This is a genomic window from Nocardia carnea NBRC 14403 (assembly GCF_000308515.1).
In the GTDB taxonomy this organism is placed as follows: Bacteria; Actinomycetota; Actinomycetes; order Mycobacteriales; family Mycobacteriaceae; genus Nocardia; species Nocardia carnea.
In genome coordinates, this window is sequence record NZ_BAFV01000056.1 from 115,343 (window position 1) to 173,013 (window position 57,671).

Genomic DNA, 57,671 nt, shown 5'->3' on the forward strand with positions numbered 1-57,671 from the left:
GCCGGCGGTAGCCGGATCGCTTGCGGTTGCTTCCTGGAGAGCCGGTGCGGCCGGCGACGCCGAGGCAGTATCCGGTGCGTACGAAACGACCTTTCCTACCGGCGAACTCACGCCGGTAGCGGCTGCGGCGGGCGCGGCGGCCGAGGTCTGCGTATCCGGTTCCCCCGGCCCCGGATCGGGCAGATCAGGAAAGGCGGGGACCTGCGAGCCGGTCGGGATGAAGGCGCCGAGGTAGACACTTTCCATCACCCGTACCGCGTCCGCGCGTTCGCTCTCGGCTGCCTGCTGGCCGGCAATATTGCCCGTCGCCGCATGCGGATCGAGAAGCGCAGCCGGCAGGTCCGGCCGGACTCCGGACGGTTCGCCGATACCGGTACGGAGCGTTTCCGCGGCGTCACCCGCCTGCCCCAGCCGCTGTCCCACCGTGGTCAGCACATCGGCAAGCTGCCGGCCGGCAGCCTCGAAATCCCGGACCGCCGCGCCGGCGAGACCCGCCGCGGCGCCACGCCAGCCGTCGGAGATGGTGCCGCGGATCTCGGTATGCGCCTGCGTCACAGCATCGTTCAGCCCGGACGCCGCCCCCTGCCACAGTTGGCCGCCGGTCTGCAGCGCGGACGGATCCAGCAGCGATACGCCGGCGTGGATTTGCTCGTGGGTCAGATTGTCGAAAACCTCGACCGTCGGCGCGTAATCGGGGTCCACGCGATTGTGGGCGCCCCGGAGCCCTGTTCGCGGTAGCTCACGCACCGGATACTCCCGTCACCTCGACCGGTGTGGCGCCGAGCGCGGCCGCGACCTCGGAATCGGTGTGCTGGTACGCCGCCGCAGCACTCCGGAAGGTATGCGCCATCTGCCGCGCCGCATTCGCGTAATTACGCAGCGCCGCTATCGCATCGCCTGCCTTACCTTCGAAACCGCCGCGCAGCGCCGCACCGGAATCGAATCCACCGAAACCCGGCAGGGAAACCGCTGCGCCGAGGGTTTCGATCTGCGCATCCACCTGATCGGCCAGCTGCTCGTAGCGCAGCGCGCACCGCTCCGGCGCGCCCTCGGCCACCAGAACCCCATCGATCCACAGCTCTCCGTCGTCGACGGCCGAGCCGAGCGCGGTAATCGTATTCGGCTGCATCGCCGGACCCCCTTCCTCTTCCGCCGGCGCCCAGCGGCTCTCGTCATCGCCGCGCCGGCCCCGCGACGATCTCCTGCGTCCATTGCACGATATCCGCCGCGACCCGGCCGCGCACGCGCTCGTGCAGCAGATCGTGGCCCGCATCCGGGTACTCGCGCAGCTCCACCGAATCATGCCGCCGCGCCCAGTCCCGCACCGCCTCGATCGGCGCCCGCCGGTCGTCGACCCCGTGCACCGCCAGCACCCGCGGCAGCGGGGCGACCTGCGCGGAACTGGTGCCGAGCACCCGCTGCGGGGTACCGCACAGCACCAGTCCGGCCAGGTCGCGGGCGTCCAGCGCCGGATCGGCCGGGTATCCGGCAGCTTTCGGTGTCGCGCTGCGCCCGGGAGCTACAGCCTGCGTCCGGGCGGCGCCGAGTGCGGCCAGCGCCGTGATCGCTCCCAGCGAATGTCCCATGAGGGCCAATGGCAGATCAGGGACGAGGTCACGCACAACCCCGATGAAGCGCACCGCGTCATCCACCAGATCATCCAAGTCCACGGGACGCTCGGGATCGCCTTCGCTGAGCCCCTGCCCGGCGGTATCCAGCGTCCACACCGCGATTCCGTCGACGTTCAGCCGACGCGCGAACTCGTGATAATGCCCGCTGTGCTGTCCGGAACCGGGTAACAACGCCAGCGCGGCCACAGCCCCGTCGACCGGCCGATCCCGATAATGCAACCGGCCACGCGCGCCTTCGAAAAACCCCATGATCGAATTCTGGCAAACCGGATGCGCGGCCGGAGTCCGGCACGATCCATCCCACGAGCCACGAAGGCGCGGCTGCTCGAGGTGAGCCCGGTGTTCACAGCTGGAATACCTGCGGCGCGCCGGCTGCAGAACGCTGGTGCCGTCCCACCCGAGTCCCCAGCCCAGGGCGATGGCGTCACGGCGTGGCCGCGTCCGGATACAACGGCAAAAGTCGCATGGATGCAGGGACTCTCTTCACCCGTGAGCTCAGCCGGGCACCGGACGACGAACTCACCGTCCTACCTGACAAGTTGCTGCGGCGGCCGGGCGTCGGCCTCGGCGAACGGGCCTGTACCGCTGGGGTGAGCGATATCGCCGGGGCGCCGATCGACGATTCCCCGGCCGTCGCCGCATGAGGCGTCGGCCCGGCGAGTGGCTACGCCGGAGCCGCAGCGGGCTCTTGTGCGGGCCCGGCTTCCGAAGCCGGGGCGCCCGGTTGCGCGGGGGCCGCCGGTGCCGACTGGGGAGCCGGGGCCTGCGGGGCGGCCGCATCCGGCGCGGGAACGGCCGGGGCCGGCGGCAGGTCGGGCACGGAGAACAAGCCGACCGTGGGCGTCATCACACAGAGCGCGCCCGGGTAGCTCACGGTTCCCCACATGGAGGCGAGGACCGTCCCCGGCCCGCTGTCGACGGTCCGCGACAACGAGGCGGTACCGAACTCGGTGACATCGCTGAGCGTATCCAGCCCGCTGCGGCCGTTGTTGATATTGATCCAGGCGACCACCAGACCCGAGGCCTGTGCGATACCGGAATGCCGCGGAGTGGCGTGGAAGGTCAGCGTGCCGGGGGTGCCGCTCAGGTTGATACTGGGGCCGTTGGCGGTGGCGGCCGCGAAGGTTGTGGTGATCACGCCGTTGCTGCCGCAGCCGAAGGTCGGGGCGGCGTAGACGAAGGGGGCATAGGCGCTGATATTGCTGATCTCGCTGGCGGCCACGATGTCGTGATAGCTGCGCAGTGCATCCACGCCGGGGCGGGCGGCCGGATCGGCGGCGGCCTGTTCGGTGAGCGCGGTCAGCGCGGTTTCGCCGGGCGTCGGTTCGGGTTCGGGTGCGGCGGCCGCCGGGGTGGTGAAGGTGAGCGCGGCACCGATACCGAGGGCGGCCGCTGCGGCCGCGGTTCGCGCGACGATTCTGTTGTGCACTGCTGAACTCCCTATATCCGCTCGCGGCGATGGCAGGCCGGATCCACCGGCAATCCCCCGCCCACCGCTGCAAGTTACCAGCACCGGCGGGACACCGCCGGGTCACACTCCGCTCTCGGCCCGCGTTATCGGCGGCAGGCGACGGGTGCATGTGATGCACTCGACGCGGCAGGATTGATCAGGGGTGTAAATTCGATGCGGGACAATCGAGACATATTTGGAGATGTGTATGAAATTAACTCTGTCTCCCGACGAGGTCGCCTTCCGCGACGAGCTGCGGAAGATCTACACCACCGCGATCCCCGCCGAGATCCGGGAACGCGTGAAGTACGGTCACGAGCTGTCCCGCGAGGACGTCGTGACGGCCCACCGGATCCTCAACGAGCACGGCCTGGCCGTGCCGAACTGGCCGGTGGAATGGGGCGGCAAGGACTGGACCCCCATGCAGCGCCATATCTGGCAGGACGAGATGCAGCTGGCCAGCGTGCCCGACCCGCTGACCTTCAACGCCACCATGATCGGCCCGGTCATCGCCCAGTTCGGCTCCGAAGAACTGAAGAAGCGTTTCCTGCCGGCCACCGCCAACCTCGATATCTGGTGGTGCCAGGGTTTCTCCGAACCCGACGCCGGCTCCGACCTGGCCTCGCTGCGCACCACCGCAGTCCGCGACGGTGACTCCTACATCGTCAACGGCCAGAAGATCTGGACCACCCTGGGGCAATGGGCCGACTGGATCTTCTGCCTGGTCCGCACCGACCCCGATGCCCCGAAGAAGCAGGCCGGGATCTCCATGCTGCTCTTCGATGTGAAATCCCCCGGCGTCACCATCCGCCCGATCAAACTCATCGACGGTGGATACGAGGTGAACGAGGTCTTCTTCGAGAACGTGCGGGTCCCCGCCGATCAGCTGGTCGGCGAGGAGAACATGGGCTGGACCTACGCCAAATTCCTGCTCGGCAACGAACGCACCGGTATCACCGCTGTCGGCCGTACCAAGGTGAAGATCGGGGTGGCCAAGGAATACGCCGCGGCCACCAAATCCGGTTCGGGCACCCTCCTCGAGGACCCGCTGTTCGCGGCGCGGATCGCCGAACTGGAGAACGAACTGCTCGCTCTGGAACTCACCCAGCTGCGTGTGGTCTCGAATTCGACCGAGGGCAAACCGAATCCGGCCTCCTCGGTGCTGAAGCTGCGCGGTTCCGAACTGCAGCAGGCTGCCACCGAACTCCTGCTCGATATCGCCGGCCCGGATGCCGTACCGGTCGGCGCCGGGGATATCGCCTCGCCCGAATGGGCGCAGCGCAGTGGCCCCAGCTACCTCAACTACCGCAAAACAACCATCTACGGAGGTTCCAGCGAGGTGCAGCGCACCATCATCGCCTCCTCGATCCTCGGATTGTGAGGTCAGGTTATGGATTTCGATCTCACCGACGAACAGGTCATGCTCCGCGATACCGTGCGTGACCTGCTCAATCGCCATTACAATCCGGAATCGCGGCTGGCCGTCACCGAAACGGACCTGGGCTGGAGCCGCGAGGTCTGGGGTCAGCTCGCCGAGCTGGGCGTTCTCGGACTGAGCTTCGCCGAGAAAGACGGCGGAATGGACGCCGGCCCGGTGGAGACCATGCTGGTGCTCGAGGAGTTCGGACGCCGGCTCGCACCGGAACCGCTCCTGGACGCGGTGCTGGTACCGGGCGGATTGATCAGTGCCGCCGGTAGCGCCGATCAGCGGCAGCGGATCCTGCCCGAGGTCGCGGCCGGGTCGAAACTGCTCGCCTTCGCGCACGGCGAACCGGGCACCCGCTGGCCCGATCACGCCATCGAGACGACCGCCACCGCCGACGGCGACGCCTACACGCTGACCGGTGTGAAGAACCCGGTACCGCACGGCGACTGCGCCGACGAACTGGTGGTCAGCGCGACCCTGCCCGGCGGCGGCCTCGGCCTGTTCCTGGTCGCGGCGGACGCCCGCGGCGTCACCCGGACGCCGTACAAGACGGTCGACAGCCTTCGGGGCGCCCAGGTGGAATTCGCCGCTGCGCCGGCGGAACTGCTGGGTACCGGCGATGCCACCGCCATCCTGGAATCGGTGCACGTCGCGGCCCAGGCCGGGTTGTGTGCCGAGTCGATCGGGGCGATGGCGGAATCGCTGCGGCTGACCACCGACTACCTGAAGACCCGCAAGCAGTTCGGGGTGACGCTGTCGAAGTTCCAGACACTCACCCAGCGCGCCGCGAATATGTACGTCTCGCTGGAGCTGGCCCGCAGCATGAGCTACTACCTCACCGCGGCCCTGGTCGACTCCGCCGACCCGGTGATCGCGTCCCGGGCCCGGCTGCAGGTCAGCCGCTCGGCGCGGCATGTCGGGCAGGAGGCGATCCAGATGCACGGCGGTATCGGGGTCACCTCCGAATACCCGGTGAGTCACTATGTGGCCCGGCTGACCGCCATCGAGCGCACACTCGGCAGCAGCCTGGAACATCTGCGCATCCTCGGCGACCGCGTGAGTGAGTACGCACAGCCGGAGCTGTGATCCCTCGCTCCGGCCGGACCGCGCCGACCGTTCGGCGGGCGTCCGGCCGGAGCAACTCCCTCACCCCGGAGCAACTCCCTCACCACCCAGAGCAGCTCGTATCCCCATCGGAGCACATCGCCGGGCTCACCGAGCAAAGCGGTGGCCCCACCGGGCAGCCCGCGGCTCATCGCATAATTCGGTACCTCACCCGAGCCGATCTGCCGCAACCCACCGAACGGCTCGGTGGCTCAACCGAGCAACTCGCTGACTTCGGTATCGGCCAGCTGATGGAAATCCCGGTACGCACCACCGACGCCGGCCAACGCCGCCGGTGCGTGCGGGCACACCACCTCGTCGGCTTCCCCGCGGATCCGCGGGAGTGCCTCCGGCGCCGCGACCGGAACCGCCACGACGAGGTGCCGCGGTTCCTGCGCACGCGCCACCCGGCAGGCCACCACGACCGACGCTCCGGTGGCGATACCGTCGTCGACGATCACCACCGTGCGGTCCTGCAATGGGATCGGCGGACGGTCCCCCCGCCACAGCCTGCTGCGCCGCTCCAGTTCGTCACGTTCCTCCGCTTCGATCGCATCCAGCCGAGCGCTGTCGAGTCCGGTCTGGCGGACCACATCGGAGTTGATCACCCGCACCCCGTGCTCCCCGATCGCGCCCGCCGCCAGCTCCGGCTGCCAGGGCACCCCCAGTTTGCGGACGAGCAGGATATCGAGATCCCCGCCGATCACCTCCCGGACCGCCGCCGCCACCGGCACACCCCCACGTGGCAAGCCCAGTACCAGCGGACCCGGCGCCGGCGAATCCCCCGCACGCAGGTGCCTCAGTTCGTTTCCCAGCGCGCGTCCGGCAACTACCCGATCGGCGTAGAGCATCATCTTCGACGCTACTCGCTTCCCCCGCCACCGTCGCAGATCACCGCGGCACCGACACCGTTCGTATATCGACCCCGCCGTTGGTGTCAGGCATCGATACGTGCGCACACCACCTGTCCGGAGCGTCCGGCACGCACAGTCGCACGGATCGGGCCACGGTCGACAACGTCACGAACGTCCTGCGCGATGCAGCGCGCGATGACCTCCGATCGAGGTCGGCCCAGGCCCGAGCCGAGCGGTCTCAGCAGCCCCGGGCAGAACAGTCGTGAACGTTCCCATCGCTCTGCTTCCGGCAACGTGGCAACGCGGCAACGCGGCCACCGCCGCAACACGGCAAGCGCGGCACGGCACGCGGACCCGCGGGTCGCCTACGGTGTCGCGACGGTGAATCTGCGTAGCGACAGGCTCGGGTTGGTGCGGCGCACCTTGTCCAGCAATTCCGGCTCCAGCGGGACGAGCGCGATCCCTGGTTCGTCGGCCAGTTCGCTCACGATCCGTCCTGCCGGGTCGACGATCATCGAGTGGCCCGCGCCGCGTGGCCCGCAGTGGTCGGCCGCGGCCAGGTAGACGGTGTTCTCGATGGCCCGGGCCCGCAACAGGGTGGTCCACTGATCGACCTTTCCCGGGCCCGGGATCCACTGGGCGGGGAGCAGCAGGACCTGCGCGCCCGCGGCGGCCAGCCGCCGGAAGCCCTCCGGGAAGCGCAGGTCGAAACAGGTCTGCAGACCGAAGGTGAGCCCGGCGGCGGTGAATACGGGTGGCTCGGTGAGTGGGCCGGGGCGGACGATATCCGATTCGCGCTGACCGAATGCGTCGTAGAGGTGCACCTTGCGGTAGTGCGTGACGAGCGCACCGTCGGGGCCCAGCACCACCAGAGTGTTGTGGATCCGGCCGTCGTCCGGCGCGGTGGTTTCGACCACCCCGGCCACCAGGTGCACTCCCGTGTCCGCGGCGAGGCGCGCGAGGGCGGTGACGAACGGGCCGTCGAGCGGCTGGGCCGCGGCGTGTACCCGTTGATCGAGCCGGCCCAGGGCGAACATCGAATACTCGGGGGCGACCACGATGCGGGCGCCCTGGTCGGCGGCGGCGCGCACCCGCTCGGTGAGGGCCGCGAGGTTGGCGTCGATATCGGTATGGGGTGCGAACTGCACCACAGCCAGAGCCTGCGCGTCCGCGCGCGGCTGATCGGCGGGGTCGGCATCCATGCTGACACCGTATGGCCCGGTGGCCCGGACAACCAGGCCGTACCAGTAAACTCCTGGTCAATGAGCACCAATCAGGGCGACGGCAGCCTCGGCGGAGACCCTGGCGACGCACAAGCCGAGAACGCCGAATCCGCCGGACCGTCTTTCGCCGATCTCGGGATCGATGACCGAATCCTCTCGGCCATTGCCGATGTCGGCTACGAATCCCCGTCCCCCATCCAGGCCGCGACCATCCCCCCGCTGCTCGAGGGGGCGGATGTGGTGGGTCTCGCGCAGACCGGCACCGGTAAGACGGCGGCGTTCGCCATCCCGATCCTGATGGGTTTGCTGCAGGACCGGCCGACCGGCAAACAGCCGGCTGCCCTGGTCCTCGCCCCGACCCGGGAACTCGCGATCCAGGTCGCCGAGGCGTTCGGCCGCTACGCCACGCATATGCCGAATACGCATGTGCTGCCGATCTACGGCGGGCAGAGCTACGGCGTGCAGTTGTCGGGTCTGCGCCGCGGCGCGCAGGTCGTGGTCGGTACCCCCGGCCGGGTGATCGATCACCTCGAGAAGGGCACGCTGGACCTGTCCCAGCTGCGCTACCTGGTGCTCGACGAGGCCGACGAGATGCTGAAGATGGGGTTCCAGGAGGATGTGGAACGCATCCTCGCCGATACCCCCGCGCAGAAGCAGGTGGCGCTGTTCTCGGCCACGATGCCCGCTGCGATCCGCAAGATTTCCAAGCAGTATCTGCGTGAGCCGGTCGAGATCACGGTCAAGTCCAAGACCAGCACCGCCACCAATATCTCCCAGCGCTGGGTGCTGGTTTCGCATCAGCGCAAACTCGACGCTCTCACCCGGATCCTCGAGGTCGAGGCCTTCGAGGCCATGATCATCTTCGTGCGCACCAAACAGGCCACCGAGGAGCTGGCCGAGAAGCTGCGCGCCCGCGGGTTCTCGGCCGCGGCGATCAACGGCGATATCGCCCAGGCGCAGCGTGAACGCACTATCGGGCAGCTGAAGGCGGGAACCCTCGATATCCTGGTCGCCACCGATGTCGCGGCCCGCGGTCTCGACGTGGACCGTATCTCGCATGTGGTGAACTACGACATCCCGCACGACACCGAGTCCTACGTACACCGGATCGGCCGTACCGGGCGTGCGGGCCGCAGCGGCGAGGCCCTGCTGTTCGTCGCACCCCGGGAACGGCATCTGCTGAAATCCATCGAACGCGCGACCCGGCATCCGCTCACCGAGATGCAGCTGCCCAGCGTCGACGATGTGAACGCGCAGCGGGTGGCGAAGTTCGGCGATGCCATCACCGAGAACCTGAGCTCGGACAATTTGTCGCTGTTCCGCAAACTCATCGAGGACTACGAGCAGGAGCACAACACCCCGCTGGCCGATATCGCCGCGGCCCTGGCGGTCGCCGCGCAGGACGGCGAGAGTTTCTTCCTCGAACCCGAACCGGAGCCGGTGGAGCGGCCGCGCCGGGAACGTCCGCCGCGCAACTTCGACGACGGCGGTTTCGACGATCGCCGCGGCCCGAGCCGGCATCGCGGGACCGGTGCCGAACTCGCCACCTACCGCATCGCCGTCGGTAAACGGCACCGCGTGGTGCCGGGCGCGATCGTGGGTGCGATCGCCAACGAGGGTGGTCTGCGGCGCAGCGATTTCGGGCATATCAGCATCCGCCCCGATCACAGCCTCGTGGAACTACCGGCCCAGTTGCCGCCGGAAACCCTGGACGCATTGCGGAGCACCCGGATCAGCGGTGTATTGATCCAATTGCAGCTCGACCAGGGGCCGCCCCGCTCGATCGGGCGCGGGCCGCGGCGCGACGGGCCCAAACGGCACGAGCGGCGTAAACCGCGTTCATAGATTCCACGGTCCCTCCCACCAGGCCGGAGCCGGTGATTACAGTGGGCCGCGTCCGGTGTGCACGTACCCGCTCGCCGGGTGTATCGCTGGGTCGCAGGAGGGCCGTGGGTGTTCGTTCTCGGTGATCGGGTGGTGTGCGGCGCCACAGATCTGGAGCGTGGGGCGGGCTGTGAGTTCGCGCTGCTGCGCGGACTCGATGCCGAATTGGGCACTGTCCCCGGAACCGGCAGCGGAACACCGGCCGGGGCAAGCGGTTACGGCGAATGCGGGGTACCGCCGGAAACCGCTTCCGGCTACGCGCAATTCGCCGCGCTGCGTACCGCCGTGCGGCACCGTCACGGTGCCGGTGTGGTCGAACTCCCCCCGCCCGCCGACCCGGCCGATCCGGTGGGCGCCCTCGCCGCCGCGCACAGTGCCACCGTGGCCGCGGTCCGCGCCGGTGCCCCGGCGGTGCTGGGTGCGGTGTTCTTCGACGGGGACTTCTTCACCCACGTGGACGTGGCTACGCAGACCCCGGGCGGGCTACGGCTGCACGGCACCACCCGAGCTCGGCCGGTGCCCACCGCGCTGCGGCTCGCCGCGGCCGCGGAGTTCCTGGAATCGCTGTCGGTACCGGTCGATCCGCGTCTGCATATCCACGCCGGCGGCGACGCACATACCGCCGAGGTAGCCGATGTGGCGCCGGTGTATCTGGCATGCCGCCGCCGTATGCACCGGATCCTGGACGAACATTCGACCGAACTCCTGCCGGTGCAATGGGGTGATCCACGCTTCCGGGCCTGCGGCCGCTGCGCCGTCTGCACCGCCGCCCGCGCCGAGGCCCGCGATCTACTGCTGGTCGCCGGGATGGATCCGGCCACCCGGACGGCGTTGCGCACGGCCGGTATCACCACCATCGACCGGCTCACCACCCGGATCGCGACCCCGCCCGAGGTACCCGCCGCCACTCTCGCGCGGCTACGCGCCCAGGCCGTCGTCCAGCTGCGGCAGGAACATTCCGGTCGCGGTGAACTGCTGCCTGCGGATCCGGCGGCCCTGGATATGCTGCCGTCGGCCACACCGGGCGATCTCGCCCTGCACACCCACCCGGTGACACCGGATCGCCTACGGGTGGCGGTGGCCTCCCGGGAATCCCTCCTGTTCTCCTGCGAACTACCGGTCGAACCACCCGCGGACGAGCTTTCCCCGCAGCGCCGTACGGCGCTGCGGGACGGCGCCCGCCGCGCATTCTCCGATCTACTGGCCGTGCTCACCGAACCGTTGCTGACCGACCCCGGCCTGCATATCTTCCATTACACGGCCACCGCCCGGTCCCTGATGCTGAACACTGCCGGCCGCCTCGGCGCCGGGGAGGAGTCCGTGGACGCGCTGCTGCGGTCCGGCGTCCTGGTGGACCTGTATCCGATAGTGCGCGGCGCCTTCGTCCTCGGCACCCGCTCCTATTCCCTGCACCGGGTTGCGGCCACGCTCGGTCATCCCGGAGAGACGGACGGCCGGACTGTGCTGTGGCTGGCCGACCGGTTACGCAAAGAGGCGGGCGCCACCGCACCACGGCCGCCCGGTGCCCCCGCGGGCGACCTGGACCGACTGCTGCGCGATACCCCGGCCGTGTGCCCGTCGTCCACCGAGGCGGCGCTTGCCGAATACGCGGGCCGCACCGAGACTGTCACCGACCGGACGCCCGGCGGTCCCGACGCCGATCCGCACCGGGTCGCGGCGCTGACGGCCGCCCTGCTCGGCTATCACCGCCGCGAACAACAGACGTCCTGGTGGGCCCATATCGACAGGCTCACCCATCCCCTGTCCGAGTGGGCTCCGGACCACGGGGTGATGGTGGCCGATTCGTGCACGGTGGATACGAAATGGCATATCGGCCCGGGCGATACGGTGCGCCGTTTCCTACGCCTGCGCGGACGGCTCACCGGCCCGGGGCCGGCGCCCGGTACCCGGGTCTACGTCGTCTACGAACCGGAAGGCCGCGCGCCCCGGGCCATCCGCACCGCCGGGCCGGCCACGGTGCTGGGCTGTGCGATGGAACCCGATCTGACCGATACCGTTCGCCTCGAGGAAACCCTGCTGCCCGGCACCGCGGCGCACGACGAACTGCCGATTGCCCTCGCACCGGCGCTACCCGGTGCGCACGCTGCCGATTCGGAGGCACTCGAGGAAATCGGCGAGCAACTGCTCGTCACCCTGCCCGGGCTACCGGACACCCCCGTGTTCGATCTCCTGGCGCGCCGCCCACCCCGCTTACGCACCCCCCACGATGCACACCCGCCCGCAGACCGCGCGACGGAATCCGGTTCAGAACTCGACGGCGATGCACCCGTTGTCGGCACCGGCGCACCGGCAACTCACATCACCGAGTCCGTGCCCATCGGTTCAGAATCTCCGGCGGGGCAACTCGGTTCTCCCTCGGCTGCCGGACCGGAGCGACTCGCACCGGGTGTCGCCACCGCAACCACACAGATCACCGGACTGCCGCATTCCACCGGCTCCGGCGGAGAACTCCCGGAAGCCGACGGCACGCCCCGCGTCGGTGAATCGGCGGACGCGGATCCGTCCACGGTCCCCGGTGACTACGCGACCGCGATCGTTGCGACGCTGCGCGCACTGGACCGTTCGTATCTGGCCGTACAAGCCCCCACCGGGACGGGGCGCACCGATATCTTGGCCGAGGTGATCGCCGCACTGGTCGCCGGCGACAACTGGCGGGTCGGGATCGTCGCACCCACTGCCGCCCCGGTGGAGAATCTGCTGGACGCCATCGTGCGAGCCGGGGTGCTCCCCGAACTGGTCGCGAAAAGCGATGCGGCGGCCGTGGCACCCGAATGGCTGGTGCTGGACTCCGCTCGTTACTCCCGGTTCCTCTCGAACGCTATCCGCGGATGCGTATTGGGTGGCGCCCCGGACGATTTCACCGATCCGGGCCGAATACCCCGGGAGGCCTTGGACCTGCTCGTCATCGCCGACGCGAACAGCTTCCCCTTGGCGGCGACCGCCGCGGTTTCGGTGAGCGCCCGCAATCTGCTGCTCACCGGCGACCCCACCGAACGCCACCGGCCGGGCCCCGGCCCGCATCCGGAGCCGGTGGACACCCCGGCCCTCACCTGGCTGGCCGGCGGGCGGCGAACGCTGCCGGCGACGCACGGCTACTTCCTGGGCCGGACCCATCGAATGCATCCGCAGGTGAGCGATCCGGTCTCGCACCTGTTCTTCGACAACCGGTTACATGCCGTACCGGTACCCGCGGATCCCGGAGCGACCCTGGAACCCGGTATCGCCACCGTCCTCGTGGAGCATCACGGCAACATCACCTCCTCCGATCCCGAGGCCCGGGAGGTCGTGCAGCAGATCCGTGATCTGCTGGGGCGGACCTGGAACGACGGCACCGGTACGCGGCAATTGCAGCCGCACGATATCGTCGTGGTCTCGCCGCACCGGGCACAGGTGAGCCTGATCCGAACTCTGTTGTCCCGGGCCCGGATCGAAGAGGTACTGGTCGGGACCCCCGAGTTGTTCCGGGGCCGGGAGGCGGCCGTGGTGCTGGTGTCACCGGCGACCTCCACTCCCGAGGACGCCCCCGGCTCGATCGGCGCACTGCTGTCCGCCGCCGTGGTGCACGATACGTTGTGCCGCGCCCGGCGCCGCGCGATTATCGTCCGTTCCCCGTTAGTGACGGAATTCCTTCCGGAAACCCTCCGCGAATTATCGGCACTGGCCGATTTCATCCGGTTGTGAGCACGGCGAAACAAATTCGCCGGACCGGCTGAATATCGTCCGGAAATTCCGGTTCACCGATATCTTTCGGTCGGCCTGATTTCTTCCGGAATCACCCGAAGCATTTCCCTTCACCGCGATAGGTCGGTACTTCGGTGCGGGTCCCGTCGGCGTCGATCAGATACAACCGATCGAACCGTTCGCACAGCTCACCGGCCTTGGCATGACGGAACCACACCCGGTCCCCGATTTCCGGCGCCGCCGATCCCGACAGCGGTGTCTGCACCTCTCCGGCGCCCTCGGTGCCGAGCATCCGCAAATCCTTGGGCCACACCGGTTTAGGCACACGACTCGCCCCGGCCGGACCTGAGGCTATATACCCGCCACCGAAAACCGTGGCGATATCGGATGCGGGCCGGCGTAGTACCGGCAGCGCGAAAAACAGTGCGGGCCGCGGCCGGAACGAACGATATTCGTCGAACAGCGTCGGCACGTAAAGCCCTGAGCCGGCGGTGATCTCGGTGACGCCCGCCGCCTGGGCACTGAGCTCGACGGAACCGGTGCCGCCGCTGTTGACGATCTCCAGCTCGCCGGTCACCGAAACCACGGCCGCCAGCACGGCGGCCCGGCGGCGTTCGATCTCGCGAGCGGAGGCCTTCTTCACCAGTCGCACGGCGAGCGAGGAATCCGGCAGCCCGGCGATCTGTGCCTCGTAGGTCATCAGCCCGACCACCCGGAACCCGTCCGCACGGGCCTGCGCGGCGAGGGCCGCGGCTTGTTCGGGTGTGCGCACCGGCGACCTGCGTACCCCGAGGTGCAGCGGACCGATCCGCAGCGAGGCGTCGACATCCAGGCAGACCCGCGGTGCGACGCGGTTGTTACCCATCGCGGCGCGGATCAGGTCGAGCTGGGCGGTGTCGTCGACCATCAGGGTGATCGCCTCGAGTGCGATCTCGTCACCGGCGAGCTCGGCGAGCGCCGCGCGATCGGCGGTGGGGTAGCCGAGCAGCACATCGCGGGCGCCGCAGCGGACCAGCCACAGCGCCTCGGCAAGCGCATACGACATGATCCCGGCGAAACCGCCGGCGGCCGTCAGCTCCGGCCCCAGCACCTCCGCTAAAACAGCCCGGCAGCGGACCGATTTGCCGGCGACGCGCAGCGGCCTCCCGCCGGCACGGCGGACCAGATCGGCGGCGTTCGCGCGTAATACAGTCAGGTCCACCGCGGCCAGCGGCGGATCGAGGTCGGCCGTGGCCGCGTGCAGGTGGGCGATCGGCGCGGTCGTGCTCACCCCGCCCACTCAACCACCGGACTGGTCATACGTCCAGCTTTCGGGTCAGGCGTCGACGGCGCGGGTGAGCAGATTCGACACCAGATCGTCGAAGGCCACCAGGATCGCCTCGTCGTCACAATCGGCCAGCCAGCGCAGCACCGAGCCCTGCACCACGGTGATCACGTACCCGGCCACCGAATCGACCGGCTCGATCCAGCGGGTGCCGGAGCGCTGCGCACACAGTTCGAGCCACTCCACAACATGCTGCTGTTGTTTTCGCTGCCGCTCCGATACCACCGGGTCAGGGACATAATCCGCACGCGAATCCCAGTGCCGGCACAGCGTCTGCACCGTCTTCTCATAGGCGTGGATCTGCTGGACCGGCCGGGACTTCACCAGCGGCCAATAGGCGCTGAAACCCGCATGCAGCAACACTCGCAACGCCCGCAACCCGGTGATTTCCAGCACCGCGTCGGCGTTTTCGACCGCTTCACGCACGGCCGATCGCATACGACCCTCCGCTATTTCTCCACGTACGCCCAACGCAAGCTCCCTCGCAAAACACATCGCACACTTCGGCACCGAAACCCGGCACCGAAGAGGCCGGTCGGATCGGCAGGCGCAAGGTCGGGAAGTTACCGCCCAACCAATCCGTCAACTCAATATTAGAAACGTTTTCGGGGTTTGAGAACAGCTACACGGGGAAACCCGTACTCGAAGCCTGTTTTGTGACCCCTCCGCAACCGCGGCTTTTCACAACCGGGACCTGGGGCTCTCGGTACCGGCGCCGACCTGCCGCCATCCGGGCACAGGCCATCGGCCAGTCTACGACGATGCCACCGCGAAGCCCGATCGCTGTGCCTCATCACACACTGCTCCCATTTCTCTTCGGCCGGTTAGCCTGATTCGGTGACCAGCTCTCCCCTCGCCGACCATCTACGGATCAGCGGCACCTTCAATTTCCGAGACCTCGGCGGCCTGCCCGTTCACGGCGGCGGGACCATCCGCCCCGGCGTCCTACTCCGGTCGGCCCAGCTCAGCCGCCTCGGCGACCCCGGCCATACGACCCTGCGTGAACTCGGTGTCGGCGCGGTCCACGATCTGCGCGGATACCGGGAGATCGAGCGCGCGGGCGCCGATCACCTCCCGCCGGATATCCAGCTCCGGATCACCCCGTTCCACGCCGAGACCGCCGTCGCCCCACCGCACGAGGCGGCCGCCGGCCGGGAGGACGCACCCGGCGCGGCACTGGCCTACATGATGGACGTGTACCGGGGTTTTCCGGCCAGTCCGGAGGCGCATGCCGCGCTCCTGGCCCTCGCCGAGGCGATCGTTGCCGATCGTGGTGCCGTTCTGGTGCACTGCGCGGCCGGTAAAGATCGCACCGGATGGTCGGTGGCCACCATGCTGCGGGCGGTCGGCGTTCCGGAGAGCGAGATCCTCACCGATTACCTGCTGAGCAACCACGCCGTCGCCGAACTGCGCTCCTCGCTGAAGGACGAGTTCGGAGCCGACCTGCCGCAGGCGGTACTCGAGGTCCGCGAAGAATACCTGCGCGCCGGCCTGGAGGCCGGCACGGAACTGCACAGGGATTTCGACTCCTACCTGCGGGCGGTGGGGTTCACCGCGGACCTGCGGAACCGGCTGCGCGACCGGCTGGTCGCCTGAGGCCGAACTCAGGCACTGCGCCGAACCAACCCGTCCCGGCCGATACTCACCTGGTCACCCGTGTGGAACCAGGTACCGGTGAACCGGTCGGCGGTGCGTTGCGGATCCTTCCAATACCGCCGGGACACATTCGGCCCACGGCACAGCAGCTCACCGTGGCCGGACGCAGCCCGCGGCCCGCGCAACGCCAGCTCGGTGCCACCGAACGGAAAGCCCAGTACCGTATCGTCCACGCCTCCGACGGGACCGGCGGTGGGACCGAGCGCAAGACCGATACCGCTGGTCTCGGTGGCGCCCCATACCGACCACTGCCGGGCGGAAGGGAAGACCTGACACAACTCCGCCGAGAAGTCCGGACCGGCGGCATCGGCGGCGGCGCCACCGGCCCCCGGGAGCCGCTGATCCGACCTGCTGATCCGGACCACCCGATCGGTCGGTAGCCCACCGGCCCGGCCCACCGCGAGTTCGGGGAGCAGCCCGGCGAGGATTCGGGTATTTGCGGCCACCGTATCGACGCCTTCGCCGGCGATGGCCCGGGCGACGCCGGCGCCACCCTGCGCCAGCACCACCGTGCCACCGACCGCGAAGGTCGGCAGCAGCTGGTCCACACAGCCACCGGCGTGCGCCAGCGGCTGGAGTACCAGATTGCGCATCCCGTCGGTGGGCAGATCCAGCGCCGCCACCATCGACCTGATCGCCGAGAGCAGATTCTCGTTGGTCAGTTCGACACCGGTCGGCAACTCGTTCGCGCCGGCCCCGTCGGTGTAGCAGAGCAGCGCCAGATCGTTGAGCGCCGCCCCGTCGTCGATGAATGCCGCGCCGTCGGGCAGATCGGGGGACCGCGGCCCGTCGCCGCGGGTGGCACCGCAGCCGTGCTGCGCCGAGCCCAGGACGAAATCGGCATCGCTGTCGGCGATGACCTGTTCGGCCGACCGGTCCGGCAGACCGTGATGTACCAGCACGGGCACCGCACCGCTGAGCAGCGCGCCCAGGAACGCCTGCACCCAGCGCACCCCCGGCGGCATATGCACCGCGACCCTGTCGCCGTAGCCGATTCCGTGCTCCTGCAAACCACCGGCCACCCGTGAGGCCGAATGCCAGAGTTCCCGGTAGGTGAGCCGGCCGCCGCCGACCTCCACCACGGCCTCCCGATCAGCGAACGCGTGGACCTGCAGATCGAGGAGTTCGGTCAGGGCCGGACTCAGGTTGCCGTACCGCAGGATGCCGTCCGCGCCGCGGGACAGCGGCGCCGCCGAAGCTGTATCGGCGAGCGGGAACTCCACCAGCGAGACCGCCGGGGAATCGACCCGGCGGCGCGGGTCTTCGAGATTCCGGGGCGCCGCTTCCGCCGGCCGGTCATCGCACTCGGCCTCGCCGGCCGCGCCCGGCGCCGTTTCGGCCGCGGCGGCCCGCCCGGCGGTGGTGCGGAGTAGTGGACCGGCAGCAGGCCCGATGGTCGTGGTGGTACCGGCTTGCATCGAACCTCCGCACAGTCGAACAGTCAGGCAACTGTGACTATATGACCCAGATCACAAAAATGGGTGCGGAGTCGGTGAATCCGATCGAATCGAGATCCGGAAGCCGTTTTACGGCAACTTTCCCGCAACTCACCGACCGCTGTAGACGGCCTTACCGGGGCCGACCTCGAGAAAGCTGCGTACCGCGCGCGGTAGATCCTCGGTATCGAACAACTCGCCGGAGACCTCGGGTGTCACCGAATCCGCGTGCCCGACCCCGCCCGAACGCCACGCCTCCACGATCCGTTTGGTGGCCGCGTGCGCACGTGTCGGCCCTTCGGCCAGCCGATGGGTCAGCGCCACGGCGGCGGACTCCACATCGTCGTGGACCTGGTTGACCACACCCCACTCCCGCATGGTGGCCGCGTCGTACAGATCGCCGGTCATCACCAGTTCACGCGCCCGTCCCGACCCCGCGCGTTCGGCCAGCCGCTGCGGGCCACCCATCGACGGGGTCAGCCCGACCACGATCTCCACCAGGCCGAACTTCGCCTTCGGCGCGGCCAGGATCAGATCACAGGCCAGCGCGATCTCGAAGGCGGCGGTGAGCGTGAGCGCATGCGCCGCGAACACCACCGGGCAGGGCAGTGCCTCGATCGGATGGCTGATCCGGTCGAACAGGTCCTGCCACAGTTGCGCACCCTGTTCGGCGGTCAGCCCGTCGAAACTGTGCACGTCCACACCGCCGGAGACCACCTTCCCCTCGGCGCGGATCAGCAGAGCCCGCGGCGGCCGCGCGGTGAGCTCCGCGAGATCGGCGGCCAGCGCATCGAACATGGCCTGGTCGAACAGGTTGAGCGGCGGTGCCGCCAACGTCAGCGTCGCGATCTCGGCGCCGCCCGTGGTGACCGACCGTTGCAGACGAGTGGGTTTGGTGCTCATCTCGCAAGCTTATGGCCGGTCCTGCCAGACTGGGAACATGACCGAAACCGAACAGGGCAGCTATGTCGAACCGGGTGAGTTCAAGCGCGATACCAACTACATCACCACCCGGATCACCGCCGACGGTCGCGACGGGTACCCGGTGGAACCGGGCCGCTACCGGCTCGTCGCCGCGCGGGCCTGCCCGTGGGCGAACCGGACCCTGATCGTGCGCCGCCTACTCGGCCTGGAATCGGCGATCTCGCTGGGCCTGTGCGGCCCCACCCACGACAAACTGAGCTGGACTTTCGACCTGGACCCTGACGGCCTCGACCCCGTGCTGCGCATTCCCCGGCTGCGCGACGCCTACCTGGCCCGGTTCCCGGGCTATCCGCGCGGAATCACCGTGCCGGCGGTCGTGGATGTGCCCACCGGACAGGTCGTCACCAACGACTACGCACAGATGACTCTCGATTTCTCGTTGGAATGGACCGTCCATCATCGCGCCGGGGCACCGCAGCTGTACCCCGAACCGTTGCGTGCCGAGATCGACGAGGTGAACGCCCGGGTCTTCCGCGAGGTGAACAACGGGGTGTATCGCTGCGGGTTCGCCGGCGCCCAGGACGCCTACGACGCCGCCTACGACCGCCTGTTCACGGCACTGGACTGGCTGAGCGAGCGCCTCTCCGGACAGCGCTATTTGGTGGGCGACACGATCACCGAAGCCGACGTCCGGCTGTTCACCACTCTGGTGCGCTTCGACCCCGTCTACCACGGTCATTTCAAGTGCAACCGGAGCAAACTCACCGAGATGCCGGTCCTGTGGGCCTATGCCCGGGACCTGTTCCAGACCCCCGGATTCGGCGACACGATCGACTTCACGCAGATCAAGGACCACTATTACAAGGTCCATACGGATATCAACCCGACCCAGGTCGTGCCCAAGGGACCGGAGCTGTCCGACTGGCTGTCCCCCCACGGCCGCGAAGCACTCCGCGGACGCCCCTTCGGCGACGGCACCCCACCCGAGCCACCCGTTCCCGGCGAGGAGGTCCCCCCGGAACACGGCGCCCGATAGATCCGGCAGGGCCCGGCTGCACGGGGAGCACAGGTCGGCAGTCCGTCGTAGCGACGAACACAGCCCCCGCGGAGTCCAACAGCGCACAAAGGAACTCCGGTGGCTCCCCGCTCTGGTATCTCGGCTCGGCACCATATGTCGAAAAGTCACCGTCGACCCGGCACATCCAGTAGTGGTAGTGCCGAGTTCCGGCGATGAACCGAACAGCACATCTCCTCTTCCCACATTCGCCATGGTGATTTCATCGACCGATCCAGTCGATGGCGTATGTAGAAGCAAGTGCACCGGAACAGCGAGTCCCAGGAGGACCACCCGGCCGGCACCCGCATGCTCCCGGGGCCGATCGGATGCACCGGTACCAGTGCGCATCGGAACCCGGAAGCCGGGTAATCCGTTGTCGGAACGGACGAAGCTCGGCCCGGTGCCATACAGTGCATAGGGCTCGCAAAGGAGGATGACGCCGTGCGTAACGGGGCAGTGGAAAAAGCCGTGATCGAGGCGCTCGACCACGGTTCCCGGCTACAAGCACCCGCCGTCGCCAAGTACGTTGCGCGACTGCGGCGGGCCCATCCGGACGAAACGCCCGCCCAGCTCGTCGAACGCCTGGAACGCCAGTATCTGCTGGCGGTCACGGGCAGCGGTAGCGCCGTCGGCGCATCGGCCGCGGTTCCCGGGGTCGGCACGATCGCCGCGCTCGCCGCGGTGAGCGCCGAGACCACCTTCTTCATGGAGGCCTCGGCGCTGTTCACGCTCGCGGTGGCCGCCGTACACGGAGTCCGGCCCGAGGACGCCCCGCAACGCCGCGCCATGGTGCTGGCCGTGGTCCTGGGTGACAGCGGTATGGAGATCGTGCAGAAAAGCGTCGGCTCCTCGGCCAAGAACTGGGGCACCGTTTTCGCGGACAAGGTTCCCGGCCTGTCCGGTATGAACGATTCGCTGCTGAAACGGTTCATCGTACGGTTCCTCACCAAACGCGCCGCGCTGATGGCCGGCAAGGTGGTCCCCGCCGGGATCGGCGCCGTGATCGGCGGTGTCGGTAACCGGGCGCTCGGCAAGGCCACGATCAACAACGCCCGCAAGGCCTTCGGGCCGGCACCGCACTATTTCGCCGATGAGATGGTGCTGGACGCCGAACTCGCGCCCGGTACCGGGCAGCCGGACAAGCCCGTGGCACAGCCGGATTCGCCATTACCGCCGGCGAAGGAATCGCCTCGCGTCCCGCCGCAGGGCGCACCGGCAGCACTCCCGACCGACCCCCGGCAGCCGCCGGCCGATCCCCGATGAGGCCCGCGATCACGGTCCGGGGCCTGACCAAACGCTTCCCGGACTTCGAGATCGGCGCGCAGGATGTGTCCTTCGATATCGCCGCGGGTACCTGCGCCGCGCTGGTCGGCCCCCCGGGCTCCGGGAAATCGACGATCGTCGCGGCCCTGCTGGGACTGCTCCCACCCACCACGGGGTCGGCGACACTGAGCGGTGGGCGCGGTAGCTCGGCGGTGGGCGCCGTCCTCGCGCCCCGCGGACTGCATCCCCGGCGCACCGTCCGTGACCATCTGCGGGTGTACGCCGCCGCCGGCGGGCACCCCGATCGCCGGGTGCCTGCCGTACTCGAGATCACCGGTCTCACCGAACGCGCCGACACCGTCCCCGACGAGCTGACGCCCGGGGAAGAAGCCCGCGCCGCCCTGGCGACCGCGCTGCTCGGCGACCCCCCGCTACTGATCCTCGACGACCCCACCGCCGGTATGCAGCTCACCGAGATCTCCTGGCTGCAAGGTTTCCTCCGGCAGCACACCCGCCGCGGCGGGACCGTGTTGTTCACCGCGCAGAGCCTGGTCACGGCGTTGCCGATCGCCGACCATCTGGTGGTTCTCGGTGCCAACGCAACGGTCGCCTACCAGGGCAGCCCGGCGCGGTTGCGGCGGCGCAACCCCGATCGGCTGGTGGTCGCGTCCTCGTCGTCGATCGCGATCGCCACCGCCCTGGCCGCCCGCGGCTTCACCGATGCGGTGATCCGGCCCGACGATCAACTCGCCGTGGCCGGAGCGACCGAGGACGATATCGTCGAGGCCGCCCGGGCCGCCGAGGTCCGGCTGGACGCGATCATGCCCGACCGGATCCATCCCGACCGCGTTCTCGCCTCACTGACCCATGCCGCCGCCGCGCGGCCGGCCGGTCCCGGAATGCCGCCGTCCACCTCTCTGCCGTACGGGGTTTCCCGATGATCGACGTCGTACCCGCGGAACTGATTCCGCCCGTACTCTCCGAATACCGCAAGGCCGTCACGCTGCGCTACACCCGGGTCCTCGCCGGGCTGGCGGTGGCGGTGGCGATCGCGGCGCCCGCCATGAGTGCCATCCTGGCCGGTCCGCAGGACCCGGAGGGCGAGCCGGTGACGGGCGCCGCAACCATCGGGCTCTATCTGGCGCTGTTCGCCGTCGTGCTGGGATCCGCGGCGTTCGGCGCCGCGGGGGCGGCCGGGGAACATGAGCACGACACCCTCATGATCACTGCCCTGTTCACCGTGGACCGCGATAAGCTGGCCGCCGCGAAATTCCTGGTCACCGGTCTCGCGGCACTGGCCGCGGCGCTGGCGGTCGAGATCGTGGCCGTGCTCTGCCTGCTGCTGTTCGGCCGGGACAAATTCGAGTTCACCGGTTCGCTGTTCGCCGTCCTCGGCGGCGGCCTGATCGCTGCCGTCTGCTGGGCGCTGATCGGCACCGGGATCGGGTTGCTGGTGCGGGCGCCGCTGCTCGCGGTCGGCGCCGTCCTCGGGTGGTTGCTGCTCGTCGAACCCCTGCTGTGGGTGGTCACCGCGGGTATCGGCATCCCGGGTGTCGTGACACTGCTACCCGGATCCGCCACGCTGAGCACCCTGTTCTCCGGATCCTTCGCCGATGCCGATCTGCTGGCCCCGGCGCCTGCGGCGATCGTTGTCCTGCTGTTGTGGACCGTGGGGATCGGTGGCTGGAGCTGGTGGTCGCTGCGTCGCGCGGAGCTCTGACCCGCCCGGAACCCGCTCTCGGGAACAAGACCCTGTCGGTAGGCGTCGTTATGGTCGATGGCAGGTGAAAGCGGGGGTATACGGGAGGGGCGGATGGACGGATCGGACCTGCACGCGATAGCCCGGCGAACAACTACGGCGTGTCCCCATGCGTGCCCAAGGGATACGGCGTGAGCACTTCGGGCCCGGATGCGGCGGCGAAGGGTGACTACACAGCGACCTCGCGCCCGCCCGGTCGGCGGACCCTGAACAAGCCGGAACCAGCGGCGAAACATGCCGATGGGGGCGGCGCGCAGACAGGGTGGATCCGCAGACTGTGGTCGGAGTGCCGGCGCTACCCCGGCACGCTGGCCGGTATCGCGCTGGCGTTGGTAGCCGGAGCTGCGGCCGAGATCGTGGCCCCGCTGCTCACGAAGTGGGCCGTGGATTCGGCGACCACCGGCGCCACCCGGGTCATCGGAATCGTCGCCGGGCTGCTGGCCGTGCTCGCCGCCGGGCGGTTCGCCGCTTCGTTCGGACGGCGGATGCTCGCCGGGAAACTCTCCCTCGACGTCCAGCACGGTCTGCGGTTGCAACTGCTGAGCTCGCTGCAACGGCTCGACGGCGCCGGCCAGGACGCCCTGCGCACCGGACAGGTGGTGTCGCGCTCCATCACCGACCTGCAGCTGGTGCAATCACTGTTGGCGATGGCACCGCTGTCGGGGATGTCGCTGCTGCAGTTCGTACTCGCGGCCGGGGTGATGCTGTGGCTGTCCCCACCGCTGGCCGCGGCCGCGTTGCTGATGGTGCCGCTGGTGATCGCCGTGGTCTACCGGATGCGGCCGCGGTTGCACGCCGCGACCTGGTCGGCCCAGCAGCGGGCGGCGGAACTGGCCCAGCATGTGGAGGAGACGGTCACCGGGGTCCGGGTGGTCAAGGGATTCGGCCAGGAAGCCCGCATGGTCGACGTTCTGGAGGGGCACGGCCGCCGGTTGTTCGCCGAACGGATGCGCGCCGCCGGTATCAACGCCCGCTTCTCGCCCACCCTGGCCGCGATACCGCAGGCAGGTCTGGTGGTGGTGATCGCGCTCGGCGGCTGGCTCGCCCTGCAGGGCAGCATCGGTCTCGGCACCTTCCTCGCCTTCAGCGCCTATGTCACGACGATGACCACCACCGCCCGCACGATGGCGTCGGTGATCATCCTGGCCCAGCTCACCCGCGCCGCGGCCGAACGCGTGTACCAGGTGATCGACGCCGGACCGGCGGTGGCCGATCCGCCACAGCCGGTGCCCGTTCCCGACGGCCCACTGGGCATCGAACTCGAATCGGTGACCTTCGGGTTCGACCCCGGGGAACCGATTCTGCGCGATCTCGACCTGCGGGTACGCCCGGGGGAAACCGTCGCGGTCATCGGTCCGGCCGGGTCCGGGAAGACCACCCTGTCACTGCTGCTACCCAGGTTCTACGCCCCCGATTCCGGCCGGATCCGGCTGCTCGGCACGGGCGCCACCGAGCCCGTCGATATCGCCGACGTCGCCGCGGACCGGTTACGCGCGGCCGTCGGTGTGGTCTTCGACGACCCGTTCCTGTTCAGCTCCAGCGTCGCCACCAATATCGCATTGGGCCGGCCCGACGCCACCGACGCCGAGATCCGGGAGGCCGCCCGCCAGGCCGCTGCCGAGGAATTCATCGAAGCGCTACCCGACGGCTACGACACGGTGGTCGGAGAACGCGGGCTCACCCTCTCCGGCGGCCAGCGGCAACGGATCGCGCTGGCGCGGGCGCTGCTGGCCCGGCCGCAGATCCTCGTCCTCGACGACGCCACCTCGGCGGTGGACGCGGTGACCGAGGCGGCCATTTTCGGCGCCCTGCCCGACCAGGGGTCGCGGACCACGATCATCCTCGCGCATCGCGAATCCACCCTGGCCCACGCCGACCGGGTGATCCGCCTGCCGGAACCGGCAACGGCGGTGGTGAGCGGCCCCGCCGTCGTATCCGAGCGCCTGCCGGTCGCGCAGTCCAGGGACCGGATGGCTGCCGCGGCGAATCTCAGCGAAACACCCGAGCTGCGCCGGGAGATCGCCCGCCTGCCCGCAGCCGACGAACAGCCCCGGCTCGATCCCGCCCGGCTGCGCCGGCCCGATCCCGGTTTCCGGCTGGCGCGTCTGCTGCGCCCGGTACGCCTCCTGGTTCTGGCCTCGGTGCTGCTCCTCGCCCTGGACGCCCTCATCGGCATCGGTTTCCCGCCGCTGGTGCGGCATGCCATCGATACCGGTGTCGCCGGATCCGACCCGGGTGCCCTCGCCCTCACCGCACTCCTGGGTACGGGACTGGTCCTGGCCGGCTGGGTGGTGGCCGCCGCGACCACCCTGCTCACCTCCCGCACCGGCGAGCGAGTGCTCTACGGGTTACGGATTCGCAGTTACGCGCATCTGCAGCGGCTCGGGCTGGACTACTACGAGCGGGAACTGTCCGGCCGGATCATGACGCGGATGACCACCGATGTCGACGCGCTCTCCACTTTCTTGCAGACCGGTGTCTCGACCGCGATGGTGAGCGCGCTCTCGCTGGCCGGGATCGCACTCGCCCTCCTGGTGATCGATACGCAGCTCGCCCTCGTGGTGCTGCTGGGCGTACTCCCGCCGCTGATCATCGCCACGGTGATCTTCCGCCGGGTCTCCTCGGTGGCCTACAGCATCTCCCGGGAACGGGTGTCGACGGTGAACGCCGATTTCCAGGAGAACATCGCCGGCCTGCGCGCCGTTCAGGCATACCGGCACGAACGGCGTTCGGCGCACCGGTTCGCCGAATATTCCTCCGGGTACCGGCGCAGCCGGATGCGGGCGCAGAAGGCCATCGCACTGTACTTCGCGTTCATGGCGTCGTGGACCGATCTGGCGCTGGCCCTGGTGGTGCTCACCGGAGCGCATGCGGTCGCCGCCGGCGATACCAGCGCCGGCACCCTCATCGCGTTCGTGCTGTACCTGGAACTGCTGTTCGGCCCGGTACAGCAGTTGTCGCAGGTCTTCGACGGTTACCAGCAGGCACGAGTCGGCCTGCGGCGGATCGGCGAACTGTTGCGCACGCCCTCGTCGATCCGGGCCGATCCGCCCGGCGCCGACCCACTCACCACCGGCCTGCGCGGGGAGCTGGAGCTCGACACCGTCCGTTTCCGCTACCCGAGCACCGAGCGCCCCGCGCTCGACGAGGTATCGCTGGCCGTGGCACCGGGCCGGTCGCTGGCGCTGGTCGGCGCCACCGGTGCCGGCAAATCCACCATCGTCAAACTGCTGGCCCGGCTCTACGATCTCGCCGAAACCGATTCCGGCGCGGTCCGGGCCGACGGAGTGGATATCCGCGATTACCGGCTGGACCGGTACCGCTCCCGGCTGGGCATGGTCCCGCAGGAAGCTCACCTGTTCACCGGCGATATCGCGAGCAACATTGCATTCGGGAAACCCTCCGCGACCGAAACCGAGATCGCCGCGGCCGCCCGGGCGGTGGGCGCGGCGGAGATGATCGCCGGTCTGCCCGGCGGAATGCACCGGGCGGTCGGCGAGCGCGGGCGCGGCCTGTCCGCCGGTCAGCGCCAGCTCGTCGCCCTGGCGCGGGCCCAGCTCGTCGACCCCGACGTGCTGCTCCTCGACGAGGCCACCGCCACCCTCGACCCCGATGCGGAGGAGAAAGTGCTGGCAGCGACCGGTTCGCTGGCGCGCAACCGGACAACGGTGGTCGTCGCACACCGTTTGGCGACCGCCGCCCGCGCCGATCGCATCGCCGTCGTCGCCCACGGCCGGATCGTGGAACTCGGGTCACACACCGAGCTGCTGGCGGCCGGCGGGGAGTATGCCCGCCTGTGGACAGCCGCGGGTAACACGGAAGGAATATTCTCGATAGGACACGAGTCGTCAACTATGAGGTCGGGGTAGACCGGTGGTCGGTGACGTTGCCGATGGGCACGGGGGCCTATCCTCGTCAGAGGGCGTATCGGTACCCATCCACCGATCCCCGGTGCCGGGCACGTCACAAACGTCGCAGCGCGAAGAACGAAATGAGGCGAACACCTGCTGTGAGCAGCTCAAAATCCCAGTTCGGTCAGAACCAGTGGCTGGTCGACGAGATGTATCAGAAGTTCAAACAGGATCCATCCTCGGTCGACGCCAGCTGGCACGAGTTCCTCGCCGACTACACCCCCGAGACCTCCGGTGATCCCGGCAGCACCACCCAGTCCGCCCAGGCACCGGCGGCCCGCACGGTGAATTCTGCCCCTGTCCCGGCGGAAGCGGCCTCTGTACAGACCCGCGCCGCCGCGCCGGCCGCCCCGGCTGCCGCGCCGAAGCCGGCCACACCCGCTGCCGCTGCCGCGAAAACCTCCGCGACCGCGCAGCAGCAGCAACGCGCGCCGAAGACCACCCCGGCGCCGACCTCCAACGCCGCCCCCACCTCGGGCGCGCCGAAACCGTCGGCGGCTACCGAGGAGAAAAAGGTACTGCGCGGTGCCGCCGCGGCGGTCGCCAAGAACATGTCGGCGTCGCTGGCCATCCCGACCGCCACCAGCGTGCGGGCCGTACCGGCCAAATTGATGATCGACAACCGGATCGTCATCAACAACCACCTCGCCCGCACCCGCGGCGGGAAGATTTCGTTCACCCATCTGCTCGGCTACGCGATCGTGCAGGCCGTGAAGGCCTTCCCGAACATGAACCGGCATTTCGCCGAGATCGAGGGGAAACCCAACGCGGTGACCCCCGCCCACACCAACCTGGGCCTGGCCATCGACCTCCCCGGTAAGGACGGCAGCCGTTCCCTCGTGGTCGCGGCCATCAAGGGCTGCGAAGAGATGAACTTCGCGCAGTTCCACACCGCCTACGAGGACATCGTCCGCCGCGCCCGCGACGGCAAACTGACCGCCGAGGATTTCAGCGGTGTCACCGTCTCGCTGACCAATCCGGGCACCATCGGCACCGTGCATTCCGTACCGCGGCTCATGCAGGGCCAGGGCGCGATCATCGGCGCGGGCGCCATGGAGTACCCGGCCGAGTTCCAGGGTATGAGCGACGAACGGATCGCCGAGGTCGGCATCGGCAAGCTGATGACGCTGACCTCGACCTACGATCACCGCATCATCCAGGGCGCGGAATCCGGTGATTTCCTGCGCACCATCCACAAGCTGCTCATCGCCGACGAGTTCTACGACGAGATCTTCCACGGTCTGGGTGTGCCGTACGAGCCGATCCGCTGGCGCAAGGATATCCAGGAGCGTGGGGTCGACAAGAGCACCCGCGTACTGGAACTGATCGCGGCCTACCGCAACCGCGGGCACCTCATGGCCGATACCGATCCCCTGCGCCTGGTCAAGGAGAAGTTCCAGAGCCACCCCGACCTGGACGTCATCCAGCACGGCCTGACCCTGTGGGACCTCGACCGCGAGTTCAACGTCGGTGGTTTCCACGGCCAGGAACGGATGAAACTGCGCGATGTGCTGTCGGTACTGCGCGAGGCCTACTGCCGGCACGTGGGTGTGGAATACACCCACATCCTGGAACCCGAACAGCTGAGCTGGATCCAGGACCGGGTCGAGCAGAAGCATGTGAAACCGACGGTCGCCCAGCAGAAGTACATCCTGAACCGGCTCAATGCGGCCGAGGCGTTCGAAACCTTCCTGCAGACCAAGTACGTCGGACAGAAGCGGTTCTCCCTCGAAGGCGCCGAATCGGTCATCCCGATGATGGACGCCGTGATCGACCAGTGTGCCGAGCATTCGCTCGACGAGGTCGTGATCGGTATGCCGCACCGTGGCCGGCTCAATGTGCTGGCCAATATCGTCGGCAAGCCCTACTCGAAGATCTTCACCGAGTTCGAGGGCAATATGAACCCGGCCGCCACGCACGGCTCGGGCGATGTGAAGTACCACCTCGGTGCCCGCGGCACCTACCTGCAGATGTTCGGCGACAACGAGATCGAGGTCTCGCTGACCGCGAACCCGTCGCATCTGGAAGCGGTCGACCCGGTACTCGAGGGTCTGGTGCGCGCCAAACAGGATCTGCTGGACAAGGGCGACGGCGAAGAGGGTTTCTCGGTCGTACCGCTGATGCTGCACGGTGACGCCGCGTTCGCCGGTCAGGGTGTGGTCGCCGAAACCCTGAACCTGTCGGGGCTGCGCGGTTACCGCGTGGGCGGCACCATCCATATCGTGGTGAACAACCAGATCGGCTTCACCACCGCGCCGGAGAACAGCCGCTCCACCGAATACTCCACCGATATCGCCAAGTTCATCGGCGCCCCGATCTTCCATGTCAACGGCGACGATCCCGAAGCCTGCGACTGGGTGGCCCGCCTGGCGGTCGATTTCCGGCAGAAGTTCCGCAAAGACGTCGTCATCGACCTCATCTGCTACCGCCGCCGCGGCCACAACGAGGGCGACGACCCGTCGATGACCCAGCCGTACATGTACGACGTCATCGACACCAAGCGCAGTGTCCGCAAGAGCTACACCGAAAGCCTGATCGGCCGCGGTGATATCTCGATGAAGGAGGCCGAGGACGCGCTGCGCGATTACCAGGGACAGTTGGAGCGGGTCTTCAACGAGGTTCGTGAGCTGGAGAAGTATCCGCCGGAGCCGAGCGAATCGGTGGAGGATGCCCAGCAGGTGCCGTCCACCGTGCTCACCGCCGTGGACAAATCGGTGCTGCAGCGCATCGGTGACGCGTTCCTGAACGTGCCCGACGGTTTCAGCGTGCATCCACGCGTGCAGCCGGTGCTGGAGAAGCGCCGCGAGATGGCCTACGAGGGCAAGGTCGACTGGGCGTTCGCCGAGTTGCTCGCCTTCGGCACGTTGATCGACGAGGGTCGCGCGGTCCGGTTGACCGGGCAGGATTCCCGGCGCGGCACCTTCACCCAGCGGCATTCGGTGATCATCGACCGCAAGACCGCCGCCGAGTACACGCCGCTGCACAACATCAACAGCGCCAACCCGGGCTGGTTCGCCGTGCACGATTCGGCGCTGAGCGAATTCGCCGCCGTCGGTTTCGAATACGGTTATTCGCTGGGTAACCCGGAGGCGCTGGTGCTCTGGGAGGCGCAGTTCGGCGATTTCGTCAACGGCGCCCAGCCCATCATCGACGAGTTCATCTCCTCCGGTGAGGCGAAATGGGGTCAGCTGTCCGAGGTCGTGCTGCTGCTGCCGCACGGGCACGAAGGCCAGGGACCCGACCACACCTCCGGCCGGATCGAGCGTTTCCTGCAGCTGTGCGCGGAGGGGTCGATGACGGTCGCGATGCCGTCCACCCCGGCGAACTACTTCCATCTGCTGCGCCGGCATTCGCTGGACGGTATCCGCCGCCCGCTGATCGTCTTCACCCCGAAGTCGATGCTGCGCAACAAGGCCGTGGTCAGCGATCTGAAGGATTTCACCGAGTCCAAGTTCCGTTCGGTGTTCGACGAGCCCACCTACGAACAGGGCGTCGGCGATCGCGGTGCGGTCAAGCGGATCCTGCTGACCAGCGGCAAGCTCTACTACGAGCTGGCCGCCGCGAAGGCCAAGCGTAAGCGTGACGATGTCGCCATCGTCCGGGTCGAGCAGCTCTACCCGATGCCGAAGTTCCGGTTGAACGAGGCTTTGGAGCGCTACTCGAACGCCAACGAAATCGCGTGGGTGCAGGAGGAACCGGCGAACCAGGGTGCCTGGCCGTTCTACGGCCTGAACCTGCCGGAACTGCTGCCGCAGCGGCTGGGCCGCCTGCGCCGAATCTCGCGCCGCGCCATGTCGGCCCCGTCCTCGGGTTCGAGCAAGGTGCACGCGGTGGAGCAGGCCGAGATCATCGACGAGGCGTTCGAGCCCACCAGCTGATCGCCGGATTCACCCGCCCGCCGGGCGCGACCCCTTCTTCGAAGGTGGTCCGCGCCCGGCGGGCGCGTTTCTTGGCGAACCGCTCGTAACCGCTGGTCGATGCTCGCTTGTACACTGTGGCCAGCGGGAACCGCCCCGCCCCGTGCCGTACGGGAGGAGTGTGTGATGTCTGTCGAGTCGATAACACCGGCCTGGATGCACCAGCAGATCACGGCAGCGGAGTACGACTCCTGGTCCGAGGAGCAATGCGCGGGCATCGAGGTTGTGGACGGGATGGTTCTCGTGAGCCCCAGCGCGTCCAAAAGGCACAACCGGTTGGCCCGTATCCTCGCGAACGCACTGGATGCCGCCGGTGGACCGGAGTGGAACGCCGATACCGACTTCGATGTGCGACTCCAAGATGTTCCGCTCACCAATCGTCGCCCGGACGTGGTGGTGTACCGCGCCGACACGATCGATATCACGCCCACTCGCCCTGAGCACGTGCTCCTGGTCGTGGAAGTTGTTTCCCCCGGCTCGGAGACCACCGACCGGATCGTGAAGGTGAACCAGTACGCGAAAGCGGGTATCGCCTTCTACTGGCGGGTCGAGCAGACCGCGACCGGCGTCCCGCTGATCTACACCTACGTCTTGGACCCGGCGACCAGCACTTACCGAACCGGCGAAATGTACACGGGTATCGTCAAGGTTTCCGCCCCCTTCCCCACCGAGATCGACCTCGGGATCTGATCGGTTCGACGAGCGACCACGTGGCCGGATAGGTCATGGTAGGCGGCCGTCGAATTCCTCCGCGGCCGGACGGAACTCGGTGTTCACCCGGTGATGGGCGCAGGCGCAACGAATCGTTCGACCATGCGCCGTTCAGCGGCAGAATCCCGTAGTGGCCAGGTAAGGAGCGCGAGAACGATCCGCACGATCCACTGCGCCGCTTCGGCATCCGGGGCGATCCGGGCCAGCGTGGATGCGATATTTCCCAGTTCGGGTGCGGTGGACAGGATTTCGTCGGTGGCCGGGGAGCGGTGCCGGGTGAGCCACTGCGCCAGCGTCGGGTCGGCTCGGATGGCGGTCACGGCGGCGAGAACGGCTTCTACCATCCGGCGAGATCCCTGGAACGGTTCGATGGCAGCCGCGACGCGCTCGGCCACCGTTGCGGCGGCCTTTGCCAGCACCGAATGAAGGAGCTGGGTCTTCCCGCCGGAGTATCGGTACAGCGTCGCCCGGGAGCACCCTGCCGCGGCGGCGATATCGTCGACGGTCACCTTGTCGATGCCGTGTTCGAGAAACAATGCCATGGCCACTCGCTCGATCCGGTCGACGGCGAGCGTGCGCCGGTCGCCTCCCGACAGCCAATCCACGCTACCTACCACCTGCTCCAGCCTATCCGTCCCCAGCCCTGAGTGCTGTCTCAGCATGAGACATCCGGGCAAAATCGTCCAAGCTAATATTGTCAGATTTATGCAGGATACTGTCCCAATCTCATCAGCCGATGCCGAGATTCGATTCCAGGAAGGCGAGCATCTCCGTCTCAGTGCGAGATGGTGTTTGTTTCGAGTGTCATGCACCGCGGAAGCTGGTGGTCGCACTCGACCACCCAACTCCCGGAGTTAACGATGATCTCGACGCAGGCATTCGATGTATTCGATCCCGGATATCTCGACAACCCCTACCCGCTGTACCGCCTGCTCCGCGAGCAGGCACCGGTGTATCGAGTGCCGGGCACCGATTTCTTCCTCGTCACCTCCTCGAAGCTGCTCGTCGAAGCCGCGGCCCGCACCGAGGAGTTCTCCTCGAATCTGACCGCTGTGCTGGTCAGGGAACCGAATGGGTCGGCATCGACATTCGATATCGACGCCGCCGGACAGGCCGTGCACGTGTTGGCGACGGCCGACGATCCGGTCCACGCGGCACATCGCAAACTGGTCGGGCCCGCGCTCGCCGGACGGATCCGCACCCTGGGCGGAACGGTCGATACGCTGGTCGACCGGCTGTGGCGGCAGGAAGTCCACGCCGGACACATCGACTGGGCCACCGGAATGGCCGATCGTCTTCCGCTCGCGGTCGTCGCAGGCATCATCGGTCTACCGGAGGCCGACCACCCCCAACTGCTGCGCTGGGCCTACGACTCCACCGAGATGCTCGGCGGAGTCGTGTCCGCCGAACGCCTACCGCAGCTGATGACTTCCGCCGCCGAACTCGCCGGCTACCTGCACACCGCATTCGCCGCGGCCAAGGCCCGGTCCGGTCCGCACGACGACGACCTCCTGGGCGTGCTCGCCGCCGCCGCCCGCGCCGACCGGATCGAAGACCACGTCGCCGTCCTGATCCTGGTACAACTCGTCGGCGCGGGCGGCGAATCCACCGCCGGGCTCATCGCCAACGCCGCCCGCATCCTTGCCGAAGACCTCGACCTCCAGCAGCAATTGCGCGAACAGCCGAGACTGGTTCCGGCCTTCCTGGACGAGACACTCCGGTTCGAGTCGCCGTTCCGCGGCCACCACCGGCACGTCACCACCGATACCGAACTCGGCGGCGTGGAACTGCCTGCGGACAGCCACCTGCTACTGCTCTGGGGAGCCGCCAATCGCGACCCCGCCGTCTACTCCGACCCCGATACGCTCGATCTGCACCGGACCGACCACCGCTCCCACCTGGCCTTCGGCAGAGGCGCCCATTACTGCATCGGCTCGGCACTGGCGAAACTCGAGGCCACCGCGGCCGTTACCGCGCTGCTCGACAACACCCGTCGTTTTGCCCTCGTCGAAAGCTCTCCGCCCCAATGGCTTCTCAGCCTGTTCGCCCGCCGCCACCGCACCTTGCCGTTGCAGATCGATTGTGGCCCCGCCGACAGGGTCGACGCCTGACCTTCCGGCGGCGCTGTGGTCCGGGATGCATTCAGAGGGGGGCCACGCGACCCAGCCCTGAGCCGCGGCATGGACCTGCCCGACGACGGGCCCCGGCCCGTCATTCGTCGCGGTCGCGCGACGAACTAGACGGCGCCGGGCTGTGTACTCGCTGCCGGACCGAGCCGCCGGATGACCCGGCACGGATTGCCCGCGGCGAATACCTGCGGCGGCACATCCCTGGTCACGACGCTGCCGGCGCCGATAACGGCGTTCGTTCCGATCGTGACGCCGGGGCATACGATCACACCCCCACCGAGCCACACATTGTCGCCGATGGTGATGGGGGCGGCGGTCTCCCAGCGTTGCCGCCGGAGTTCGTGGTCGTCCATCGGATGCAGGGCGGTGAGCAGCTGGGCGCGTGGGCCGATCGAGACGTCGTCACCGATCCGCACCGGCGCGCAGTCGAGCACGATCGCGTCGTAGTTCAGGAAGCTGTTGCGCCCCAATTCGATCAGATAGCCGTAATCGCATTGGAAACGCGGCATGATCCACGACCCTGCGCCCACGGCGCCGAGCAGGTCCTCCAGGATGTCACGCCGCTGCGCCTCGTCACCGGATTTCGTCTCGTTGAAGCGATCGAGCAGGTTCTGGCAGGCCCGTCGTTCCGCGACGAGTTCCGGATCGCTGTCCCGGTAGAGCTCCCCGCCCAGCATGCGCTGCTTCTGCGTAGACATACCGGTGATCCTGCCGTAGACAGGCGAACTCCGGCGCGGCGATACCCGGCGGCCGAGGCGGCCGATGCCCGTTCATGCGTTCGGTGGTCGGGGCACGGCGCCGAGGAGGCACCTTCGCTCTACCCTCGACCGCCGGTACCGGGTGTGCCGCCGGTCGAACCGGCCGCCGCCTACGCCGGTGCGCGTAGACCGGGCACGCTCGGGTACGTCGTCGGCCGTAGCCGGTGACGCCTCCTGAGAGAAGCCCGAGTCGGCCCGGGTCACGTACTGTCACGATATGGATCTGCGGACGGTGTCACGAGAGCTGTCTGCGCGTTTCACGCAGCGGCCCCCGTGGTTCGCCGATATTGCGCTGGGCTTGTTCGTCACGGTGATCCAGGTGCTCGGCGCGATGATTCCGGTACCGGTCGAGCCGGCGTCGACACCGGTATCGGGGATCGGCTACGTCCTGCTGGTCGTGAGCGGTGTGGCGGTGGTCGCGCGCCGGCAGCGGCCCGTCGCGGTTTTCGTGATCACCGGCGTGTCCAGCCTGATCTATTTCTCCTTCGACTTTCCCGACCGCGCTTCCTACCTCGGGCTTTTCGTCGCCCTGTACACCGTTGCCGCATACGGTGACGGGAATCGGTCACTGCGGATCGCGGGCGCGGGGATCGCGGTGCTGTCGGTGGGCTGGGTGATCGCCGGCGCCGATGTGCAGCCCGTATCGGCGATCGGCTGGGTGTTCTTCCGGATCGGCGGGGCGGTGATCGCCACCATGCTGGGCGAATCCGCGCGGTCCCGGCAGGTGATGGCCGCCGATGCGCAGGAGCGCGCGGAGCTGGCGGAACGCTCGCGCGATGAGGAGGCCCGCGCCCGGGTCGACGCCGAACGGCTGCGGATCGCCCGCGAGGTACACGACACCGTCGCCCATGCGATCGCCATCATCAACGTCCAGGCCGGGGTCACCGCGCATGTGCTCGACAAACGACCGGAACAGGCGCGCGATGCGCTGTACACCATCGAACAGACCAGTTCCCGTGCACTGCAGGAGATGCGCGCCATTCTCGGCGTCCTCCGCGACGATGGCGACCGCGAACCCTCTCCCGGTCTCGACCGGATCCGCGAGCTCACCGGTAAGGCCCGCGAGGCCGGGCTCGATATCGCCGTCCGGCAGCCCGAACCGGTGCCGGAGCTGCCGAGCGCGGTGGGCAGCGCGGCGTACCGCATCGTGCAGGAATCCCTCACCAACGTGATCCGCCATGCCGGACCGACTCGGGTAACGGTGACACTGGAACCCGTGGTCGATGCCCTGCACATCCGAGTGATCGACGAAGGACGCCGCACCCCCGGCCCCGGCCACACCGGTTCGGGTCGCGGAATCGCCGGTATGCGCGAACGCTGCCGGCTGCTCGGCGGTGAACTCGACGCGAAACCACGCCCCGGCGGCGGATTCGAGGTCACCGCCAGTCTGCCGCTCGCCCCGGTGGGGTCGCGCCTGTGAATACACCGCCGATCAAAGTGCTGCTCGCCGACGACGAGCGGCTGGTTCGTTCGGGTTTCAAAGTCCTCCTCGATCTGGAGGACGACATCACGGTGGTCGGGGAAGCCACCAACGGTGCCGAAGCGGTCGAACTGGCCCGCAGCACCCGGCCCGATGTCGTGCTCATGGATATCCGGATGCCGACGCTGGACGGGATCCGCGCCACCGGCGCGATCGCGGAAACGGCCGGGCTGGAGCAGGTCAAAGTCCTGATCCTCACCACCTACGACACCGACGACAACGTCTTCGAAGCACTACAGGCGGGTGCGAGCGGATTCCTGCTCAAGGACGCAGGTCCCGCCGAACTCCTGCACGCCATCCGCGTTATCGCCGCCGGTGACGCACTGCTCGCGCCCCGTATCACCCGCCGGCTCATCGGCCAGTTCACCGCACAGCGCCGGGCCGCGCGGTCCGCGGAAGACCGGCTGAGTGTGCTCACCGGCCGGGAACGCGAGGTTCTCGCGCTGGTCGGGCAGGGTATGAGCAACGACGAGATCGGCGCCACCCTGTTCCTCAGCCCGGCCACCGCCCGCACCCACGTCAGCCGCGCCATGGTGAAACTGGGTGCCCGGGACCGCGCACAGCTGGTTGTGATCGCATATCAGACCGGGTTGTGTGATTCGACCCCGTAGGCGGCCGCGGCAGTAGTCGCCACTGGGCCGGCCGATCCAGCGCACCTGCGATCGCCGCTCTACAACGTCTGGCACGCGGATACTCCCCGGCGGGGAGAAACGTCATATCCACGACCACCCGCAGGTCAGCCGTGCGATGGTTGAACCACGCGGCGGGACAGCGACCGGGAGGCCGGCGGGATTCGAAGTGCCCCGCTATGACCGAATCGCGGCTACGTGAGACAGCGACCTGCACAGTCGGACGCCGGAGGCGCCCGAGCAGCTACTGGAATCCACTGTTACAGCACATCCGAGTGTGCTGCCGGTCTGTAGGCCGCCGCGGCGGGAGAACCCGATGCCGGGTCGGACCACGCTTGTAGCTGCCCTGTGGCTACGACACTGGGCGTATCCGAAAGTCAGTGCGGTACACGCTTTCACGTATCCAGCGCCGATATCTGCCGGACGCGGATCACGCCCGCCGAGCGGGAGTATCGACCATGAAGGCACAGCTACCAGGTCCGTGACCTCCGTTCCCTCGCTTCCGGACCGGCCTGTGCATCGAGGTAATCCGCGATCCCACCCGCCGGGTACCGAATGCGGGTCGGCACGAAAGGCATAAACATGCGAGGCAGAGTTCCACTCCGAATGCGCGTCCTGAGCAAGCTTCGACCGGCCCCTGACTGGCCTTCGGTCACCCCGGAACAGTTCGTCGAATTCCGCACCGCGCAGAACCGCTTACGTGGGTCGATGCTGCTGCGGCCCCTCACCGGCCGGCCCGATCGCGCGGTACGAATCGCCGACGAACCATTCGATCTCCCCGGGCGGCGGTTGAATATTCGGGTGTATCGGCCCGAGCGGGAAGGCCCACCGCTGCCGATGGTGATCGCCTTTCACGGCGGCGGTCTCATCAGCGGTTTCCCGGATCAGGACGATTGGCTGCTCGCCCATCTGGCCGTGCACTGTCCGGCCGTGGTGATCTCGCTCGACTACCGGCTGGCACCCGAGCACCCGGTGCCCGCGCCGATGCTCGACGCCTACGACGCGGTCCCGCGACTGGCCGAGCTCGCCGCCGGCCGGGATGCGGATCCGGACCGGATCGCGCTGCTCGGTTCCAGCGCGGGGGCCACACTCGCCGCCCTCACCGCGATCCGGTCCGCCGAACTCGGCCCCTGCCTGCGTGCCCAGGTCCTGATCAATCCTCAGCTCGATTGGACCGATCGTGCGTTCGAATACCCCTCGTTCACGGAGAACGCGAACAGTCCCACCGCGTCCCCGGCCGAATGCCGAGCGGTTCCGCGTCTGGCGGTCCCCGAATTCTTCGATCGCCGGACGATTTCGCCGATGTACAGCGAAGGACTGCAGGGGGTCGCACCGGCGCATATCCTCGCGGCCGGCTTGGACCCGCTCGAGGACCAGTCCGCGGCCTACGCCGACCGCCTGCGCTGTGCCGGGGTCGAGGTGACGCTCACCCGGTATCCCGAAGCGACGCATGCCTTCCTGAGTATGCCGGGCGCTGTCCCGGCCGCCCGGCGGGCCCGCGCCGAAATACTCGATCATCTCCGCTACCGGCTGGCCGGTCCGCCGACCGGTGAGCGACGCGCCACCGCGCCGGGAAGCGGGGTGCGGCGATGACCACCACGGAAGTCGCCGAGCGGGCCCGGCAATCCGTGTCCGCGGCGCCGGATGCCTCGGCGCGGCCCGGTATCGCCAGTGTTCTGCGCGTCCACCTGTGGAGTTTCGCCGCGGTGGTCGTCTTGCAGATCGCCGGTGCGGTCGCGGGTCTCGCGCCGCTGCTGTCGGTGGTCGAACTGGGGCGCACCCTGTTGTCGCCCGGCCCGGTCGACGAAGGTCATATCTGGTTCGTGGTCCTCGCGGGTGCGCTCGGGCTGTTCGCACAACTCCTGTTCACCGGTGCGGCGACCGGAATCGGGCATCTGGTCGACACCCGGGTCCAACTGGCGTTGCGCCGCCTGCTCGCCGAGCGGCTGGGCCGGGTGCCGCTCGGCTGGTTCTCCCGCCGCCGGACCGGTGAACTGGCCAAGGTGGTCGGCGAGGATGTAAGCGCGGTGCACCCTTTCATCGCGCATACTCCGGGCGAACTCGTCTCGGCGTTCGTCGTGCCGCTGGTCTCGCTGATCTACCTGTTCGCCGTCGACTGGCGGCTCACGCTGATCACTCTGATCCCGGTGGTGCTCGCTCTGACGGTGGTACCGCTCATGATGACCCCGGCCCGGCTCCGCGAACAGCGGGCATTCGATACGGCCATGGGACGGATCGGGGATTCGGTGGTGGAGTTCGTGCAGGGTATCGCGGTGGTGAAGGCGTTCGGCGAATCCGGGCGCGCGCACCGCCGGTTCCGCACCGCCGCCGACGAGTTCGCCGATATCTTCCTGCGGATGGTGCAGGGCCTCGCACCGCTCGGTGCCGCGATGCAGGTGGCGCTGTCGCCACCGTTCGTGCTGCTGGTGGTGTTGATCGGCGGGGCGGCACTGATCGCGAACGGCGGTATGGCCCCGGCCGATCTCCTGCCGTTCCTGCTGCTCGGGCTGGGTTTGACGGCACCGGTGGCGGCCTTGGGCCACGGTTTCGACGATATGCAGACGGCACGGCGCGCGGTGGAGCGCATCGGTGATGTACTCGCCGAACCACCGCTCCCGCAACCGGCCCACCCGGTGGAGCCCCGAGGACACCGGGTGGAACTACGCGACGTCCGGTTCGGTTACGACAGCGGGCACGAAGTGTTGCGCGGTATCGATCTGACGCTCGAACCGGGCACCGTCACCGCGATCGTCGGCCCGTCCGGCAGCGGAAAATCCACGCTGGTGCAGTTGCTGCCCCGATTCTTCGACCCGGTGGCCGGATCGGTCCGGGTGGGCGGTGTGGATCTGCGCGAAATCGCCGACCGCGACCTCTACCGCACGGTGTCCTTCGTCTTCCAGGATGTGCGGCTGCTGCGCGCCTCGGTCGCCGAGAACATCGCGCTGGCGGTCCCCCGGGCCGATCGCGCCGCGGTGATCCGGGCGGCGCGGCTGGCGAATATCCACGATCGGATCCTGGAACTGCCGCGCGGCTACGACTCGGTGATCGGCGTGGATGCGGGACTGTCCGGCGGTGAGGCACAGCGGGTCTCGATCGCCCGCGCCCTCCTCGCCGATACCCCCGTGCTCGTGCTCGACGAGGCCACCTCCTTCGCCGACCCGCAGACCGAACAGGCCGTCCGCACCGCACTGGCCGCCACGGCGGGTACCCGGACCACCGTCGTCATCGCCCACCGCTGGGAGACGGTCGCCGGCGCCGACACGGTCGTACTGCTACGCGACGGGCAGATCGCGGCATCCGGCCGGCCCACCGAACTGCTGACCGCGGGCGGCGACTTCGCTGCGTTCTGGCGGTCCCGCCCGGCCGGCACACCACAGGTCGCAGACATTCGAGAGGAGGACGGCGCGGCAGCGGCGAGCTCGGACTCGACGCGCTCCGCCCGGCCCTGACGGGCCGGGTTCCGTGCCACGAAAACATATGATCCGCATGCTGTTACGGGTACTGGGCCATTCCTATGCCCGGCCGGTGCGTCGCACCATTGTCCTGATGACCATCACCGCGATCGCGGAAGGACTGTCCTACGCGTTGCTGGTTCCGGTGCTGCGCGCGCTGTTCGGCGCGGAGCCCGCCGCCGCACGCACTCCGCTGATCGCGTTCGGGGTAGCGGTCGCGGGATACGCGCTGCTGCGCTATCTCAGCGATCTGTCCGGCTTCCGGGCCGGGACCACGCTGTTACGCGGCGTGTATCACCGCCTGGGCGACCATCTGGCCCGGTTGCCCATCGGCTGGTACACCGCCGACCGGATCGGCGAGATCTCGGTGCTCGCCGGCCGCGGTGTGCTGCAGGCGATGAGTGTGATCGCCCATCAGCTGTCGCCACTCGTCTCGGCCACCGTCACCCCGGTGACCGTCGTCGGTGTCATGCTCGTCTTCGATTGGCGGCTGGGCCTGGCTGCTCTGGCCGCGGTGCCGCTCGTGGTACTGATCCAGATCCGGTCCGGTCGCGCCATGGCCGCCGGTGATGCCGAACGTCACGCCCGCGATCAGGAGGCGGCCGGACGGGTCGTCGAATATCTCCAGGCCCAGCCGGTGCTGCGCGCCGGCGGCCGGGCCACCGAACGTTTCGGGATGCTCGACGATGCATTGCGCGGGGTGGAACGCGCCGCCCGGCGCAGCACTCTGTCCGCGCTGACCGGCGTGGTGGGCCTGACACTCGTCGTGCAGATCACCTTCACGGCGCTGCTGGCCCTGGGCGCGTATTTCGCGCTCGGCGGCGATATCGGCGCGGCGGAACTGCTCGCCGTGCTGGTACTGGCGGCACGCTGCACCGAACCGCTGCTGTCGCTCGCCGAACTCGGCGGCCAGTTGCGTGCGGCACGGGCCGAGCTGACCCGGCTCGACGAGTTGCTGCGCACCCCACCACTGCCGGAACCGGCCGCCCCGGTCCGGCCGGTGCGATACGACCTGGCGTTCGAATCCGTGACCTTCGCGCACGACGACCGCCGGGTCGTCGACGATCTCTCGTTATCGGTGCCGCAGGGGCAGCGGCTTGCGATCGTGGGGCCCTCCGGCGCGGGTAAGAGCACGCTGCTGCAACTGATCGCGCGGTTCTACGATGTGGATGCGGGCGCGGTGCGGATGGGCGGTGTGGATATCCGCGCCATCGACACCGAATACCTGATGTCACAGATCTCTTTCGTCTTCCAGCACGTGTACCTCTTCGACGGCACGATCGAGGAGAACATCCGCCTCGGCCGGCCCGATGCCACGGAAGCGCAAGTCCGGGCGGCGGTGTCCGCGGCCCAGCTCGACGAGGTGATCGACCGGCTCGCCGACGGCCGGCACACAAATGTCGGCGAGGGCGGCGCCCTGCTGTCCGGCGGTGAACGCCAGCGGGTCTCGATCGCCCGTGCCCTGCTCAAGGACGCGCCGATCGTGCTGCTCGACGAGGTGAGCTCGGCACTGGACCCGGTGAACGAGGCAGCGGTCCACGAGGGAATCGAACGACTGATGGCGGGCCGGACGGTGGTGCTGGTCGCGCACCGGTTGCCTTCGGTTCAGCGCGCCGACCGCGTCGTGTTCGTCGATCGCGGGCGCATCGTGGCAGACGGCAGCCACGGCGAACTGTTGCGCCGGGGCGGCCGGTATGCGGATTTCTGGGCCTCAGCGATGACACCCGTTGCAGGCTGACGGAGCTTAAACGGGGAGGTCACCGGTTGACCTGGTGACCTCCCCGAGGGCGTGAACAACCCACCCGGTCCGTAGCTCCGCGAGCTGTAACTCAGGGCCGGAGGGCAGCGGCGAGGGCCGGGTTCACCGCCGTGGACAACGCCAGCAACGATTCCACCAGGAGGTCGATCAGTTCGGCGCGCGTAATGGTTTCATCGCTGAGCCAGGACAGCGTGGTTTCCTCGGTGAACGCGACCCAGCCGCGGACCGAGAGCAGCAGGCGGGGATCTTCGCGCTCCTGATCGGACAGTGGCACCTCGGAGAGGATGATGTCGACGATCGCTCGCCGGGTTTGCGACACCATGTCCGCCAGGGCGGGATCGGAACTGGTGGGACCGCGCAACAACGCCAGATACGAGGTCCGGTTCTCGCTGACGTAGTCGATATAGCGGCTCACCGAATCGCGCAGCATATCGGCGAGGCCCAGGCTGGGATCCGGTACGACGCGTACCAGTAGTTCCGCATTCGCCTGCTGCACTACGGCCAGTTGAAAGTCTTGTTTCGTCGGAAAATAGTGGAACAGCAACCCGCGGGAAATACCGGCCTGAGCTGCGATTTCACTGACCGGAATATCCTCGATGGCCCGTTCGCCGAGCATTTTCACGCCGAGGGTGATCAGCTGTGCACGCCGCTCGTCCGGGCTCAGGCGGACGCGCTTGGCGGTTTCTCCCTGGCTGATACTCACTCCGTCCATCCTACTGAACGCTGCTCAATACTGTTGACTCCGGCTCAATAGAGCTCTAGTCTGAGTATATGAGTCGCAAGGTTACAGACAAAGCTGTCGCCAACCAGACAGTCCGCCACCTGCGGACGATCATCATCGGCAGCGGTTTCGCCGGCCTCGGCCTCGCCATCCGGCTGACCCAGCAGGGCCGGGATGATTTCCTGGTGCTGGAACGCGGCAGCGATGTCGGCGGCACCTGGCGGGACAATACCTACCCGGGCGCCGCCTGCGATGTGCCGTCGCACCTGTACTCCTACTCCTTCGCCCTGAACCCGGACTGGTCACGGTCGTTCTCCCGGCAGGGCGAGATCCAGTCCTATATCCAGGGCGTCGCCGAGAAGTACAACGTCCGCGATAAGCACATCTTCGACTGCGATGTCACCAGCGCCCGCTGGAACAACGAGGCCGCCCGCTGGGAGATCTCTTCCAGCAAGGGCGATTTCACCGCCGACACCATGGTCTCCGCGGTCGGCGCGCTGTGCGAACCCAATCTGCCCGACATCAAGGGCATCAACAGCTTCGAGGGCGAAATCTTCCACTCGGCGCGGTGGAACCACGATTCCGACCTCGCCGGCAAACGGGTCGCGGTCATCGGTACCGGCGCCTCGGCCATCCAGATCGTCCCGGCCATCGCCGGGAAGGTGTCTCACCTCGACGTCTACCAGCGCACCGCGCCGTGGCTGCTCCCCCGGCTGGACCGGCCCTACACCCTGCCGGAGCGGCTCGCCTTCAAACACGTTCCCGGTGCGCAGCGACTGTCCCGGGCCGCCATCTACGCCATCCGCGAAACCCAGGTGGTGGGCCTGGCGAAACTCCCGGCACTGATGCGCGGGTTCGAGGCACTGTCCAAGGCCAAACTGCAATTCGAGATCCGCGATCCCGAATTGCGCAAGAAGGTCACCCCGGACTACCGGATCGGCTGCAAGCGCATGCTGATCTCCAACGAGTACTACCCGGCGCTGGATCGCGACAATGTCGACGTGGTCACCGACGGGATCGCCGAGATCCGCGCGAACTCGATCGTAACCAAGGACGGTACGGAGCGTGAGGTCGACGCAATCGTGGTCGCCACTGGATTCCACGTCACCGACTCCCCCACGTACCAGACCATCTTCGGTCGCGACGGCCGTAGCCTCACCGAGGTGTTCGACGAGATCGGCCAGCAGGGCTACAAGGGATCGGCGATCGCCAATTACCCGAATATGTTCTTCCTGCTCGGCCCGAACGTCGGGCTCGGCCACACGTCGATGGTGTACATGATCGAATCGCAGATCAACTACATCGCCGATGCCCTGTCGACCTTCGAGAACCGGAATCTGCGCACCGTCGAGGTCCGCCGCGACGCCCAGGACTCCTTCAACGCCGGCCTGCAGCGCAAGCTCGCCAAGAGCGTCTGGAGTACCGGCGGCTGCGCCAGCTGGTACCTGGACAAACACGGTAACAACACCACGTTGTGGCCGGATTTCACCTTCGAATTCCGGCGGATCACAAGGAAATTCGATATCGCCGCCTACGATACGACCACGGCGGCCGACGCCCCCGCCCGCCCCGATCTGAAAGTAGTGACTGTAAAATGAGCACAGCATCGCAAGATTCCATGAGGGGCGGCGGCCGGGCGACGGGTGGGCGCAACGAGGCTTATTTCCGCAACAAGGTTTGTGTCATCACCGGTGCCGGGTCCGGTATCGGCCGCGCACTGGCCGTGAACCTGGCGCGCCGGGGTGCGAAGCTGGCGCTGTCCGATATCGATACCGAAGGCCTGGCCGAAACCGTGCGCCGCTGCGAACAGCTGGGCGCCGAGGTGAAATCGGACCGGCTCAATGTCGCCGAACGCGAGGCCGTCCTGCTGTACGCCGACGCGGTGAAACAGCATTTCGGTGTCGTGCACCAGATCTACAACAACGCCGGTATCGCACATCACGGCGATATCGTGAAAACCGATTTCAAAGACATCGAACGCATCATGGACGTCGATTTCTGGGGTGTGGTGAACGGGACCAAGGCGTTCCTGCCCTACCTCCTGGAATCCGGTGACGGGCACGTGGTGAATGTTTCCAGCCTGTTCGGCCTGATCGCCGTTCCCGGCCAGGCGGCCTACAACTCGGCCAAATTCGCGGTCCGCGGATTCACCGAGGCATTGCGCCAGGAAATGCTGGTGGACAAGGCGCCGGTCAAGGTCACCTGCGTACATCCCGGTGGTATCAAGACCGCTGTCGCCCGCAACGCCACCTACAACGAGGATATCGACGGCGCGGACGCCAGCTCGAAATTCGACAAATACCTCGCCATCCACAGCCCGGAGATGGCGGCGGAAACCATCGTCGCCGGTGTGCGCAAGGGCCACGGCCGGGTGCTGATCGGCTGGGAGGCCAAACTGCTGGATCTGTTCGTCCGCACCGCCGCCTCCGGTTACCAGCGCATCGCGGTCGCCGTCGAACGCCGATTCCTACCCTGACCGGGAGAAAGACCGAGATGCGCGATATCGCCCTCCCACTGCCGTTGATCCGGGCGTTCATGGGCCCGCTCTACCGGCTCTCGTTCGACCACCGGCTGCCGTTCCGGGTGCAGCGCTCGCTGATCGACGCCGCCTCGGTCCTGCAGCCGATCCCCGCGGGTGTGCGGGTGGAGAAGTTGCGGCTGGGCGGGCGCCCGGCCGAACGGCTCGCCCCGCGTACCCCTGCGGCCACCGAGCCCGCCGCCGTGCTCTACCTGCACGGCGGCGGTTACACCGTCGGGTCATTGGCCACCCATCGCTCGCTCAACGGCCGCCTGGCCGCCGCAACCGGGCTGCCGGTCTATGCGATCGACTACCGCCTGGCTCCCGAGCACCCGTATCCCGCGGCGCTCGACGACGCCGAGGCCGCCTACCTCGAGTTGGTCACCGAATACGGCTACCGGCCGGACCGGATCGCGGTCGCCGGCGATTCGGCGGGCGGTGGGCTCTCCTTGGCGCTGGCCCAGCGGCTCATCGCCCGGCACGGGCACACCCCCGCCGCACTCGGCCTGATCGCCCCGTGGGTGGATCCGAACCAGCTCTCCGAACGCCCCCGCGACCTCGTGGTCAACGGCCCCTGGTCGCGGGCGTGCGCCGCGGCCTATCTGGGCGGCGGCGACTGCAACGATCCGGGCTACGCCCCGCTGCACGGCGTCCTCGCCGGACTGCCGCCGGTGTATGTCCAGGCCGATATCGACGAACTACTGCACCCGCAATGTGTCGACCTCACGGCTGCGCTGCGGGCAGCCGGGGTGGCCGTGGAGTTCACCGAGAGCCGCGGGCTCTGGCATGTCGCCCAGCTACAGGCCGGCTTGGTCGGCCCGGCGGCCACTGTCCTGGGCGAAATGGCCGGCTTTCTGCGGCACGCCGTGGATGGGCAACCGGCGAGCGACATAGGATGAACTGATCAGGACTCGTGAACCCCGGCCATGACGTGAACTCTGCGCATTCACGGGTGGCCCGTCACCGGACGGTGCCGGTGGCGTAAATTACCGACCAGTAAGCACACAGGGAAAGGCAATGATGCGCGAGTTCGAAGCCCCGGCTTCCTACACCATCCCGGAGGACGCGAACAATTCCGATGCCGTGTTCCGGCACGCGAAGGAATCCCCCGCCGCGGTCATGTTCAACGTCCCCGACGGCCGGGGCGGGTGGCGCGATGTGCGGGCCGAGGAGTTCGCACAATCGGTCACCGATGTGGCGAAGGGGCTGATCGCCTCCGGTATCGAACTGGGCGACCGGGTCGCCATCATGGCCGCCACCCGCTACGAATGGGCGCTGCTCGACTACGCCATCTGGGCGGCCGGTGGCTGCACCGTGGCCATCTACGACAGCTCGTCGGCCGAGCAGGCCCGCTGGATCCTGCAGGATTCGGCCACCGCGTTGCTGATCGTGGAGAACGATAAGCACCGCGGCGTGATCGCCGAGATCGACCCCGGCGAACTGCCGCAACTGCGCGAAACCCTGCAGATCGACTCCGGCGCGCTGGACACCCTCATCGGGCGCGGCGCCGAACTCGACGACCAGGCCGTGCACGACCGCCGCGCCCAGGTCACCGCCACCTCCCCGGCGACGCTGATCTACACCTCGGGCACCACCGGCCGGCCCAAGGGCGTCATGCTCACCCATGCCAACCTGTGGGCCGAATCCCGGTCCGACCGGATCGCGCTGGCCTCCTTCCTCTCGCCCGGGAAGAAGACGCTGATGTTCCTGCCGCTGGCGCATGTTTTCGCCCGCGCCGTCGGGCTGGCCGCCTTCGACGCCAAGGTCACCGTCGCGCACACCTCCGACTGGAGCACATTGGTCGCGCAGTTCGCCGAGCACCGGCCCGATTTCGTGCTGTCGGTACCGCGCGTTTTCGAGAAGGTGTACAACGCGGCCAAGCAGAAGGCGCACGACGAGGGCAAGGGCGCGATCTTCGACGCCGCCGCGGCCACCGCGATCGCCTACAGCGAAGCCCTGGAAAAGGGCAAACCCGGACTGCGGCTGCGACTTCAGCGCGCCCTGTTCGACAAGCTCGTCTACGGGAAGCTGCGTGCCGCGCTCGGCGGTAACTGCCAGGCGGCGGTCTCCGGCGGCGGGCCCCTCGGCGCCCGGCTGGGCCATTTCTTCCGCGGTATCGGTGTCACCATCTTCGAGGGCTACGGCCTCACCGAGACCACGGCCGCCATCACGGTCAACACCCCGGAACATATCCGCGTGGGATCGGTCGGCCGCCCGATCGAGGGCCATGCCGCCAAGATCGCCGAGGACGGCGAGCTGCTGCTGCGCGGTTCCGTGGTGTTCGACGGTTACTGGGGCAACGACGACGCCACCGCCGACGCGTTCGAGGACGGCTGGTTCAAAACCGGCGATCTCGGCGCCATCGACGCGGACGGTTTCGTCACCATCACCGGCCGCAAGAAGGAAATCATCGTCACCGCCGGCGGTAAGAACGTCTCCCCCGCCGTCCTCGAGGATTCGCTGCGCGCCCATCCGCTGATCAGCCAGGTGATGGTGGTCGGCGACGGTAAACCGTTCATCGGCGCGCTGATCACCCTCGACCCCGAAGCACTGCCGGGCTGGAAGGAACGCAACAACGTCGCCGCCGACGTCGATATCGCGCAGCTGGTCAACAACCCGATGCTGATCACCGAGGTGGAGACCGCGGTCGCCGATACCAACAAGAAGGTCTCCAAGGCCGAGCAGATCAAGAAGATCAATATCCTCACCGTGGACTGGACCCAGGAAACCGGTGAACTCACCCCGAAGATGTCGCTGAAGCGTGGCGTGGTGATGAAGCAGTACGCCGAGGAAGTCGACAAGATCTACAGCTGACCCGCTCGGCACAGCGCGGCCCCGGTAGGCGAAAGCTCACCGGGGCCGCGTTTTCGTGTATCAGCGGGTCAGCGAATCCGCCTTGGGCGTCTCCGCCGGACCCGCAGGCCCGGCGGTGGGGTGGCGGATGAACAGCGCGGAGGCCACCACGCCGACCAGGAGCAGCACCGCGGGCAGGAACGTCGCCTCACTCAACGCGGTACTGAACGGCTGCTGTACCGGTTCGGGAACCTGACCGGCGCCCATCCCCTCACCGGCCGGAGCCCCGCCCAGACCTTGGGCGCTCATCCGGGACGCCACCAGCGCACTGATCGCGGCGCTGCCGAGCACCGCGCCCACCTGCCGGGTGGTGTTGTAGACCCCCGCACCGGCCCCGGCCTGGTGGATCGGCAAGTTGTGGGTGGCGGTGGTGGCCAACGGCGCCCAGATGAACGCATTGGACAGGCCCGCGACCGCACCCCCGAGCACCATCCAGGTGATATTCGCGTGCGGGTTCCGCATCACCAGAGCCAGCCAGGCGACCGCCAGCGCGAACAACAGGAACCCGGTGGTCGGGATGAGGCGAGGATGCCACCGCCCCGACAGCTTGCCCACCACCGGTGCCGCTACACCGGAGAGGATCGCCATCGGGGCGAGGACCAGCGCAGACCGGGTGGGCGTCATACCGTGCACGGCCTGCAGGTAGAAGTAGATCGGCACCATCACGGCAGTAGTCGCCGCGCCCATACTCGCGATGGCCAGAGTCGACATCGAGAAATTACGATCGCGGAAAAGACTCAGCGGCAGCAGCGGTTCCCCGGACCCGCGCGCCTGGGTCACCAGGAAAACGGCCAGCACCGCGAGCCCCGCGCCGATCATCGACCAGATGGTGACCGACCAATCGTTGGCATTGCCCTCCTGGATACCGAATACCAGCAGGAACATGCCGGTCGCGCTCAGCACGACCCCCAGTAGGTCGAACTTGTGCTCATGCGTCGGTAGGGACGGCACCAGCCAGACCGCGAGCACGAACGCGACGATCCCGACCGGCACGTTGACGATGAAGATCCATTCCCAGCCGAGCCCGTCGACCAGCACACCGCCCAGAATCGGGCCGATCAGGGTCGCCAGCCCGGCGACAGCACCCCACAGGCCCATCGCGGCGCCGCGGCCGTCCGGCGGGAAGGTCCGGGTGATCACCGCCATGGTCTGCGGTGTCATGAGCGCGGCACCCAGCCCCTGCACCGCGCGTGCCGCGATCAGGGCTTCGATATCGCCGGACAGCCCGCACCACAGCGAGGCCAGCGTGAACACCGTCAGGCCGATCAGATAGATGTTCTTGGGACCGAACCTGTCCCCGAGCCGTCCCGTGATGAGCAGCGGTACCGCGTAGGTGAGCAGATAGGCGCTGGTCACCCAGATGACACTGGAGATATCGGCGTGCAGATCGGCCATGATCGCCGGGTTCGCGACTGCCACGATGGTCACATCGAGCAGGATCATGAAGAATCCGACGACCAGGGCGCCCAAGGCCAGCCACGGATTACGTTGAGTGGGCATAGATTCCATTCCTGTCCCGGCGGCGCGGGATGCGCCGGCTCATGGATCCTGTCGCGGTGCGCCGCATCACCCGGCCGGCCACCGATCAGGGGCACCCGTCGGCAGGGCACACAGCAACGGCCGGCCGTTCCTGCCGTATCACTCCGGACTACATGTACGACGTCGCGGGCCGCACCAACATTCCGGGCATTTCGGACCGATCGTAACCCTTGCTACAGACCGTGGGCGTCCAGCCAGGTTCGCGCCAGTTCCGCCGGATCGGCGCCCTCGTCGCGCATACGCAGTACCAGTGCGGCGAGTTCGTCGGTCGTCAGTTCACCCGCCACATAGTTCAGTTTCTCGGTCTGCTCCTCGTCCAGCACACCCTTGCGGAGGACGGCCACCGGATTCTGCGCACGGATCGCCTCCCCGGAATCGGCCAGCACGGCCAGGCCGTCGGTACCGCCGGGCAAGAACTCGGCCGGACCCCCCAGCACGGCCACCTGAATCCGGCCGTCGACCAGGGCCTGCCGCAGTTCGGCGGGGTCGGTGAACTGCTGGGTCGCGGTGAATTCACACCCCGCGATCCGCGTCGCGGCCGCGGGAAGGTCCAGCAGGCCCGGCACTGCCGCCGTCCCCGCGGTCAGGCCGGAACACCGATTCGCGAGATCTTCGACCGACCCGATTCCCTGTTGTTCGGCGGTGGCAGTGGTGACCAGTACCCGGGGTTCGAAATCGGTGCCGTCGGCGGGATCGGCGGTAACGGTGTCCTGGGGCAGCGACCCGTTCAGTTCCTCGGTCACGGCCTCGACCGTCTCGGCGTCCGCCCCCGTATTCAACTCGGCGAGCAACGCACCGTTGTGGTCGGCCGCCACCGCGACGGTCCCCGCCGCCAATGCGGCCAGCATCTCGGCGCGATCCCCCAGCCCGGGCTCCACCCGGACCGCCGTCCCGGTCCGCGCCAGCGCCTGCGCATAGATCTCGGCCAGCACCCGCGATTGCGCCGGCTGCTGCGCCCCCACCACCAGCGGATCGGCCGCCTCCCCGGATCCGCAGGAAACAGCCAGCACGGCAAGCGCCGGTACCAGCATCCGCCCCACCACACGCACCGACGCGGTCAGCACCATCGCGCGCGACACCCACTTCCCGTAACCAGTCCGCCGCACCCGGTCCCGGGCACCCGACAACAGCCCGAATCTACCGCCGCCGCCGCTCCCGATAACCTGCACCCCACGACGTCCACACCGGCACCGCGACCCCCTGGCCGGACAAGCCCGGGATCAGCCCGCCTCCCGGTCTTCACGTCCCAGGGAAGGCGGCCACATTCGGTACCGCGTACCTGGCCATTGCGGCGACTCGTTCGACGCTGTCCGGATACCACACATCGTGTGCGCCCTCACGCAACCAACGGCGGTGCCGAGTCCAGCGAAGCCCTGAAAGTTTTCGGCCCGCACCGAACCCAACGCGCCCAGCGGCGCAGCCGAGTTCAGCGAGGCCCTGAGAGGTTAGGGACCAAGGGGGGCCAAAACCCGCGCCGCCGGAGGCGGCGCAAAAAAATACAGCGCCAAAAACTACAGCACCCGGTCATTGGTGACGACCGGGTGCTGCAGCTGGGTTACCGCCCGGGTAAGGCGGAACGATCTATCAGGCGACGCCTTCCGCGCGGGCGGCGGCGGCGACCGCGTCGGCAACAGCCGGGGCGACCCGGGGGTCGAGCGGGCTGGGCACGATCTTGTCGACCGCGAGTTCGTCGGCGACCACGCCGAGGATCGCTTCGGCGGCAGCGATCTTCATTCCCTCGGTGATCCGGCGAGCGCCCGCGTCGAGCGCGCCCTTGAACACACCGGGGAAGGCCAGCACATTGTTGATCTGGTTCGGGAAATCACTGCGGCCGGTGGCGACGATACCGGCGTACTTGCGGGCGATTTCCGGGTGGATCTCCGGGTCCGGGTTGGACATGGCGAACACGATCGATTCCGGTGCCATCGAGGCGATGAGATCTTCACCGATGGTGCCCGCGGACAGGCCCAGGAACACATCGGCGCCGGTGAGCGCGTCCGCCGCGGAGCCGGTGAGGCCGCGCGGGTTGGTGCGCTCGGCGAGATCGGCCTTGATCGCGTTGAGGTCGGCGCGGTCCCGGCTGACGATGCCCTTGGAATCCAGCACGGTCACATCGGGGATACCGGCGGCGAGCAGGATATTGGTGCACGCGACACCCGCGGCGCCGGCGCCGGAGACGACGACCTTCAGGCCCGAGGTCGGCCGGCCCTGCACCTTGGCCGCGCCGTTCAGCGCCGCCAGCACCACGATGGCGGTGCCGTGCTGGTCGTCGTGCATCACGGGGCAGTCCAGCGCTTCGACGACCCGCTTCTCGATTTCGAAGCAGCGCGGCGCGGAGATGTCTTCGAGGTTCACGGCGCCGAAGCTGGGCCGCAGGCGCACCAGGGTTTCGACGATTTCGTCGACATCCTTGGTATCGAGCACGATCGGGATGGAGTCGAGCCCGGCGAACTTCTTGAACAGCGCCGATTTACCCTCCATCACCGGCAGGGAGGCACGCGGGCCGATATCACCGAGGCCCAGCACCGCGGAGCCGTCGCTGACGACGACCACCAGGCGGTCGGTCCAGGTGTAGCGCTTCGCCAGTTTCTCGTCCTCGGCGATCGCGCGGCTCACCTGCGCTACCCCGGGGGTATAGGCGATCGAGAGGTCGCGCTGGGTCTCCAGGGGAGAGCTGAGCTCAACCGAGAGCTTGCCCCCGAGGTGACCGGCGAAGATCTCCTCGTGAGTGATCGCCGCGAGGTCTTCGGCCTCTTTTTTGCTGGCGGTGGCGTTCGGTGCGTCAGTCACAGAGGACACGATTTCACTCCTGCTGGTTGCGGTCGTAACCGGTGGACGGTTACCGCCGGGTATTTGGTGTTATCTGCGTCATATCGTTCATCGGTGGCGCGACCAGGATGTTTCCCGGTGGTGCCGTAACCCGGAGGCCCGGAGAGTCCGGGGCGAGACGAAAGGTGGCAGCACTGATTTCGGGCAGCTGCCCTCCGGGCGGATTTCGGACGGGTTGGTCCGGCAGAACTCGACCGGCGCCCGGCTCCGGCTGCGATGGTGCGTCGCGTGGCGGTGGGCGCCCGATATCCCCGACCCGGCGGTGGCAACGATCGGGAATCCGCAACATTGTGCCAGGTCCGGTGCGGAACGCCAAACCGGCACCGCGGATCGTGTATCGAACACCACCGGCTCAGCCTAAGTCGCGGGCATTACCTTCCCGTAAGGGGAAACTCCCGGCTCCGGGAAGCCCGGGGTGAGAACCCTGGGCGGCGTAGCGGTGCGCGCGGTGAAATCCGGCCGTCCGGCTACATCCACCACTGCGTCCACAGCAGCAGTGTTGCGGCGCCGAGCACGAACACGGCGACGACGAATGTCGCGGCGCCGCGTTTGCGGTCCGAATACACCTGCGCCGCAACGGCTATCGCCGCAATCGCGATATGCCAGCCGACCGATTCCGCCCCCGGGCCCGGGAACCCACGACGCGCGCCGATCATTGCCGCACCCACCACGACGCAGGCCAGGACGACCAGCCCTGCCGCAATGGACCCGCTGAGTCCGCGCACGACTTTCATGACGCCAGCACCGGCACACCGGTGGCTCGGCCGGCGAGCTTCTCGAACTGTGCCGGGTCGGTGGTGCAGGCGCCCAGCGCGATGGTTTTGTTCGCACCGTGATAGTCCGAGGACCCGGTGGTCAGCAGGCCGTATTCGCCGGCCAGTTCGCGTAGCGCGGTCCGGTCCGGGGCATTGTGGTCGGGGTGGTCGATTTCCAGGCCGCCCAGCCCCAGTGCGGCGAGATCCGGGATCTCCGCGAGGTCGAGCAGCCGGCCGCGAGAGCGGGCCCGGCCGTGCGCGAGCACGCTCACCCCGCCGGCATCGGCGATCATCTCCACCGCCCGGTGCAGCGGAGTATCGGCCTTCTCCACGTAATAAGGGCCGTTCGCGGACAGCAGCTGCGCGAAGGCGGCTTCCACACTGGGCACGACACCCGCCTCCACCAGCGCGCGGGCCAGATGCGGGCGCCCCGCGGCCGGGCCGGCCGAGGCGAGCACGGCGTCCGGGTCCACGGGTAATCCGTCGGCGGCCATCTGTTCGGCCATGGCACGTAGGCGCTGGACCCGTTCGCCGCGTAGCCGTTCACGTTCGGCCGCGAAACCGGCATCGGCCGGGTCGAACAGGTAGGCCAACAGATGCACCGATACCGGCCAGCCGTCGATTCCGCGGCCGATACACGACATCTCCATCCCCCGGACCAGCGAGAGCCCGGCCGGGCGCGCTGCCTCGGCCTCCGCCCAGCCGGCAGTGGTGTCGTGGTCGGTGATCGCGACCACGTCCAGACCGGCAGCAGCCGCGTTCCGCACCAGATCGGCCGGGGTATCGGTGCCGTCGGAGGCGGTGGTGTGGGTATGCAGGTCGATGCGCACGCCATCCAGTCTGTCAGTGCGGGTTCCCGGTGCCGGTCGCGGTGGCGGGCTAGCATCGCCCTGTGCCCTCCCTGCCGCTGCCGTTCCACAGTCCGGGACGGTCGCGGCCTTCTCGTTCGGCCTCGCATATCCGGGTTCCCACCGCCCGCGCAGTCGTCGATTGCGCTGTCTATGTGGACGGCGAGCGGCTGCCCGGACGGCACACCCACAAAAGTGCACTCGCCGCCGCGCGCGAACACGGCGGATTCGTCTGGCTCGGCCTGCACGATCCCGATGACACCCAGATGGCCGAGGTCGCCGAAACGTTCGGGTTGCACGCACTGGCCGTCGAGGACGCGGTACAGGCCCACCAGCGGCCGAAACTGGAACGCTACGACACCGCGCTGGTGATGGTCATGCGTACCGTCGCCTACCGGGAACACGAACTGCACAGCGTCAGCGAGATCGTGGAAACCGGCGAGCTGCTGATATTCCTCGCGCCCGATTTCGTGATCGCCGTCCGGCACGGCGAACATTCACCGCTTTCGGTCGTGCGGCGCGGGCTGGAAGCTGATCCCGAGCGGTTACGCCTGGGCCCCGGCTCGGTCCTGCACGCGATAGCCGACCATGTGGTCGACTCCTATATCGAGGTCGTGCAATCGGTGGAATTCGATATCGACGCCATGGAAGAAGAAATCTTCACTCCCCGGTCACCGGTCACCGTCGAATCGATCTATCAGCTCAAACGGGAAGTGGTGGAACTACGCCGGGCGGTGAATCCACTGGCACTGCCGCTGCACACCCTCGTCCACAACACCGATCTGCCGTTGGACGCGGAGATCCGGCGCTATCTGCGTGACGTCGCCGACCATCACACCGCGGTCGCGGAACGGATCACCGATTTCGACGATGCGCTGAGCTCACTCATCAACGCGGCACTCGCCAAGATCACCGTTCAGCAGAATACGGATATGCGCAAGATATCGGCGTGGGTGGCGGTGGCCGCCGTACCCACAATGATCGCCGGAATCTACGGGATGAATTTCGAACATATGCCGGAGCTGAAAACCACCTGGGGTTATCCGGTGGTGCTCCTGTTCATCTTCGCCGTCTGCGGCACCCTGCTGGCCCTGTTCCGCCGCAACAACTGGCTCTGAATCACAGCGAGGCCGCGCCGCGGGCCGGGTCCAGCACATCGATCCCGGCTTCGGTCCAAGCGTCCCGCAGCGCCTGCGCACCGCGCAGGCGCACCCATGCGGCTTCGGTGGCCGTCACCGGCGTCACCGCGAAGTACCGGACCGGGTCGGCCGGTTCGGGTAACTCCACATCGGGTATCTCCCCGGCGCCCAGCAGTACGGCCGTGAACGGGGCCTCACGCCACAGCGGCTCGCCCACATCCAGTAGAGCATCCGCCTGCAGGACAACACCTTCCACCGCGGGCGACGCGGCGAGCACGCCCAGCGACCGGGCCACCCCGGCGCCGCTACCCGCCCCGGCCCGCAGGGTGAGCAGCAGTTCGGCCCGCGGCCCGCGGACCGGGTCGGCCAGGAGGTCGGACGGATCACCCATCGGATGCCGGGAGCCGCCGACGGTCGCGTAATGCACCACACCGTCACCGGCGATCCGCAGGATCTCGATGGGTTCGAGCCCCAGGAACGTCACCGACGCGGTGTCCACGGCAGCCGTATCCACCTCGAAATGGCGTACCACAGCGGCACGCACCCGCTCGCTCACATCCATCCGCTAGATGGCCAGCCGGGCGAGCATATCCCGCGCCTGTTCGGCGGTTTTCGGATCGCACAGCACGTCGTAGCGGCCGGCCACCAACTGCATGGTCGATGCGAAATCACGCTGACCGCGGGTCGCGGCGTACGGGATCGTGGTGGAGATGACCCCGAAAATAATGCCGCCGACCAGGCCCACCAGCAGCGGACCCGCCATCCCGTTGGTGGTGAACAAGCTCAGCAGCAAACCGAGGAACAAGCCGAGCCAGGCCCCCGACACCACACCCCCACCGATGACCTTGCCCCAGTTCAGCCGGTACAGCACCCGCTCGACCTGCATGAGATCGACGCCGACAATGGTCACGTTCTGCACTGGGAACTGGTTGTCCGCCAGATAATCCACGGCACGCTGCGCCTCGGCATAGGTCGGGTACGAACCGACCGGCCATCCCGAAGGCGGCGTGGGCAGACCCTGTCTGCCCCGATTCGAACTCCCCAGGGGATTAGTCATGTTTCTATTGTGCCGCCCCGAGCTCGTCCGGCTATTCGGGGGCGGTAAATGTTGTTGTCCTCTTCATACCGGCGACGCGGCCTTTTTCCGCGATGACGACCGCCATTTTCGCGCTGGCCTCATCGATCATTTCGTCGCCCAGCATCACCGCTCCGCGCGCGCCGCCTTCGGCGGACGTGTGATAGGCGTAGGCGTCGAGGATCATTTCAGCGTGGTCGTAATCGGCCTGCCGAGGGCTGAAGATTTCGTTGGCGGCGTCGACCTGGCTCGGGTGCAACACCCATTTCCCGTCGAAGCCCAGAGCCGCAGTGCGTCCGGCCGCGCGCCGGAAACCGTCGATATCGCGGATCTGCAGATAGGGGCCGTCGATCGCCTGCAGGCCGTGTGCGCGGGCGGTGAGCAGGATGGTCATCAGGATGTGGTGGTAGGCGTCGCCGGTGTCGTAGCCCTCGGGCTGTTCGCCGACCACGAGGGTGCGCATATTGATACTCGCCATGAAATCCGCAGGCCCGAAGACCAGCGTCTGCACCCGGGGGCCGGCGGTGGCGATCTCGTCGATATTGCGCAGCCCCAGCGCGTTCTCGATCTGCGGTTCGATCCCGATCCGGCCGGGTTCGATCCCGTTGGCGCGCTCCAACTGGCTCAGCAGCAGATCGAGGGCCCGTACCTGACCCGCGTCGGTGACCTTGGGCAGCAGGATCGCGTCGAGCGCGGTGCCGGCGCCGTCGACCACGGAGATCACATCCGCGTAGGTCCACTGGGTGGTCCAGTCGTTCACCCGGACCACCCGCAGCTGCTCACCCCAGCCGGAATCGTTGAGGGCCGCCACGATATTGGCGCGGGCGGCGGCTTTCGCCCCGGGGGCGACGGCATCCTCGAGATCCAGGAACACCTCGTCGACCGGTAGGCCTTTGGCCTTGGCGATCATTTTCGGGTTGCTGCCCGGCACGGCAAGGACGGAACGGCGCGGCTTCATCAACACTCCTGTGGTCGACCCGGTCCGGCCCCGGAACATCTAGCCTGGCACTCATGGCAGCTACCAGGGTGTATGTCGCCAGGCTGACCGGCCTGGCGGTGCTGGGGCCGGACGGCGAGTCTATCGGCCGCGTACGCGACGTGGTGGTGGCCATCCGGTACGACCGGCAGGAACCGCGTGTGCACGGTCTGGTGGTGGAGTTGCCGACCCGGCGGCGGATCTTCGTCCCGATGCTGCGGGTGACCAGTATCGAACCTGGTTCGGTCACGCTGAACACCGGCAATGTCAGCCTGCGGCGTTTCGCGCAGCGCCCCGGGGAGCTGCTGGCCATGGCGCAGATCGTGGATTCCACGGTGCATGTCGACGATCCCGATCTCCCGGATCTGGCGGGGGTGGACGTTTTCGTGGTCGATCTCGGGATCGCGCTGACCCGCACCCGGGACTGGCGGGTCTCCCGGGTCGCGGTGCGCGGGCATCGCCGGCTGGGGCGGCGTCGGACGGTGCATGTGGTGGATTGGGCCCGGGTCGAGGGCTTGACGCCGTACGAGATCGACCGTCCGGGCCAGGACGTCAGCACATTGCTCGAGCAGTTCGAAGGCCGGCGCGCAGCCGATGTCGCGCATATGTTGCGGGAACTGCCCGCCAAACGACGCCTGGAGGTGGCACTCGCCCTCGACGACGAGCGGCTCGCCGATGTCGTCCAGGAACTCTCCGGTGACGACCAGCTGGACCTGCTCGGCCAGCTGGAGATGACCCGCGCGGCCGATGTCCTCGAGGCGATGGACCCCGACGATGCCGCCGATCTGCTGGGCGGCCTGCCGGAGAACGAAGCCGAATCCCTGCTGACGCTGATGGATCCGCAGGAATCCGAGCCGGTGCGCCGGCTGCTCGAACATTCCCCGGATACCGCGGGCGGGCTGATGACGCCGGAACCGGTGGTCCTGTCGCCGTCGACCACGGTGGCCGAGGCGCTGGCCCGGGTCCGCGACCCCGATCT

At 68.1% G+C, this 57,671-nt stretch carries 46 protein-coding genes (2 of these 46 running past the window's edge); 25 read left to right on the forward strand and 21 right to left on the reverse strand.

All coding sequences use genetic code 11. The features are described from left to right. The 3 genes in view from ON22_RS20630 to ON22_RS20640 are tightly spaced (at most 43 nt apart) and all read right to left on the reverse strand, a layout consistent with a single transcriptional unit that may run on beyond the window. On the reverse strand, positions 1-747 hold the 5' portion of the coding sequence (locus ON22_RS20630; RefSeq protein ID WP_156052250.1) for a WXG100 family type VII secretion target. The gene continues 522 nt to the left of window position 1, outside the view; 747 of the gene's 1,269 nt are visible here — the first part of the coding sequence; the start codon lies at positions 745-747; the stop codon falls past the left edge of the window. Continuing rightward, positions 740-1,129 carry a hypothetical protein gene (locus ON22_RS20635; RefSeq protein WP_033243276.1) on the reverse strand — a complete coding sequence of 130 codons (390 nt, stop codon included), beginning with the start codon at positions 1,127-1,129 and terminating at the stop codon, positions 740-742. The genes ON22_RS20630 and ON22_RS20635 overlap by 8 nt, the downstream gene beginning before the upstream one ends. A gap of 43 nt (positions 1,130-1,172) precedes the next feature. Beyond that, entirely contained in the window at positions 1,173-1,880 is a 708-nt protein-coding gene (locus ON22_RS20640) for an alpha/beta hydrolase (protein WP_033243277.1), read from the reverse strand. 215 nt (positions 1,881-2,095) lie between these two features. Between ON22_RS20640 and ON22_RS20645 the strand changes: the two genes are divergently transcribed. Then, positions 2,096-2,275, forward strand: coding sequence for a hypothetical protein (locus tag ON22_RS20645; protein WP_033243278.1), 180 nt, complete (start codon positions 2,096-2,098; stop codon positions 2,273-2,275). Between the two features lie 20 nt (positions 2,276-2,295). Here ON22_RS20645 and ON22_RS20650 read toward each other — a convergent pair whose 3' ends face one another. After that, positions 2,296-3,060, reverse strand: coding sequence for a hypothetical protein (locus ON22_RS20650; RefSeq protein WP_063820616.1), 765 nt, complete (start codon positions 3,058-3,060; stop codon positions 2,296-2,298). A 229-nt stretch (positions 3,061-3,289) separates the two neighbouring features. On the opposite strand from ON22_RS20650, the gene ON22_RS20655 reads away from it, so the two are divergent. Then, complete coding sequence (locus tag ON22_RS20655) at positions 3,290-4,462, forward strand: acyl-CoA dehydrogenase family protein (protein ID WP_033243629.1); 1,173 nt, start codon at positions 3,290-3,292, stop codon at positions 4,460-4,462. A gap of 9 nt (positions 4,463-4,471) precedes the next feature. Further along, positions 4,472-5,593, forward strand: a complete 1,122-nt coding sequence (locus tag ON22_RS20660) for an acyl-CoA dehydrogenase family protein (RefSeq protein ID WP_033243279.1) — start codon at positions 4,472-4,474, stop codon at positions 5,591-5,593. Positions 5,594-5,823: 230 nt separating this feature from the next. On the opposite strand, the gene ON22_RS20665 is transcribed toward ON22_RS20660, so the two are convergent. Beyond that, the gene (locus tag ON22_RS20665) at positions 5,824-6,462 is read right to left on the reverse strand and encodes a phosphoribosyltransferase (protein ID WP_033243630.1); all 639 of its coding nucleotides are present in this window, start codon (positions 6,460-6,462) and stop codon (positions 5,824-5,826) included. Positions 6,463-6,830: 368 nt separating this feature from the next. After that, positions 6,831-7,667: a carbon-nitrogen hydrolase family protein gene (locus tag ON22_RS20670; RefSeq protein WP_051157874.1), complete on the reverse strand. Its 837-nt coding sequence runs from the start codon at positions 7,665-7,667 to the stop codon at positions 6,831-6,833. Between the two features lie 60 nt (positions 7,668-7,727). Here ON22_RS20670 and ON22_RS20675 point away from each other — a divergent pair, with 60 nt between their 5' ends. Both ON22_RS20675 and ON22_RS20680 read left to right on the forward strand, forming a co-directional pair. Next, complete coding sequence (locus ON22_RS20675) at positions 7,728-9,533, forward strand: DEAD/DEAH box helicase (protein ID WP_033243280.1); 1,806 nt, start codon at positions 7,728-7,730, stop codon at positions 9,531-9,533. Between the two features lie 108 nt (positions 9,534-9,641). Beyond that, positions 9,642-13,274, forward strand: a complete 3,633-nt coding sequence (locus tag ON22_RS20680; protein WP_033243281.1) for an AAA domain-containing protein — start codon at positions 9,642-9,644, stop codon at positions 13,272-13,274. Positions 13,275-13,365: 91 nt separating this feature from the next. Here ON22_RS20680 and ON22_RS20685 read toward each other — a convergent pair whose 3' ends face one another. Together ON22_RS20685 and ON22_RS20690 are read right to left on the reverse strand one after the other, a co-directional pair. Further along, positions 13,366-14,553 carry an alanine racemase gene (locus ON22_RS20685; RefSeq protein WP_081595724.1) on the reverse strand — a complete coding sequence of 396 codons (1,188 nt, stop codon included), beginning with the start codon at positions 14,551-14,553 and terminating at the stop codon, positions 13,366-13,368. Positions 14,554-14,589: 36 nt separating this feature from the next. Further along, the gene (locus tag ON22_RS20690) at positions 14,590-15,036 is read right to left on the reverse strand and encodes a hypothetical protein (RefSeq protein WP_033243283.1); all 447 of its coding nucleotides are present in this window, start codon (positions 15,034-15,036) and stop codon (positions 14,590-14,592) included. Between the two features lie 399 nt (positions 15,037-15,435). Here ON22_RS20690 and ON22_RS20695 point away from each other — a divergent pair, with 399 nt between their 5' ends. After that, entirely contained in the window at positions 15,436-16,194 is a 759-nt protein-coding gene (locus tag ON22_RS20695; RefSeq protein WP_033243284.1) for a tyrosine-protein phosphatase, read from the forward strand. 8 nt (positions 16,195-16,202) lie between these two features. Here the strand turns inward: ON22_RS20695 and ON22_RS20700 are convergent, their stop codons facing one another. Together ON22_RS20700 and ON22_RS20705 are read right to left on the reverse strand one after the other, a co-directional pair. Further along, positions 16,203-17,672 carry a class I adenylate-forming enzyme family protein gene (locus ON22_RS20700; protein ID WP_081595725.1) on the reverse strand — a complete coding sequence of 490 codons (1,470 nt, stop codon included), beginning with the start codon at positions 17,670-17,672 and terminating at the stop codon, positions 16,203-16,205. Positions 17,673-17,801: 129 nt separating this feature from the next. Continuing rightward, positions 17,802-18,593 carry an enoyl-CoA hydratase/isomerase family protein gene (locus ON22_RS20705; RefSeq protein ID WP_033243285.1) on the reverse strand — a complete coding sequence of 264 codons (792 nt, stop codon included), beginning with the start codon at positions 18,591-18,593 and terminating at the stop codon, positions 17,802-17,804. A gap of 37 nt (positions 18,594-18,630) precedes the next feature. Between ON22_RS20705 and ON22_RS20710 the strand changes: the two genes are divergently transcribed. The 7 genes from ON22_RS20710 (at position 18,631) to ON22_RS20740 (ending at position 31,211) form a co-directional block, all read left to right on the forward strand. Beyond that, positions 18,631-19,650, forward strand: coding sequence for a glutathione S-transferase family protein (locus ON22_RS20710; RefSeq protein WP_033243286.1), 1,020 nt, complete (start codon positions 18,631-18,633; stop codon positions 19,648-19,650). Positions 19,651-20,127: 477 nt separating this feature from the next. After that, positions 20,128-20,934: a YbdD/YjiX family protein gene (locus ON22_RS20715; RefSeq protein ID WP_373280882.1), complete on the forward strand. Its 807-nt coding sequence runs from the start codon at positions 20,128-20,130 to the stop codon at positions 20,932-20,934. Next, positions 20,931-21,875, forward strand: coding sequence for an ATP-binding cassette domain-containing protein (locus ON22_RS20720; protein WP_033243287.1), 945 nt, complete (start codon positions 20,931-20,933; stop codon positions 21,873-21,875). Before ON22_RS20715 ends, ON22_RS20720 begins: the two co-directional genes overlap by 4 nt. Then, positions 21,872-22,654: an ABC transporter permease gene (locus tag ON22_RS20725; RefSeq protein ID WP_033243288.1), complete on the forward strand. Its 783-nt coding sequence runs from the start codon at positions 21,872-21,874 to the stop codon at positions 22,652-22,654. Before ON22_RS20720 ends, ON22_RS20725 begins: the two co-directional genes overlap by 4 nt. 245 nt (positions 22,655-22,899) lie before the next feature. Continuing rightward, positions 22,900-26,562, forward strand: coding sequence for an ABC transporter ATP-binding protein (locus ON22_RS20730; protein ID WP_051157889.1), 3,663 nt, complete (start codon positions 22,900-22,902; stop codon positions 26,560-26,562). Between the two features lie 122 nt (positions 26,563-26,684). Then, positions 26,685-30,482 (forward strand): multifunctional oxoglutarate decarboxylase/oxoglutarate dehydrogenase thiamine pyrophosphate-binding subunit/dihydrolipoyllysine-residue succinyltransferase subunit, encoded by a 3,798-nt coding sequence (locus tag ON22_RS20735; RefSeq protein ID WP_081595726.1) that lies wholly within the window; start codon positions 26,685-26,687, stop codon positions 30,480-30,482. Positions 30,483-30,647: 165 nt separating this feature from the next. After that, complete coding sequence (locus ON22_RS20740; RefSeq protein ID WP_033243289.1) at positions 30,648-31,211, forward strand: Uma2 family endonuclease; 564 nt, start codon at positions 30,648-30,650, stop codon at positions 31,209-31,211. An 83-nt stretch (positions 31,212-31,294) separates the two neighbouring features. Here the strand turns inward: ON22_RS20740 and ON22_RS20745 are convergent, their stop codons facing one another. Further along, the gene (locus ON22_RS20745; protein ID WP_033243290.1) at positions 31,295-31,849 is read right to left on the reverse strand and encodes a TetR/AcrR family transcriptional regulator; all 555 of its coding nucleotides are present in this window, start codon (positions 31,847-31,849) and stop codon (positions 31,295-31,297) included. Between the two features lie 243 nt (positions 31,850-32,092). Here ON22_RS20745 and ON22_RS20750 point away from each other — a divergent pair, with 243 nt between their 5' ends. Beyond that, complete coding sequence (locus tag ON22_RS20750) at positions 32,093-33,343, forward strand: cytochrome P450 (RefSeq protein ID WP_033243636.1); 1,251 nt, start codon at positions 32,093-32,095, stop codon at positions 33,341-33,343. Positions 33,344-33,468: 125 nt separating this feature from the next. Here ON22_RS20750 and ON22_RS20755 read toward each other — a convergent pair whose 3' ends face one another. Then, complete coding sequence (locus ON22_RS20755; protein ID WP_051157876.1) at positions 33,469-34,059, reverse strand: sugar O-acetyltransferase; 591 nt, start codon at positions 34,057-34,059, stop codon at positions 33,469-33,471. Between the two features lie 277 nt (positions 34,060-34,336). Here ON22_RS20755 and ON22_RS20760 point away from each other — a divergent pair, with 277 nt between their 5' ends. The 5 genes from ON22_RS20760 (at position 34,337) to ON22_RS20780 (ending at position 41,418) form a co-directional block, all read left to right on the forward strand. Beyond that, on the forward strand, positions 34,337-35,539 hold the full coding sequence (locus ON22_RS20760) for a sensor histidine kinase (protein ID WP_051157877.1): 1,203 nt from the start codon (positions 34,337-34,339) through the stop codon (positions 35,537-35,539). Continuing rightward, the gene (locus ON22_RS20765; protein WP_033243291.1) at positions 35,536-36,210 is read left to right on the forward strand and encodes a response regulator; all 675 of its coding nucleotides are present in this window, start codon (positions 35,536-35,538) and stop codon (positions 36,208-36,210) included. Before ON22_RS20760 ends, ON22_RS20765 begins: the two co-directional genes overlap by 4 nt. Before the next feature lie 624 nt (positions 36,211-36,834). Continuing rightward, positions 36,835-37,821, forward strand: a complete 987-nt coding sequence (locus ON22_RS20770; RefSeq protein WP_063820618.1) for an alpha/beta hydrolase — start codon at positions 36,835-36,837, stop codon at positions 37,819-37,821. Next, positions 37,818-39,677, forward strand: a complete 1,860-nt coding sequence (locus ON22_RS20775; protein ID WP_051157878.1) for an ABC transporter ATP-binding protein — start codon at positions 37,818-37,820, stop codon at positions 39,675-39,677. The genes ON22_RS20770 and ON22_RS20775 overlap by 4 nt, the downstream gene beginning before the upstream one ends. Before the next feature lie 28 nt (positions 39,678-39,705). Further along, complete coding sequence (locus ON22_RS20780; protein ID WP_033243292.1) at positions 39,706-41,418, forward strand: ABC transporter ATP-binding protein; 1,713 nt, start codon at positions 39,706-39,708, stop codon at positions 41,416-41,418. A 91-nt stretch (positions 41,419-41,509) separates the two neighbouring features. Here ON22_RS20780 and ON22_RS20785 read toward each other — a convergent pair whose 3' ends face one another. After that, positions 41,510-42,151 carry a TetR/AcrR family transcriptional regulator gene (locus ON22_RS20785; protein WP_033243293.1) on the reverse strand — a complete coding sequence of 214 codons (642 nt, stop codon included), beginning with the start codon at positions 42,149-42,151 and terminating at the stop codon, positions 41,510-41,512. Between the two features lie 59 nt (positions 42,152-42,210). On the opposite strand from ON22_RS20785, the gene ON22_RS20790 reads away from it, so the two are divergent. The 4 genes from ON22_RS20790 (at position 42,211) to ON22_RS20805 (ending at position 47,492) form a co-directional block, all read left to right on the forward strand. Then, on the forward strand, positions 42,211-43,758 hold the full coding sequence (locus ON22_RS20790) for a flavin-containing monooxygenase (protein ID WP_033243294.1): 1,548 nt from the start codon (positions 42,211-42,213) through the stop codon (positions 43,756-43,758). A gap of 20 nt (positions 43,759-43,778) precedes the next feature. Further along, on the forward strand, positions 43,779-44,636 hold the full coding sequence (locus ON22_RS20795) for an SDR family NAD(P)-dependent oxidoreductase (protein WP_051157879.1): 858 nt from the start codon (positions 43,779-43,781) through the stop codon (positions 44,634-44,636). A 17-nt stretch (positions 44,637-44,653) separates the two neighbouring features. Then, on the forward strand, positions 44,654-45,577 hold the full coding sequence (locus tag ON22_RS20800) for an alpha/beta hydrolase (RefSeq protein ID WP_033243295.1): 924 nt from the start codon (positions 44,654-44,656) through the stop codon (positions 45,575-45,577). Positions 45,578-45,698: 121 nt separating this feature from the next. Beyond that, a complete protein-coding gene (locus tag ON22_RS20805; RefSeq protein WP_033243642.1) occupies positions 45,699-47,492 on the forward strand; it encodes an AMP-dependent synthetase/ligase in 1,794 nt (597 codons plus the stop codon). 60 nt (positions 47,493-47,552) lie between these two features. Here the strand turns inward: ON22_RS20805 and ON22_RS20810 are convergent, their stop codons facing one another. The 5 genes from ON22_RS20810 to ON22_RS20835 form a co-directional block, all read right to left on the reverse strand. Continuing rightward, positions 47,553-49,031 carry a DHA2 family efflux MFS transporter permease subunit gene (locus tag ON22_RS20810; RefSeq protein ID WP_033243296.1) on the reverse strand — a complete coding sequence of 493 codons (1,479 nt, stop codon included), beginning with the start codon at positions 49,029-49,031 and terminating at the stop codon, positions 47,553-47,555. A gap of 212 nt (positions 49,032-49,243) precedes the next feature. After that, positions 49,244-50,149 carry a glycine betaine ABC transporter substrate-binding protein gene (locus ON22_RS20815; RefSeq protein ID WP_255218543.1) on the reverse strand — a complete coding sequence of 302 codons (906 nt, stop codon included), beginning with the start codon at positions 50,147-50,149 and terminating at the stop codon, positions 49,244-49,246. A 505-nt stretch (positions 50,150-50,654) separates the two neighbouring features. Then, the gene (locus ON22_RS20820) at positions 50,655-51,860 is read right to left on the reverse strand and encodes an NAD(P)-dependent malic enzyme (RefSeq protein WP_033243297.1); all 1,206 of its coding nucleotides are present in this window, start codon (positions 51,858-51,860) and stop codon (positions 50,655-50,657) included. Positions 51,861-52,366: 506 nt separating this feature from the next. Further along, the gene (locus ON22_RS20830) at positions 52,367-52,633 is read right to left on the reverse strand and encodes a hypothetical protein (protein ID WP_033243299.1); all 267 of its coding nucleotides are present in this window, start codon (positions 52,631-52,633) and stop codon (positions 52,367-52,369) included. Beyond that, complete coding sequence (locus ON22_RS20835; RefSeq protein WP_033243300.1) at positions 52,630-53,484, reverse strand: PHP domain-containing protein; 855 nt, start codon at positions 53,482-53,484, stop codon at positions 52,630-52,632. The genes ON22_RS20830 and ON22_RS20835 overlap by 4 nt, the downstream gene beginning before the upstream one ends. A gap of 62 nt (positions 53,485-53,546) precedes the next feature. Here ON22_RS20835 and ON22_RS20840 point away from each other — a divergent pair, with 62 nt between their 5' ends. Beyond that, a complete protein-coding gene (locus ON22_RS20840) occupies positions 53,547-54,620 on the forward strand; it encodes a magnesium and cobalt transport protein CorA (RefSeq protein WP_033243301.1) in 1,074 nt (357 codons plus the stop codon). A gap of 1 nt (position 54,621) precedes the next feature. Here ON22_RS20840 and ON22_RS20845 read toward each other — a convergent pair whose 3' ends face one another. From ON22_RS20845 to ON22_RS20855, 3 genes are read right to left on the reverse strand one after another with little or no spacing between them, the layout of a single operon-like run. Beyond that, positions 54,622-55,203, reverse strand: a complete 582-nt coding sequence (locus ON22_RS20845) for a suppressor of fused domain protein (protein ID WP_033243302.1) — start codon at positions 55,201-55,203, stop codon at positions 54,622-54,624. 3 nt (positions 55,204-55,206) lie between these two features. Continuing rightward, positions 55,207-55,698 (reverse strand): YflT domain-containing protein, encoded by a 492-nt coding sequence (locus tag ON22_RS20850; RefSeq protein ID WP_033243303.1) that lies wholly within the window; start codon positions 55,696-55,698, stop codon positions 55,207-55,209. Positions 55,699-55,729: 31 nt separating this feature from the next. Further along, complete coding sequence (locus ON22_RS20855) at positions 55,730-56,674, reverse strand: HpcH/HpaI aldolase/citrate lyase family protein (protein ID WP_033243304.1); 945 nt, start codon at positions 56,672-56,674, stop codon at positions 55,730-55,732. Positions 56,675-56,727: 53 nt separating this feature from the next. On the opposite strand from ON22_RS20855, the gene ON22_RS20860 reads away from it, so the two are divergent. Then, positions 56,728-57,671, forward strand: the 5' portion of a protein-coding gene (locus tag ON22_RS20860) for a magnesium transporter MgtE N-terminal domain-containing protein (protein WP_033243305.1). 337 nt of this gene lie beyond the right edge of the window; the window shows 944 of its 1,281 coding nt (coding positions 1-944); it begins with the start codon at positions 56,728-56,730; its stop codon lies beyond the right edge, outside the window.

Bases quoted from the DNA above. Each gene is read 5' to 3' on its own strand.
- ON22_RS20720 (WP_033243287.1), top strand. From the start codon at position 20,931: ATGAGGCCCGCGATCACGGTCCGGGGCCTGACCAAACGCTTCCCGGAC.
- ON22_RS20790 (WP_033243294.1), top strand. From the start codon at position 42,211: ATGAGTCGCAAGGTTACAGACAAAGCTGTCGCCAACCAGACAGTCCGC.
- ON22_RS20660 (WP_033243279.1), top strand. From the start codon at position 4,472: ATGGATTTCGATCTCACCGACGAACAGGTCATGCTCCGCGATACCGTG.
- ON22_RS20760 (WP_051157877.1), top strand. From the start codon at position 34,337: ATGGATCTGCGGACGGTGTCACGAGAGCTGTCTGCGCGTTTCACGCAG.
- ON22_RS20775 (WP_051157878.1), top strand. From the start codon at position 37,818: ATGACCACCACGGAAGTCGCCGAGCGGGCCCGGCAATCCGTGTCCGCG.
- ON22_RS20690 (WP_033243283.1), bottom strand. From the start codon at position 15,036: ATGCGATCGGCCGTGCGTGAAGCGGTCGAAAACGCCGACGCGGTGCTG.
- ON22_RS20655 (WP_033243629.1), top strand. From the start codon at position 3,290: ATGAAATTAACTCTGTCTCCCGACGAGGTCGCCTTCCGCGACGAGCTG.
- ON22_RS20800 (WP_033243295.1), top strand. From the start codon at position 44,654: ATGCGCGATATCGCCCTCCCACTGCCGTTGATCCGGGCGTTCATGGGC.
- ON22_RS20785 (WP_033243293.1), bottom strand. From the start codon at position 42,151: ATGGACGGAGTGAGTATCAGCCAGGGAGAAACCGCCAAGCGCGTCCGC.
- ON22_RS20850 (WP_033243303.1), bottom strand. From the start codon at position 55,698: ATGACTAATCCCCTGGGGAGTTCGAATCGGGGCAGACAGGGTCTGCCC.
- ON22_RS20665 (WP_033243630.1), bottom strand. From the start codon at position 6,462: ATGCTCTACGCCGATCGGGTAGTTGCCGGACGCGCGCTGGGAAACGAA.
- ON22_RS20770 (WP_063820618.1), top strand. From the start codon at position 36,835: ATGCGCGTCCTGAGCAAGCTTCGACCGGCCCCTGACTGGCCTTCGGTC.
- ON22_RS20670 (WP_051157874.1), bottom strand. From the start codon at position 7,667: ATGGATGCCGACCCCGCCGATCAGCCGCGCGCGGACGCGCAGGCTCTG.
- ON22_RS20795 (WP_051157879.1), top strand. From the start codon at position 43,779: ATGAGGGGCGGCGGCCGGGCGACGGGTGGGCGCAACGAGGCTTATTTC.
- ON22_RS20855 (WP_033243304.1), bottom strand. From the start codon at position 56,674: ATGAAGCCGCGCCGTTCCGTCCTTGCCGTGCCGGGCAGCAACCCGAAA.
- ON22_RS20830 (WP_033243299.1), bottom strand. From the start codon at position 52,633: ATGAAAGTCGTGCGCGGACTCAGCGGGTCCATTGCGGCAGGGCTGGTC.
- ON22_RS20710 (WP_033243286.1), top strand. From the start codon at position 18,631: ATGACCGAAACCGAACAGGGCAGCTATGTCGAACCGGGTGAGTTCAAG.
- ON22_RS20740 (WP_033243289.1), top strand. From the start codon at position 30,648: ATGTCTGTCGAGTCGATAACACCGGCCTGGATGCACCAGCAGATCACG.
- ON22_RS20845 (WP_033243302.1), bottom strand. From the start codon at position 55,203: ATGGATGTGAGCGAGCGGGTGCGTGCCGCTGTGGTACGCCATTTCGAG.
- ON22_RS20810 (WP_033243296.1), bottom strand. From the start codon at position 49,031: ATGCCCACTCAACGTAATCCGTGGCTGGCCTTGGGCGCCCTGGTCGTC.
- ON22_RS20755 (WP_051157876.1), bottom strand. From the start codon at position 34,059: ATGTCTACGCAGAAGCAGCGCATGCTGGGCGGGGAGCTCTACCGGGAC.
- ON22_RS20705 (WP_033243285.1), bottom strand. From the start codon at position 18,593: ATGAGCACCAAACCCACTCGTCTGCAACGGTCGGTCACCACGGGCGGC.
- ON22_RS20805 (WP_033243642.1), top strand. From the start codon at position 45,699: ATGCGCGAGTTCGAAGCCCCGGCTTCCTACACCATCCCGGAGGACGCG.
- ON22_RS20735 (WP_081595726.1), top strand. From the start codon at position 26,685: ATGAGGCGAACACCTGCTGTGAGCAGCTCAAAATCCCAGTTCGGTCAG.
- ON22_RS20725 (WP_033243288.1), top strand. From the start codon at position 21,872: ATGATCGACGTCGTACCCGCGGAACTGATTCCGCCCGTACTCTCCGAA.
- ON22_RS20750 (WP_033243636.1), top strand. From the start codon at position 32,093: ATGATCTCGACGCAGGCATTCGATGTATTCGATCCCGGATATCTCGAC.
- ON22_RS20700 (WP_081595725.1), bottom strand. From the start codon at position 17,672: ATGCAAGCCGGTACCACCACGACCATCGGGCCTGCTGCCGGTCCACTA.
- ON22_RS20675 (WP_033243280.1), top strand. From the start codon at position 7,728: ATGAGCACCAATCAGGGCGACGGCAGCCTCGGCGGAGACCCTGGCGAC.
- ON22_RS20780 (WP_033243292.1), top strand. From the start codon at position 39,706: ATGATCCGCATGCTGTTACGGGTACTGGGCCATTCCTATGCCCGGCCG.
- ON22_RS20640 (WP_033243277.1), bottom strand. From the start codon at position 1,880: ATGGGGTTTTTCGAAGGCGCGCGTGGCCGGTTGCATTATCGGGATCGG.
- ON22_RS20635 (WP_033243276.1), bottom strand. From the start codon at position 1,129: ATGCAGCCGAATACGATTACCGCGCTCGGCTCGGCCGTCGACGACGGA.
- ON22_RS20645 (WP_033243278.1), top strand. From the start codon at position 2,096: ATGGATGCAGGGACTCTCTTCACCCGTGAGCTCAGCCGGGCACCGGAC.